This is a genomic window from Halorubrum vacuolatum (assembly GCF_900188065.1).
Taxonomy (GTDB): Archaea; Halobacteriota; Halobacteria; order Halobacteriales; family Haloferacaceae; genus Halorubrum; species Halorubrum vacuolatum.
Genome location: NZ_FZNQ01000012.1, coordinates 1 through 57,671, shown reverse-complemented (window position 1 = coordinate 57,671; position 57,671 = coordinate 1). Strand labels below are relative to the sequence as shown.

The 57,671-nt window shown below is 63.9% G+C and carries 49 protein-coding genes and 1 tRNA gene (1 of these 50 running past the window's edge); 33 read left to right on the top strand and 17 right to left on the bottom strand.

Annotation, left to right across the window (positions count from 1 at the left end):
* Window positions 1-1,928, bottom strand: partial view of a rhomboid family intramembrane serine protease gene (locus tag CHB65_RS17460; protein WP_179213650.1) — the 5' portion only. 130 nt of this gene lie to the left of the window's left edge; 1,928 of the gene's 2,058 nt are visible here — the first part of the coding sequence; its start codon is at window positions 1,926-1,928; its stop codon lies beyond the left edge, outside the window.
* A gap of 115 nt (window positions 1,929-2,043) precedes the next feature.
* On the bottom strand, window positions 2,044-2,373 hold the full coding sequence (locus CHB65_RS11425) for a rhodanese-like domain-containing protein (protein ID WP_089385202.1): 330 nt from the start codon (window positions 2,371-2,373) through the stop codon (window positions 2,044-2,046).
* 244 nt (window positions 2,374-2,617) lie between these two features.
* On the opposite strand from CHB65_RS11425, the gene CHB65_RS11420 reads away from it, so the two are divergent.
* A tRNA-Glu gene (locus CHB65_RS11420) sits at window positions 2,618-2,723 on the top strand.
* 67 nt (window positions 2,724-2,790) lie between these two features.
* Window positions 2,791-3,210 carry a disulfide bond formation protein B gene (locus CHB65_RS11415; protein ID WP_089385201.1) on the top strand — a complete coding sequence of 140 codons (420 nt, stop codon included), beginning with the start codon at window positions 2,791-2,793 and terminating at the stop codon, window positions 3,208-3,210.
* Window positions 3,211-3,231: 21 nt separating this feature from the next.
* On the opposite strand, the gene CHB65_RS11410 is transcribed toward CHB65_RS11415, so the two are convergent.
* Window positions 3,232-4,821 carry a DASH family cryptochrome gene (locus CHB65_RS11410; protein ID WP_089385200.1) on the bottom strand — a complete coding sequence of 530 codons (1,590 nt, stop codon included), beginning with the start codon at window positions 4,819-4,821 and terminating at the stop codon, window positions 3,232-3,234.
* 146 nt (window positions 4,822-4,967) lie between these two features.
* Here CHB65_RS11410 and CHB65_RS11405 point away from each other — a divergent pair, with 146 nt between their 5' ends.
* The 3 genes from CHB65_RS11405 to purF all read left to right on the top strand — a co-directional run bounded on the left by CHB65_RS11405 (window position 4,968) and on the right by purF (window position 8,118).
* Complete coding sequence (locus CHB65_RS11405; protein ID WP_089385199.1) at window positions 4,968-6,035, top strand: zinc-dependent alcohol dehydrogenase family protein; 1,068 nt, start codon at window positions 4,968-4,970, stop codon at window positions 6,033-6,035.
* A 92-nt stretch (window positions 6,036-6,127) separates the two neighbouring features.
* Window positions 6,128-6,505, top strand: coding sequence for a DUF5820 family protein (locus CHB65_RS11400; RefSeq protein WP_089385198.1), 378 nt, complete (start codon window positions 6,128-6,130; stop codon window positions 6,503-6,505).
* 110 nt (window positions 6,506-6,615) lie between these two features.
* On the top strand, window positions 6,616-8,118 hold the full coding sequence (gene purF / locus CHB65_RS11395; RefSeq protein ID WP_089385197.1) for an amidophosphoribosyltransferase: 1,503 nt from the start codon (window positions 6,616-6,618) through the stop codon (window positions 8,116-8,118).
* 33 nt (window positions 8,119-8,151) lie between these two features.
* Here purF and CHB65_RS11390 read toward each other — a convergent pair whose 3' ends face one another.
* Both CHB65_RS11390 and CHB65_RS11385 read right to left on the bottom strand, forming a co-directional pair.
* Window positions 8,152-8,961, bottom strand: coding sequence for a metallophosphoesterase (locus tag CHB65_RS11390; protein WP_089385196.1), 810 nt, complete (start codon window positions 8,959-8,961; stop codon window positions 8,152-8,154).
* Between the two features lie 39 nt (window positions 8,962-9,000).
* Window positions 9,001-9,237: a hypothetical protein gene (locus tag CHB65_RS11385; protein WP_089385195.1), complete on the bottom strand. Its 237-nt coding sequence runs from the start codon at window positions 9,235-9,237 to the stop codon at window positions 9,001-9,003.
* Between the two features lie 128 nt (window positions 9,238-9,365).
* Between CHB65_RS11385 and CHB65_RS11380 the strand changes: the two genes are divergently transcribed.
* Together CHB65_RS11380 and CHB65_RS11375 are read left to right on the top strand one after the other, a co-directional pair.
* A complete protein-coding gene (locus CHB65_RS11380) occupies window positions 9,366-11,201 on the top strand; it encodes a site-2 protease family protein (protein WP_089385194.1) in 1,836 nt (611 codons plus the stop codon).
* Window positions 11,202-11,254: 53 nt separating this feature from the next.
* On the top strand, window positions 11,255-12,961 hold the full coding sequence (locus tag CHB65_RS11375; protein WP_089385193.1) for an aldehyde ferredoxin oxidoreductase family protein: 1,707 nt from the start codon (window positions 11,255-11,257) through the stop codon (window positions 12,959-12,961).
* Between the two features lie 51 nt (window positions 12,962-13,012).
* On the opposite strand, the gene CHB65_RS11370 is transcribed toward CHB65_RS11375, so the two are convergent.
* On the bottom strand, window positions 13,013-14,590 hold the full coding sequence (locus tag CHB65_RS11370) for a PAS domain-containing sensor histidine kinase (RefSeq protein ID WP_089385192.1): 1,578 nt from the start codon (window positions 14,588-14,590) through the stop codon (window positions 13,013-13,015).
* A gap of 2 nt (window positions 14,591-14,592) precedes the next feature.
* Window positions 14,593-15,330, bottom strand: a complete 738-nt coding sequence (locus CHB65_RS11365; protein WP_089385191.1) for a DUF5806 family protein — start codon at window positions 15,328-15,330, stop codon at window positions 14,593-14,595.
* A gap of 95 nt (window positions 15,331-15,425) precedes the next feature.
* Between CHB65_RS11365 and CHB65_RS11360 the strand changes: the two genes are divergently transcribed.
* Both CHB65_RS11360 and CHB65_RS11355 read left to right on the top strand, forming a co-directional pair.
* Window positions 15,426-15,794, top strand: coding sequence for a universal stress protein (locus CHB65_RS11360; protein ID WP_089385190.1), 369 nt, complete (start codon window positions 15,426-15,428; stop codon window positions 15,792-15,794).
* A complete protein-coding gene (locus CHB65_RS11355) occupies window positions 15,791-16,345 on the top strand; it encodes a GNAT family N-acetyltransferase (RefSeq protein WP_089385189.1) in 555 nt (184 codons plus the stop codon). Before CHB65_RS11360 ends, CHB65_RS11355 begins: the two co-directional genes overlap by 4 nt.
* 23 nt (window positions 16,346-16,368) lie before the next feature.
* Here CHB65_RS11355 and CHB65_RS11350 read toward each other — a convergent pair whose 3' ends face one another.
* From CHB65_RS11350 to CHB65_RS11340, 3 genes are all read right to left on the bottom strand, one after another.
* Window positions 16,369-18,090 (bottom strand): tRNA uridine(34) 5-carboxymethylaminomethyl modification radical SAM/GNAT enzyme Elp3, encoded by a 1,722-nt coding sequence (locus CHB65_RS11350; RefSeq protein WP_089385188.1) that lies wholly within the window; start codon window positions 18,088-18,090, stop codon window positions 16,369-16,371.
* A 113-nt stretch (window positions 18,091-18,203) separates the two neighbouring features.
* A complete protein-coding gene (locus CHB65_RS11345) occupies window positions 18,204-18,380 on the bottom strand; it encodes a 50S ribosomal protein L37e (RefSeq protein ID WP_089385187.1) in 177 nt (58 codons plus the stop codon).
* Window positions 18,377-18,619, bottom strand: coding sequence for an LSM domain-containing protein (locus CHB65_RS11340; RefSeq protein ID WP_089385186.1), 243 nt, complete (start codon window positions 18,617-18,619; stop codon window positions 18,377-18,379). Before CHB65_RS11340 ends, CHB65_RS11345 begins: the two co-directional genes overlap by 4 nt.
* 196 nt (window positions 18,620-18,815) lie before the next feature.
* On the opposite strand from CHB65_RS11340, the gene CHB65_RS11335 reads away from it, so the two are divergent.
* The 3 genes from CHB65_RS11335 to CHB65_RS11325 all read left to right on the top strand — a co-directional run bounded on the left by CHB65_RS11335 (window position 18,816) and on the right by CHB65_RS11325 (window position 21,712).
* A complete protein-coding gene (locus CHB65_RS11335) occupies window positions 18,816-19,889 on the top strand; it encodes an aldo/keto reductase (protein ID WP_089385185.1) in 1,074 nt (357 codons plus the stop codon).
* A gap of 167 nt (window positions 19,890-20,056) precedes the next feature.
* Entirely contained in the window at window positions 20,057-20,263 is a 207-nt protein-coding gene (locus tag CHB65_RS11330) for a hypothetical protein (RefSeq protein WP_089385184.1), read from the top strand.
* A 99-nt stretch (window positions 20,264-20,362) separates the two neighbouring features.
* The gene (locus tag CHB65_RS11325; RefSeq protein ID WP_179213649.1) at window positions 20,363-21,712 is read left to right on the top strand and encodes a putative ATP-dependent zinc protease; all 1,350 of its coding nucleotides are present in this window, start codon (window positions 20,363-20,365) and stop codon (window positions 21,710-21,712) included.
* Between the two features lie 214 nt (window positions 21,713-21,926).
* Here CHB65_RS11325 and CHB65_RS11320 read toward each other — a convergent pair whose 3' ends face one another.
* The gene (locus CHB65_RS11320; RefSeq protein ID WP_089385183.1) at window positions 21,927-22,535 is read right to left on the bottom strand and encodes a DNA-3-methyladenine glycosylase family protein; all 609 of its coding nucleotides are present in this window, start codon (window positions 22,533-22,535) and stop codon (window positions 21,927-21,929) included.
* A gap of 145 nt (window positions 22,536-22,680) precedes the next feature.
* On the opposite strand from CHB65_RS11320, the gene CHB65_RS11315 reads away from it, so the two are divergent.
* Window positions 22,681-24,678, top strand: coding sequence for a 3-hydroxyacyl-CoA dehydrogenase/enoyl-CoA hydratase family protein (locus tag CHB65_RS11315; RefSeq protein WP_089385182.1), 1,998 nt, complete (start codon window positions 22,681-22,683; stop codon window positions 24,676-24,678).
* Between the two features lie 54 nt (window positions 24,679-24,732).
* Here the strand turns inward: CHB65_RS11315 and asd are convergent, their stop codons facing one another.
* Window positions 24,733-25,776, bottom strand: a complete 1,044-nt coding sequence (asd, locus tag CHB65_RS11310) for an aspartate-semialdehyde dehydrogenase (protein ID WP_089385181.1) — start codon at window positions 25,774-25,776, stop codon at window positions 24,733-24,735.
* A 203-nt stretch (window positions 25,777-25,979) separates the two neighbouring features.
* Here asd and CHB65_RS11305 point away from each other — a divergent pair, with 203 nt between their 5' ends.
* From CHB65_RS11305 to CHB65_RS11250, 12 genes are all read left to right on the top strand, one after another.
* Window positions 25,980-27,653 (top strand): Na+/H+ antiporter NhaC family protein, encoded by a 1,674-nt coding sequence (locus tag CHB65_RS11305; protein WP_089385180.1) that lies wholly within the window; start codon window positions 25,980-25,982, stop codon window positions 27,651-27,653.
* 517 nt (window positions 27,654-28,170) lie between these two features.
* Window positions 28,171-29,925: a cation:proton antiporter gene (locus CHB65_RS11300; RefSeq protein WP_089385179.1), complete on the top strand. Its 1,755-nt coding sequence runs from the start codon at window positions 28,171-28,173 to the stop codon at window positions 29,923-29,925.
* Between the two features lie 50 nt (window positions 29,926-29,975).
* A complete protein-coding gene (locus CHB65_RS11295) occupies window positions 29,976-31,655 on the top strand; it encodes a cation:proton antiporter domain-containing protein (RefSeq protein ID WP_089385178.1) in 1,680 nt (559 codons plus the stop codon).
* A gap of 98 nt (window positions 31,656-31,753) precedes the next feature.
* Entirely contained in the window at window positions 31,754-32,083 is a 330-nt protein-coding gene (locus tag CHB65_RS11290) for a 4Fe-4S dicluster domain-containing protein (protein WP_089385177.1), read from the top strand.
* Between the two features lie 138 nt (window positions 32,084-32,221).
* Complete coding sequence (locus tag CHB65_RS11285; protein WP_089385176.1) at window positions 32,222-33,097, top strand: electron transfer flavoprotein subunit beta/FixA family protein; 876 nt, start codon at window positions 32,222-32,224, stop codon at window positions 33,095-33,097.
* 2 nt (window positions 33,098-33,099) lie between these two features.
* Window positions 33,100-34,749 carry an electron transfer flavoprotein subunit alpha/FixB family protein gene (locus tag CHB65_RS11280; protein ID WP_089385175.1) on the top strand — a complete coding sequence of 550 codons (1,650 nt, stop codon included), beginning with the start codon at window positions 33,100-33,102 and terminating at the stop codon, window positions 34,747-34,749.
* Complete coding sequence (locus CHB65_RS11275) at window positions 34,742-36,406, top strand: FAD-dependent monooxygenase (RefSeq protein ID WP_089385174.1); 1,665 nt, start codon at window positions 34,742-34,744, stop codon at window positions 36,404-36,406. The genes CHB65_RS11280 and CHB65_RS11275 overlap by 8 nt, the downstream gene beginning before the upstream one ends.
* A gap of 6 nt (window positions 36,407-36,412) precedes the next feature.
* A complete protein-coding gene (locus CHB65_RS11270; protein ID WP_089385173.1) occupies window positions 36,413-36,859 on the top strand; it encodes a hypothetical protein in 447 nt (148 codons plus the stop codon).
* Between the two features lie 231 nt (window positions 36,860-37,090).
* The gene (locus CHB65_RS18005; RefSeq protein ID WP_089385172.1) at window positions 37,091-37,429 is read left to right on the top strand and encodes an SHOCT domain-containing protein; all 339 of its coding nucleotides are present in this window, start codon (window positions 37,091-37,093) and stop codon (window positions 37,427-37,429) included.
* A gap of 332 nt (window positions 37,430-37,761) precedes the next feature.
* A complete protein-coding gene (locus tag CHB65_RS11260; protein ID WP_089385171.1) occupies window positions 37,762-38,496 on the top strand; it encodes a bifunctional helix-turn-helix transcriptional regulator/GNAT family N-acetyltransferase in 735 nt (244 codons plus the stop codon).
* 171 nt (window positions 38,497-38,667) lie between these two features.
* Entirely contained in the window at window positions 38,668-39,321 is a 654-nt protein-coding gene (locus CHB65_RS11255) for a helix-turn-helix domain-containing protein (protein WP_089385170.1), read from the top strand.
* A 96-nt stretch (window positions 39,322-39,417) separates the two neighbouring features.
* On the top strand, window positions 39,418-40,794 hold the full coding sequence (locus CHB65_RS11250; protein ID WP_089385169.1) for an aminomethyltransferase family protein: 1,377 nt from the start codon (window positions 39,418-39,420) through the stop codon (window positions 40,792-40,794).
* A gap of 84 nt (window positions 40,795-40,878) precedes the next feature.
* On the opposite strand, the gene CHB65_RS11245 is transcribed toward CHB65_RS11250, so the two are convergent.
* Window positions 40,879-41,736, bottom strand: coding sequence for a methylenetetrahydrofolate reductase (locus tag CHB65_RS11245; RefSeq protein ID WP_089385168.1), 858 nt, complete (start codon window positions 41,734-41,736; stop codon window positions 40,879-40,881).
* A 76-nt stretch (window positions 41,737-41,812) separates the two neighbouring features.
* A complete protein-coding gene (locus CHB65_RS11240; RefSeq protein ID WP_089385167.1) occupies window positions 41,813-43,051 on the bottom strand; it encodes a prolipoprotein diacylglyceryl transferase in 1,239 nt (412 codons plus the stop codon).
* A gap of 284 nt (window positions 43,052-43,335) precedes the next feature.
* Between CHB65_RS11240 and CHB65_RS11235 the strand changes: the two genes are divergently transcribed.
* The 3 genes from CHB65_RS11235 (at window position 43,336) to CHB65_RS11225 (ending at window position 50,651) form a co-directional block, all read left to right on the top strand.
* Window positions 43,336-45,909, top strand: a complete 2,574-nt coding sequence (locus CHB65_RS11235) for a GcvT family protein (protein ID WP_089385166.1) — start codon at window positions 43,336-43,338, stop codon at window positions 45,907-45,909.
* A gap of 291 nt (window positions 45,910-46,200) precedes the next feature.
* Window positions 46,201-48,753 carry a GcvT family protein gene (locus CHB65_RS11230; RefSeq protein WP_089385165.1) on the top strand — a complete coding sequence of 851 codons (2,553 nt, stop codon included), beginning with the start codon at window positions 46,201-46,203 and terminating at the stop codon, window positions 48,751-48,753.
* A gap of 170 nt (window positions 48,754-48,923) precedes the next feature.
* Window positions 48,924-50,651 carry a formate--tetrahydrofolate ligase gene (locus CHB65_RS11225; RefSeq protein WP_089385164.1) on the top strand — a complete coding sequence of 576 codons (1,728 nt, stop codon included), beginning with the start codon at window positions 48,924-48,926 and terminating at the stop codon, window positions 50,649-50,651.
* A gap of 35 nt (window positions 50,652-50,686) precedes the next feature.
* Here CHB65_RS11225 and CHB65_RS11220 read toward each other — a convergent pair whose 3' ends face one another.
* Window positions 50,687-51,067, bottom strand: a complete 381-nt coding sequence (locus tag CHB65_RS11220; protein WP_089385163.1) for a Rid family detoxifying hydrolase — start codon at window positions 51,065-51,067, stop codon at window positions 50,687-50,689.
* Between the two features lie 130 nt (window positions 51,068-51,197).
* Here CHB65_RS11220 and CHB65_RS17900 point away from each other — a divergent pair, with 130 nt between their 5' ends.
* The 3 genes from CHB65_RS17900 (at window position 51,198) to ilvA (ending at window position 53,844) form a co-directional block, all read left to right on the top strand.
* Window positions 51,198-51,329, top strand: a complete 132-nt coding sequence (locus CHB65_RS17900) for a hypothetical protein (protein ID WP_281251563.1) — start codon at window positions 51,198-51,200, stop codon at window positions 51,327-51,329.
* Window positions 51,330-51,694: 365 nt separating this feature from the next.
* Complete coding sequence (locus CHB65_RS11215) at window positions 51,695-52,588, top strand: bifunctional methylenetetrahydrofolate dehydrogenase/methenyltetrahydrofolate cyclohydrolase (protein WP_089385162.1); 894 nt, start codon at window positions 51,695-51,697, stop codon at window positions 52,586-52,588.
* The gene (gene ilvA, locus CHB65_RS11210) at window positions 52,585-53,844 is read left to right on the top strand and encodes a threonine ammonia-lyase (RefSeq protein ID WP_089385161.1); all 1,260 of its coding nucleotides are present in this window, start codon (window positions 52,585-52,587) and stop codon (window positions 53,842-53,844) included. The genes CHB65_RS11215 and ilvA overlap by 4 nt, the downstream gene beginning before the upstream one ends.
* A 153-nt stretch (window positions 53,845-53,997) precedes the next feature.
* Here ilvA and CHB65_RS11205 read toward each other — a convergent pair whose 3' ends face one another.
* Window positions 53,998-54,345 carry a hypothetical protein gene (locus CHB65_RS11205; RefSeq protein ID WP_089385160.1) on the bottom strand — a complete coding sequence of 116 codons (348 nt, stop codon included), beginning with the start codon at window positions 54,343-54,345 and terminating at the stop codon, window positions 53,998-54,000.
* A gap of 185 nt (window positions 54,346-54,530) precedes the next feature.
* Between CHB65_RS11205 and CHB65_RS11200 the strand changes: the two genes are divergently transcribed.
* Both CHB65_RS11200 and CHB65_RS11195 read left to right on the top strand, forming a co-directional pair.
* Window positions 54,531-54,953: a universal stress protein gene (locus CHB65_RS11200; RefSeq protein WP_089385159.1), complete on the top strand. Its 423-nt coding sequence runs from the start codon at window positions 54,531-54,533 to the stop codon at window positions 54,951-54,953.
* Between the two features lie 56 nt (window positions 54,954-55,009).
* Complete coding sequence (locus tag CHB65_RS11195) at window positions 55,010-55,264, top strand: hypothetical protein (RefSeq protein ID WP_218818941.1); 255 nt, start codon at window positions 55,010-55,012, stop codon at window positions 55,262-55,264.
* 138 nt (window positions 55,265-55,402) lie between these two features.
* Here the strand turns inward: CHB65_RS11195 and CHB65_RS11190 are convergent, their stop codons facing one another.
* The gene (locus tag CHB65_RS11190; RefSeq protein WP_089385158.1) at window positions 55,403-57,265 is read right to left on the bottom strand and encodes a BCCT family transporter; all 1,863 of its coding nucleotides are present in this window, start codon (window positions 57,263-57,265) and stop codon (window positions 55,403-55,405) included.
* Between the last annotated feature and the right edge of the window lie 406 nt (window positions 57,266-57,671).

The following is a 57,671-nucleotide window of genomic DNA, read 5'->3' as shown; positions in this document are numbered from 1 at the left end:
CCGAGCGATTCCTCCTCACCCGGCTCCGGGACCGTCGCGGTGAGCGGGTCTTCAGCCGCATCACCCACGCCTTCGTCGCCCGTCGCGTCACCGTCGGTCGCTCCCTCGGTCGGCGTCGCACGCACTTCGAATCCATCATCCGTCGGGGCAACGGCGAGCGCGTGGCCGTCGACGCGCGAGTCGCTGTCGATGACGTCACCGACGTACGAACGGATCTCCTCCTCGTCGTGTTCGAGATCGACCGCGTAGGCGGTCTCGTTGCCGACGACATCCCAGGCGACCCGGTCGACGGCCACCTCCTCACGCCAGCCGATCCCGCCGACGACGACGGTCGTTTCGCCCTCGTGTGCGAGCACGGCCGGCCGTTCGTCGACCGTCCACATCTCACGCTCATCGCTCGTGACGATGACCCCGTCCGTCGTCCCGCCGGTGAATCCCTCACCGAGGTCGATGGCGCCCGACTGCGGCGCGGGCTCGTCGTCGACGTACGCGACCGAATAGTCACCGATCTCGATCGCCTCCGAGCCCTCGATAGACGGGTCGTCGACGACCAGCAGCCCGAAGACGACCATCGGTAACGAGGCCAACAGGGTGAGACCCACGATGACGAGGACGGCCCCGCCGCGACGGGTGAGTGGCCCGGAATGAAGCCGTCGCGGGAGTATCGCGGGGATCGCAGGCAAAGAGAGCAGGGTCGCGAGGATCGCCGCGCTCAGGAGGCTGATCGCGGCCGGCTCGTCGAGGGCGATCGATGCGGCAGCGACGAGGGCGCTCGCGAGGACGACCAGGACGACCCAGGCGGCCGCGATCCCACGGCGCACGCGGGGCTTTCGGGGCTTCCCGTGTGCGGTATCGGATGGATGCCGTTCCGTTGACTTCGAGCCATCGGCTGGGGTGTCACCCTCGGTACTGTCCTGGGTGACCCATTCGAACGCCCCGGTGTCATCCGCCTTCGATGGCTCCGAGGAAGTGGATCCGGCTCCCGAAACCGACGGTTCGAGAAGCGGCACCCGCACTATCAGGGGCCGGGCGCTTCCGGCGGCCGCGAGCGCGATGAGAACGGTCAGCCCGAACAGGAACGTCATCCCCACGCCCCGATAGAGGACGAACTCGTCCGCCCCGCCGCCCGTCAGCAGCCAGACGGACTGGACGACGCCGACGACGAGGGTGCCGCCGAGGACGCGATCCATCCGTGGCCGCGTCCCCCGGGCGGAGAGCAGGGCGATGGCGAGCAGCGCTCCGATGAGAAACCCGAGCAGGTGCGCCTGAAAGCCGACCCCCGCCCAACTCGGTGGCGCGGGCGGCCCGACGGAGAGCGTCTCTCGAACGAGCGGGGAGGTGAACGCGGTGAAGATCGTCCCGACCGCGGAGGTCGCCACGACGCCGACGACGGTCGCGAGCGGTCTGGCGACGACCGCGAAGCCGACGATGCCGTAGAGCGCGCCGGAGAACCCGAGACCCGGACCGAGCGAGAACGCCGCGGTGAGGAAAGCGACCGCGAACAGGGCCGCCGGGAAGACGACGACCGCGCGCAGCCAGGGCCGGCCGAGGAGGCCGTTATCCGCCTGCGAGTCGGCGGCGCGCTTCCGTGAGCCGCCCCGATAGTGGCCCCAAACGTACTCCGCGATGGGTGCCAACACGAGCGTGCCGGTCATGTTCGAGACGATGTGATCGGCACCCCCGTGGGCGATGCCGGCGGTGAGGATCCCCGTGGGATAGAGATACGACCACGAGATGAACGCGTAGATAACCGGAGCGTCCGGGTACTGAAAGCCGCTCTGTGCGAACAGATAGAAGCCGACGACGACCGCGACGGTGACGAGCGTTCCCCACGGAACGCCGAGAACGAATCGGTCGGTCAGGCGCTCCCGCCACGCGTCGCGGTCGAGGACGTGCCACGCGAAGGCGGCGAGGAAACACAGTGACACGCCGAGTGCGACCCGAGTCGTTGTTATCGGAATCATGCGGTGATCTGACTATTATCCTATCGGGACCGGAGCGTGATACGTCCTCGGTCGCCCTCGAGTCCGCTCTCGGGTTTGATCACTTCGCGTCGTCGGGTTCGAGCTCGAACGCCCACTCGCGATAGCCACCCGCCATGCTCGCGACGGTGACGTCGTCGTCGACGCCCTCGTAGCTGTCGATGAGTTTGGCGGCTTGGATCGACGACTGGCCGATGGGACAGGCACAGACGATGTCGGTTTCGTCCCACTCAATCTCGTCGACGCGACGTGGTAACTCCCCGAGGGGGAGGTTGATCGCGCCCGGAATGTGGCCCCGGTTGAACTGCGATTCGGGGCGGGTGTCGACGACGCGGATCGTTCCCTCCTCGACGCGCTCGTGGACCTCTTCGGGGGTAAGCTCCTCGACCATCGATTCTAACCGAGGCCATCGAGATTATAAAGGGCGTCGCTCCCGATTCCCTCGCAAACCCGGGTGGCCGTGTGCACGGACTGTCGGTGGTCACGAGCACGAACTGTCGGCGGTTGCGGGGATGAGCCGTCGAGGATTGCGGGGATGACCGGCCGACGCGAGCGCCTCGGCGACCGAGACAATCCATATCACGGCGACGGGAGTTGAGAAGAGTTAAATCGGATGCCGCGCAACGGTCGGATGCGCTCGGTTGGTGTAGTCCGGCCAATCATGTTGGCCTTTCGGCGGACGCGGCCTCGGGCCGGTCCGGAAGACAGCCGACGACCAGGGTTCAAATCCCTGACCGAGCACTTTTCAGTGATCGGCACACGGGAGCGACGGCGATTCGCTTTTGATTATCGCCCCTCCACTGTCCCCATGGAACGGGGTGAGCCGGTTCGACTGCTTCTCGGAGCGGTCACGCTCGTCGCCGCGGTCGCCACCGTCGGCAGCCTCTATTTCAGTGAGGCCATGGGATTGGTTCCGTGTGACCTCTGTTGGGTCCAGCGGATCTTGATGTACCCGCTCGTGATCGTCGTGGGCGTCGCAACCCTTGAGGGGCGAACGGCCGTCTGGCGAACCGGCCTGCCGCTGTCGCTTTTGGGCGCCGCCGTCGCCGCCTATCACAGCTATCTCCAGCTGTCGCCGGATGCGACCTGTACGCTCGACGGCGGCTGTACGACGATCCTCTGGCGGGGCTTCGGGGTGTTCACCATCCCACGGCTCACGCTGGTGGCGTTCCTCCTTATCAGCCTCGGGCTGGTTGGCGCGGCACTGCTCGATCGGCGGGGCCGCTAAGGGCTCGCTAGTGACTCCCGACTACTTCATCTCCAAGACCGGCCAGGGATAATCTTCGCCGAGATGCACCCCGTGGTGTCCCTGTGTCCCCGGATCCATCGTCCACGGCTCGTGGACGTACGCCGTCGGCAGATCGGCGACCTCGGGAACCCACCGTCGAACGTACTCGCCGTCCTCGTCGTAGCGGTTGGCCTGCCAGACGACGTCGAACGCACGATCGCGTGAGTCGTTGCCGACGCCGGCGATGTACGCCCAGTTGCCGTAGTTCGAACAGGGGTCGTAATCGACGAGGTGGGTCTCGAAGAAGGCGGCCCCCTTCCGCCAGTCCACCCGACAGTCGTTCGCGAGGAAGGAGGCGACGTTCTGACGGGCGCGGTTCGAGAGATAGCCCGTGGCACGTAGCTCGCGGATCCCGGCATCGACGAACGGGACACCCGTGCGTCCCTGACGCCAGCGCCGGAGGCGTCGCTCCTCCTCCTCGCCCGTCGCCCATTCGATGTCGTCGCGCTCGCGGATCCCCTCCCGTGAAAAGTAGCGATCGCCGTGTTTGGCGACCTGGAAGGCGAAGAAGTCCCGCCAGATCAGCTCGAAGATGAGCCAGTAGGTGGAGTCGTTTTCGACGCGGACGGCCTCGTACGTTCGGACCTCGTCGTGGACGGCCCGCGGCGAGAGACAGCCCTCGTTGAGCCACGGGGAGAGCTTCGAGGCGTAGTTCCGCCCGACGAGGCCGTTGCGGGTCTTTTTATATTGTCGGAGATGGTCACCCTCCCAGAGGTATTCCCGGAGGCGGGCGATCCCCGCCGCTTCGCCCCCACGATACTGGAGGGCGTCGTCGGGGCGACGATCAACGTCCCCGTCGCCCGTACCGTCGCCCTCGCCGGTTTCGTCGCCGGCGGATCCCCCATCGAGGAGGTCCGCTGGCTCGGGGATCCGTCCGGGCGCAAGCGGGTCCTCGTCGTCACCTAACGGTGACGGAACCGGCGGAAGCGACGGCACGCCGAGCGGCGCTCGAACCTCGACATCGGCCGCGTTCTCGACGGACTTGCGGAACGGCGTGTACGTATCCTCGACCCCCGCCGGGCCGTCCGGGAGGTCGGCCGGATGATAGAGCGTGTGTCCGGGATCGGTTTTGAGGGGTGTCGGCTCGTCGCGGTCGGCGAGCGCCCCGCGGACACGGGCTTCCGTCGTCCGCTCCTCAGGGACGTTCCACGACCCCGCGTGGACGACCTCCGCTCCGGTCCGCTCCGCGAACGAGGGGATCACCTCCGCCGGGTCGCCGACGCGGACGTACAGTTCCGAGCCGAGCGCCCGGAGGGACGCGCGAAGGTCCGCGACCGCCTCCGTCCGGAAGCGAGTGCGGTGAAACCCGGTCTTGTCGTATCTAAATGACCGTCGACCGCCGTATTCGCTCGGTCCGTAGTCGTCCGGGTCGAAGACGTAGATTGGGATCAGTCGGTCGGCCGCCGCGGCCGCGACGAGCGACGGGTTGTCGTGAAGCCGCAGATCCCGCCTGAACCAGTGGATCGCGATCGACTGTCGGTCAGGCGTTTCGCCGTCGGAACGCGGTTCGTGGTCTTTTTTCCCGTTGGCAGAGGGGCGATCGTTCTGCATGACTCCGGTACGGGCTGGAGGGGTGAAAACGACCCGGAGAGGCGGCCACCTACGTGGGAATAATAAAAAGTTGACATTTCAATTTTAATATGAACGATAATAATATACAATCATTACATAGATGCCGCGTGAAACGGCGTCCGGCCATGCAAGCCGTCGTACTCGAGGAGTTCAAGGAGCCGTTGGAGGTACAGGAGGTCGAACGTCCGGAACCCGAGCCGGATGGAGCCGTCGCCCGCGTCGACGGCTGTGGTGTCTGTCGCAGCGACTGGCACTGCTGGCAGGGCGAGTGGGACTGGTTCAACTACCGGCCCGACCCGCCACACGTACTGGGTCACGAACCGACGGGGACCATCGTCGAGGTCGGCGAGAACGTGACAAGCGTGCAGGAAGGCGACACGGTGGCGATCCCGTTCAACTTCGCCTGCGGGGAGTGCTCGCTCTGTCGAAACGGGCGTGAGAACATCTGTGAGAACCACATCGGCCTCGGCTTTATGAACGAGGCACCGGGCGCGTTCGCCGAGGAGGTACACATCCCGGCCGCCGACGTCAACGCGGTTCCGCTCCCCGACGAGATCGAATCGGATACCGCCGCGGGAATCGGCTGCCGCTTTATGACCTCCTATCACGCGATGGCCCATCAGGGCGACGTCGGCAACGGCGAGGACGTCGTCGTGCACGGGCTGGGCGGGATCGGGCTCGCTGCGGTGCACATCGCAAACGCGCTCGGCGCGAACGTCATCGGCGTCGATCTGATGGACGAAAAACTCGAAAAGGCCGAGGAACTCGGCGCGGTCGACACCGTCAACGCACGCGATGTGGACGACCCGGCGAAGGAGGTCCGGGACATGACCGACGGCGGCGCGGCGGTCTCCGTCGACGCGCTCGGGATCACCGCGACCTGTCAGAACGCGGTTCGATCGCTCGGTAAGGGCGGCCGCCACGTCCAGATCGGCTTGACAACCGCCGCCGAGGAGGGCATGATCCCGCTGCCGACCGACGAGTTCGTCGCGAAGGAGATCGAGTTCATCGGCTCGCTGGGGCTGCAGCCGTCCCGATATCCCGAGATGCTCGATATGATCCGAACCGGAAAACTCGACCCGACCGCGCTCGTCTCGGAGACGATCGACATCCATCAGGTGCCGGACCGGTTAGCGGCGATGACGGACTTCGACACGATGGGGATCCCCGTCTGTAACGAGTTCAGCGGCTGACCGAACCCGCACGGACCGATCCGGTCGGGGGAAGGGCCGTCCCCCCGCCCGCGGAGCGCGACCCTTTCATCGCTCGAGAACCGAACGGAGGTATGAGCTTCGAGGCGCTTCCCGACGGGTGGCAGGTGTGGAACCAGGAGCCCGGCGGACGGGCGATCCTGGTCTTTCGGCCGGACGTGTTCAACGAGGACGGCTTCCCCGCCGAGTGTCTCCCGACGATCTACCTGACGAACGGCTCGCGCAGACGACGTCCCGGCGCGGGCCAGTACGCGACCGACGAGTGGCACGTCGTCTGCTTTTTGGAACCCGAGATCGAGGCGGTCGCCGAAACGTACGACGACCGGGAGGTCGCCGCAGAGGCCGCCGTCGACCTCGCCGACCGGTTTGCCGACGGCGACGTCGACTATCGGGAACCGTACCAGATCCCGCGGGAGGACTACTTCGAGGCCCTCGACGAGCTGACCGGATGAGCCGTGACCACCCGAGAGGAATACACACATATGGATCGATCGGCGGGTAAAAACCGATCGACACGCCACGGACACGAGGGTTTTTATTCGATCCCCGCACACGAGCAGACATGGAACCCGGTGGGGATCACATCGATGGCGACGAGCCGCGGGAGAAGTGCGGCATCGTCGGCGTCTCGTTAACGGACCGGGCGGCGGTCCGACCGCTTTATTATGCGCTGTATGCGCTCCAGCATCGTGGCCAGGAGTCGGCGGGGATCGTCACACACGACGGCTTTCAACAGCACAGCCACGTCGAGCGCGGGCTGGTTGGTGACGCCTTCGACGAACGCGCCCTGGAGTCGCTCGCGGGCAGTACCGGGATCGGCCACGTCAGGTATCCGACCGCCGGCAGCCTCGATAAGAGCTGTGCACAACCCTTCTCCGTCTCGTTTAAATCCGGCTCGCTCGGCCTCTCGCATAACGGGAACCTCGTCAACGCCGACGAGGTCCGTGCCGAACTGGAGAGCGCGGGTCACGCGTTCACCTCCGACGGCGACACGGAGGTGATCGCCCACGACCTCGCACGCAACCTATTAGAGGAGGATCTCGTCCGCGCCGTGAAACACACGATGGGCCGGATCCACGGCTCCTATTCGCTCACGATCACCCACGACGACACCGTCCTCGGCGTCCGCGACCCGCTCGGAAACCGGCCGCTCTGTCTCGGAAAGCTGGAGGACGGCTACGTCCTCGCGAGCGAGTCGGCGGCCATCGACACCCTCGATGGCGAGCTGATCCGGGACGTGAAACCGGGCGAGTTGGTCGTCTTGGAGCCCGACGGGGCGGGCTATGATACCTATCAGCTCGTGGATGCGGGTTCGACGGCCCACTGCTTTTTCGAACACGTCTACTTCGCCCGCCCGGACTCGATCATCGACGGCAGCCTCGTCTACGAGGTGCGCCGCGAGCTCGGCCGAAAGCTGTGGGAGGAGTCCGGCGTCGAGAGCGACGTGGTCATGCCGGTGCCCGACTCGGGTCGCGCGTTCGCCTCGGGATACGTCGACGCCGCACACGAGACGACCGCCGACGGCGACCCGCGAGCGGAGGACGACGGCGGCGTCGAGTTCGCGGAGGGGTTGATGAAGAACCGCTACGTCGGGCGGACGTTCATCATGCCGACACAGGACGAGCGCGAACGCGCGGTCCGGCTGAAGCTCAACCCGATCCGCTCGACGGTCGAGGGGAAGACCGTCACCATCATCGACGACTCCATCGTTCGAGGGACGACCTCGACGCAGCTCGTCGAACTCGTCCGGGAAGCGGGCGCGGAGGCGGTACACATGCGGATCGGCGCGCCGCCCATCGTCGCGCCCTGTTATTTCGGCATCGACATGGCGACTCGCGAGGAGCTGATCGCCGCCGACCGGTCGGTCGAAGAGATCCGCGAACGGATCGCCGCCGACTCGCTCGCGTACCTCTCGATCGACGCCGTCGCGGCCGCCTTGGAGGCGTCCCGGGCGGACCTCTGTCTCGGCTGTGTCACCGGCGAGTATCCGTTCGACGTCGAGGGCGAAACGACCGACCGGCGCGTCGAGCGCCCCGAGTTCAGCGGGGTTCCTGCGGACGACTGATTCGATCCGTTCGTCGGCTTCGACCGGCGCGCGTCACACTTCCTGCGGATCGCCTTCGTTCCATTCGAGCAGCCGTGGTTCGTCGGTCAACTGCAGATACGTATGGCGACCCTCCATCCAGGCTCCTGAGTTGGCGACCCGTGCGGCCGAGGCGATCCCCCCGTCGTGGGTGTGGCCGAGACAGAGCCAGTCGACCTCCGGGCGGCTCTCGACGTACCGGCCGGAACCGGGCGGTTGCACGCCGAGGTCGATGTCCGTTTCACAGCGGTCCATCTCACGCACCCGGTCGTCCCACGTTCCGTGTCTGAATCGGTCATAGAGCAGTCGCCCGGCAGTCATCACGGCGTCCAACCGGCTGTCGCCGTCGGCGACGGTCGCCCACTTCTTGCTGAAGGTCGCACCGACGGCGTCGTCGCTGACGAGCGCCAGTTTATCGAAGTACCACTCCCGCTGGACGGGGTCGAACTGGTGGCCATGGAGGAAGGCGTAGGCGACGCCGTCGCTTTCGAGGGTCAGGTCGGTCTCGTAGGCCGTTTCGTAGTACGGTTCAGAGCGCGTTCCGGCGTCATGGCGGGCGTACCAGTCGTGGTTGCCGAGGACGTAATGGACCTCGGTACCTTCGTCCCGAAGCGCCGACAGCGAGGCGAACACGTCGTAGTTCTCGCGGGTGAGCGTCCGCATGTCCCGACGCCAGAGATCCTCGATGTCGCCGTTCAATACGAGGTGATCGGGTCGGAGGTCCTCACGGAGGTAGTCGAGAAAGCGGCCGAACTCGGTCTTGACGGGAGCGGACGATGCGTCATCGGCGACGCCGAGGTGAACGTCCGAGACGGCGACAATCATGCGGGTCGCCGGCTATTTGTCGGAACCGTACTTAGTTGTTCACTCGCCGCGGCCGCGCCCGAGTGTGGGGAGCTGGACGCCGAGTTCGCTGAAAAGCGCGCCGACCACGCCGTACGCGAGCACGAGCACCGCGAATCCGATCAGCACCTGTCCGATCGCGAGCGAGACGATACTGAGCGGGTCGCCGGCGCCCAAGATCACTTCGTTTACAAAGATCTCGACGAACCGGCCGACGTCGCCGACGAGTCGGACGAGGAAGTCCACTAACGCCATCATACTCGGCGGTTCGGGAGGCGGGTACTTGGATGTTGAGGATCGTCGGTTGGCCGGGTTCGGAGTTCGACATTACGTGTCGGTCCGTGGAACCGAACACCTTACCCATCGCCGTCGCTAAACCGGGTTCAATGAGTACCCTGCTGTGGGTCCTGTCCGGGATCCTCGCGTACACGGCGGTCGCGATGTGGCTCCGAAACCGCGGGATCCTCCCGGACTCGGTTCGCGTCTCCGGTCCCCTGACCACGGTTCACACCCGCCGTGGCCGGGAGTTCCTCGATCGCCTCTCACGCCCGACACGCCTCTGGCGGGCGCTCGCCAACCTCGGCCTCGGCGGCGCGCTCGTCGCGATGGTCGGCTCGTTCCTCCTCATCGTCACCTCCGGGATCTCCGCGATCGCCGCCCCACAACCGGCGGCGATCCAGCAGCCACAGAACTTCCTCATCATCCCGGGCGTCAACGAGTTCCTCCCGCTCGAGGCCGCCCTGGAGATCGTGATCGGCCTCGTGATCGCGATGGTGGTCCATGAGGGCGCACATGGGCTCCTCTGTCGCGTCGAGGGGATCGACATCGAGTCCATGGGCCTCGTGTTCTTCGCGTTCCTCCCCGTCGGCGCGTTCGTCGAGCCCCACGAGGAGACGACCCGGGAGGCCTCCCGTGGCGCCCGCGCACGGATGTTCGCCGCCGGCGTCACCGCCAACACGCTGTTGACGATCGTGGTCTTCGCGCTGCTTTTCGGCCCGGTCGTCGGCGCGATGTCCGTCGCGCCGGGATATGCCGTCGGCGAGGTAAATCCCGGATCGCCGGCCGAGGACGCCGGGATCGTCGACGGCGACCGTCTCGTCGCAGTCGAGGGCGACCCGGTCGAGACCGCCGACGAGTTCGAGGCCGCGATCGCCGACGCCGACAGGGAGGTGACGGTCACGGTCGACGACGGCGAGGGCGAACGTGTGGTGGATGTCGACCGCCAGCTCCAGATCGTCGGATCCGCCGGCGGCAACCCGCTCGGCGTCACGATAACGGACCGACCGGTGACCGTCGAGGCGGTGAACGGCGAGGCCGTGGGCACCGAACGGGAGTTCTTCGAGGTAATCGGCGACGACGAGCGGGCGACCGTCGAAACGGACGCGGGCGCAGTCGATGACGACGCCGAGGACGCCACGGAGATGGCGATCGGGGCGTATATCATCGAGGTTCAACAGGACGGGCCGCTGCATGACGCCGGCGCGGAACTCGGCGAGCCGCTGACGATCGTCGAGATCGACGGCGACCGGATCCGCGACGACGACGACCTCGCCGCGACCCTCGGGGAGCGTGAACCCGGAACCGTCGTCGATGTCATCGCCTACACGGGCGAGGACGAGCGCGTGACCTACGAGGTCGACCTCGCGCCGCACCCGGACCGGGAGGGTGGCTTCCTCGGCGTGAACATCTTCCCCGGCACGAGCGGGCTGGCGCTTGACGACTTCGGCGTCTCCGAATATCCCGCCGGGGCGTATCTCGAACTCCTCGGCGGCGATGCCGGCGGCGCCGCGGACGATGTGCCGATCGGCGGGCTCGTCGACTCGCCGCTCGGGCTCGTCTTCGTGACGCTCATCCTCCCGCTCGGGAGCCTCTTCGGGCTGCCGTTCAACTTCGCCGGCTTCAACGGGGGGGTCACGAACTTCTTCGTGATCGAAGGGAGCCTCGCGATCCTCGGCGGCGGCGTGTTCGTGCTTGCGAACCTCCTGTTTTGGACCGGCTGGATCAACATCCAGCTCGCGCTGTTCAACTGCCTGCCGGCGTTCCCGCTCGACGGCGGACGGATCCTCCGGATGGTCGCCGAGGCGGTCGCGAGCCGGCTTCCGCTCGGGGACAGACACGCGGCGGTCCGGACGGTGACCGTCTCCTCCGGGTTGCTCATGCTCGTCGGGCTCATCGTGATGATCTTCGGTAACCAGATCATGGCCGCCCTCGGGGTCGTCTAGCGGACGAATACCGACACCCCGAGTTTTATCGATGCAGATGCAAATCTAGGTGTATGAGACACGCCCATGGGCTCCTCCTCAGCATCGATGTCGGCGAACGGACCGCAACGACCGAACCGATAGACGACGTCCTCACCGAGTTTATCGGTGGCCGGGGACTCAACACCCGACTCGCATACGACCGGATTCCGTTCGACGTCGACCCGCTTGGACCGGAGAACCGGCTCTATCTTTCGACCGGACCGATGCAGTACTCGCGGACCTCCTACACCGGCCGGATGGCGGCGACGGCCGTCTCGCCGCTCACGAACGGGATCTGCTCGTCGAACGCGGGTGGGTTCCTCTCGCGAAACTTCACCGGTGCGGGCTATGCGGCCGTCGAGATCGTCGGTCAAAGCGACGGCCTTCTGGCGATCCACGTCCGCGAGGCCGACGAGGACGGCACGCCGAACGTCACATTTGAGCCGGTCCCGGACCTCGCGGAGGCGGAGACATCGGCGGTCTCCGAGTATCTGGGCGAAGAACACGACCTCGAACCCGAGAACGTCGCCTGTATCGGCCCGGCCGGCGAGCACGAGGTTCGCTTCGCGTCGATCATGACCTCCGACACCCGGGCGTTCGGGCGAGGTGGGCTCGGGGCCGTCCTCGGATCGAAAGGCGTCAAGGCGCTCACCTTCGCGGGCGATGCCGACCCGGGGATCGACATCGAGTGGCCGGGGGATGCGGGCGAGGTTCATCGGGAGGCGGCGACCTCGGACCACATCATGAAACGACAGGGGACCACGAGCGTGACGGAGCTGGCGAACGCGGTCGAGGCGCTGCCGTCCTACTACTTCTCCGAACGGTCCTTTGAGGGGGCCGAGGGGATCTCAGGTGATCGCGTCGAGGAGAAGAAGTATAAAAAGGGGACCTGCTCACAGTGTGCGTTCGCCTGCAAGCTCCCGACGCGTGATGAGGCGACCGGGATCGAGACGGAGGGTCCGGAGTTCGAGACGGTGATGGCGTTCGGGTCCAACGCCGGCATCGACGACATCGTCGACGTGATGGGCGCGAACGAGCTGTGTGATGAGCTCGGGATGGACACCATCTCCTGTGGCGACGTCGTCTCGATGTATCTCGCGGCCGAAGACGAGTTCGGCAACGCGACGCTCGTCCACTCGCTCGTCGAGCAGATCGCCTACCGCGAGGGGGTCGGCGACAAGCTCGCCGAGGGCGTTCACCGGGCACACGAGGAGTTCGGCGTCGACGACTGGACGGTGAAGGGGCTCGCGTTTTCGGGCCATGACGGACGACAGCTCAACGGTCAGGGGCTCGCCTTTGCGACCTCGAATCGGGGTGCCGATCACATGTACGGGGAGTTCTACCCGTACGAGTACCCGCTCGTCGGTAAGGAGGACGCGCTCGATCCCCACGGACTGGAGGGCAAGCCACCGAAACTCGTCGCAAAGGAGAACCGGAACGCCGTCCTTGACTCGGCGGTCGTCTGTAAGTTCTCGCGGGGGACCGTCACCGACGACCGGCTCGCGCGACTGCTTGACACCGACTACGACACCCTCCTCGAGATGGGCGCACGTGTCGTCGAACTCGAGCGGGCGTTCAACAACGCGCGTGGCTTCGACCGCGGGGACGACTCGCTCCCGTACGAGATCGACGGGTTCGAGGATGCCCTTTCGGAATACTACTCGATCCGTGGCTGGAACGACGACGGGACCGTTCCGGGGTATGAAAAGGCGGATGTCCCGGCGGTCTCGGGCGATTGAGACGCGCTCCGTGACCGACCGTGAGGATCGGTCTCTTCGGTCTCGTGGCTCCTACCGGTCGGTTTCGGTCCCCTCGACGCGTCCGCTCGCATCGACAAACTCGACGCCCCGGAACTCGAACCGAGCCCCACCCGCCTCGGCGTCGGCGATCGATACCGACCAGCCGTGTGCGCGGGCGATCTCGGCGACGATCCGAAGTCCAAAGCCGGTCCCATCCGGGTTCGTCGTCATCCCGGGTTCGAACACCTCCTCACGGATCCTGGGATCGATCCCGTCACCGTCGTCCGCGACGTAGAATCCGTCCCCATCTGGAAGCGGACCGACCTCGATGGCGATCGTTTCATCCCCTTCTCCATCGGTGGCTCCGTCATCCATCCCGTGTTCGATCGCGTTGCGAAACAGGTTCTCGAGGACCTGCGCGAGCCGGCTTCTGTCCGCCGAGATGGTGACATCTCCGGCCACGGAGAGCGTCGCCCGTTCGGTGTCCACGTTTGTCCAACACTCCTCGGCGAGCCCGGCGAGTTGGACCGGTTCGACCTCGTCGATCCCGTCGCCCTGTCTGGCGAGCGTCAGCACGTCCTCGATGATCGCCTCCATCCGCGTGAGCGATCGATCGATCGCTTGGAGGTCCTCGCTGTCGTGCTCCTCACGCACCAGTTGGAGCCGGCCGGCGGCGACGGTGAGCGGGTTCCGGAGGTCGTGTGAGACGACGCTCGCGAACTCCTCCAAGCGGTCGCGCTCGTGGGCGATGTCCGTTTCCTTCGATCGCAGCTGTTGTTCGCGTTCGATACGGACGAACACCATCGTTATCGTCGCCCCCCACAGCCGGGCGACGGCCTGGTCCGCTTCCACGAGGGCGTCCGGTTCCGGGGAGCTAACGCTCAACACGCCGTACCGGCCGAGCGGAACGATGAACTCACAGCGGACGGGGGTCTCGGGGTTGTACCGTGTCGGCTCGTCGTGTGTATCCGGAACGTAGTGCGGCTCGCCGGCCCTGAACGCGCGGGCGATGAGCGTCTCGCCGTCGAGGTCGAAGGTGGGATGATCCCCCACGAGTTCCGCCGCAGCGTCCGTCCACGCCGCCGGCCGGAGCGTCCCGTTCGCGTCATCATGGAGCCAGATCGCCGCGAGCGGCAGGTCGAGCACGTTCTCGATATCGGTCACCGCCGCCTCAGCGGCGAGGTCGCGGTCGGTCGTTTTTAAGAGATCCTGTGTCGCCCGGTGGAGGGACGTGAGCATGTGGGTTCGTCGCTGAAGCTCCACCTCGCGGGCGCGCTCGGTGCTCACGTCCACGACCGTCGTGAGGATGTATGTCTCGCCGTCGTGTTCGAAGGGGCCGAGGCTGACGCTTACCGGGACCTCCGTGCCGTCCGCGCGGAGCGCATAGAGATCGAGTCCCGATCCGAGCGATCGGGGCTGCGGGTCCCTCATATATGTCTCTCGGAGGCTCGCATGCGACTCCGCGTCCTCGGGATGTAACAACGACTCGACGACGTCGCCTTCGAGCTTTTCGGGGGCGTATCCGAGCGTCTGCTCGACCTGCGCGTTTGCGAACCGGACGATCCCGTCGCCGTCGACGACGAGGACCGGGTCGGGAAGGCCGTCGAGAAGCCCCCAGTCGTCGCGCATCGTCACTCCTCTGTGGCGCCGTGAACGTGTCCACACTCGGGACAGCGAACCTCCTCGCCCCGGAGGTCAGCCGAGGACGCCCGCACTTCACGCATCACCTCACTGATCCGATCCTCGGCTTCGAGCTCCTCTGCGACCGCGAGGTCGACCCCCTCGACTTCGAGGAGGAACTTGGCGACCTCGGTCACCTCGTACATCATCTCGTCCAAGTCCTCGGCGGTGAAGAAGCCGGACATCGCCCCGTACAAGAACGTCGCCCCGGCTTTGGTCACCTTCTCCTCGAAGGCGTATCGGGCCTGATTGACCGCCTGTGGCGTGTAGGTGTCGGTCATAAAGGGGACGAGTTCGGGGAGGTTCTCGCCGATCTTCGTCATCTCCACGCCGGTTTCGGTCCGGAAATCAGCACACAGCCGTGCGATCGCCCACTCACGTGCCGTAATGTAGGTTCGATCCCGGAGGAACCCGTTGACCCGTTCATACCGGGCCCCGTCCATCTTTTTAAACCGCTCGTACTTGCGGACGTCCGGCGGGGGCAACGATGACCCGTCCGGTTGGTGCGCCGTCGACTCCTCGTCGGGCCCATCCTCGTCGGGTCCATCCTCGTCGGGTCCATCCTCGTCAGGTCCATCCCCGCCGTCGGATCCTCGCCCGCCAGCGTCCTCCGTGGCCGCTCCGGGGTCAGCGTCCTCCGTGGCCGCTCCGGGGTCGTCGTCGGTCGCGGGACCGGGCGGATCGCTCATGACAGTACGGATCGACGGCCCGTACAAAAGGGTTGTCGCTACACCGTCCGGCGGAACGCCGAACCCTTTTTACCTCGCCCGTGGACCGAAGCCATATGAAGGTACTCTGTGGGATCGGCGGGAGCGACGATTCGATCCGCGCGCTCGAACGAACCGTCGACCGGGCGGTCACGGCCGATGACGACGTGACGATCCTCATCGTCGAGAATCCTGATTCCCCACGTTCGACCCCTGAAATCGTCGATAGAGCACAACAGACGATCGATGCGGCGGGACTCGATGCGGACATTCGAACCGTCGAGGGCGACCCGGGCAGCCAACTCGTCTCTATCGCCGAGCGGGAGGAGTTCGATGAGATCGTTCTGGGCGGCGGACAGACGAGCCCAATGGGGAAGATCACGATCGGTCCCATCGCCGAGTTCGTCCTGTTGAACGCCACGACGTCGGTGACGCTGGTTCGATGAGCCCGAGACGGTTCCCCGAGGACGTTGCCGACGACTTCCCGTCCCCACCGATGACCTTCGATGACCGATCGGGACGGGCGGTCGAGGTCCGCGCCTACGACGGGAGCGAACCGGAACACGAGGCGCTCGTCGCTATGTACACCTCCTTCGACCCCGCCGACCGTGCACAGGGGATCCCACCGGGCGGGGAATCACGGGTTCGCGATTGGCTTGAAGCGATCCTCGATGAGGACTGTTTCAACGTCCTCGCGTGGTGTGACGGGGAGGTCGCCGGACACGCCACGCTCGTGCCGGATGGCGACGGCGAGAGCTACGAACTCGCCATCTTCGTCCACCAGGACTATCAGGAGGCCGGGATCGGCACCCGACTCATCCGTGGACTGCTCGGATACGGACAGCGACACGACATCGAGAAGGTGTGGTTGACCGTCGAGCGGTGGAACCATCCCGCGGTTTCTTTGTACAAAAAGATCGGCTTCGAGACCTCCAACGCCGAGAGCTTCGAAATGGAGATGTCGCTTCGGCTGTGTGCATCCGAGGACGACGAGTAAGCGCCGCGTTTTCTCAGCGCCTCTCAGAGTCGCTTCGAGACGTATGGGCCGTCCTGTGTGTATCCCAGCTTCTCCCGGTAGTACTCGCGGGCACCGATTCCGGAGATGACGGCGATCTTTCGGTAGCCGGCCTCGCTGGCCATCCCTTCCGCGTGTTCGAGCAACTGGCGGCCATAGCCCTGATGCTGCCAGTCGCCGTCGCCGCCGAGGCCGACCTCGCTCCCGTAGACGTGGAGTTCGCGAACGAGCGCGGCATCCCGGAGTTCCCGGCGAACGTCGTCGGTCGCCGTTCCGGGTGCACCGGGCTGATCCGGGGCGAACGAGGGGAATCGGAGCCGGCAGAAGCCGATGAGGAGGTCCTGAACCGGATCCTCGACGGAGATGAAGTGTTCCGTGCCGCCGGCGGCCTCGTAGGTGAGCACGTCGAGTTCGACGTCCTCGGGGTTCGGATCCGCCTCGTTGTGGCCGACCTCGCGGGCCCTGATGTCGCGTGGGACGATCCCCTTCTCCTCGGCACGCTTCTCGGCGAGCTGTCTGAGGTTCGACTTCCAGACGCCCCCCTCGATGAAGTCCGCGGGGATGTCGCGCTGGACACGCTGGAGGCGGGTGTACTTCGGGATCATTCCCATCACCTCCGCGATCAGGTCCGCCGCCTCCTCGTTCGAGAGCGGCTCGAAGTCGCCGCGGTGCCAGTCGTCGTAGATACGGGTTCCCTCGACGACGAGCGTCGGATAGATCTTGAGGTAATCGGGCCGCCAGCGTGGGTTCTCGAAGAGCTGACGGAAGTCCTCCAGACACATCTCCTTCGTCATCCCCGGCTGTCCCGGCATCATGTGGAAGCCGACCTTGAACGCGGCGTCTCTGAGCCGACGGTTGGCGTCCCGGGAGGCCTCGTTGCCGTGGCCGCGATGCATCTCACGGTTGATCCGCTCGTAGGTCGTCTGGACGCCGACCTCGACTTTCGTCCCGCCGAGATCAAGCATCCGGTCGATCTGTTCGGGATCACACCAATCGGGCTTCGTCTCGAAGGTCGTCCCGATGTTTCGGATCTCGTTCGTCTCGTTTTCCGCGATCACGTCCTCCAGGTAGCGGAATTCGATATCCTCAGGCGCTTGGGCGAACGACTCACCTTCCGCCGGCTCCGGATCCGCATCGAGGTCGTAGTCGTTCATCGCCTGCAGGGCGCGTTTGACGAACCACTCCTGATAGTCGTGTGAGCGGGCCGTCATCGTTCCACCCATCAGGATGAGTTCGACCTTGTCGACGGGATGGCCGATCTTCCGGAGCTGTTCGAGCCGGAGGGTCACCTGTCCGTACGGGTCGTAGTCGTTCTGTTTGCCGCGGGCTGCGGCGGGTTCGTGACCCGTGTACGCCTGTGCGGAGGAGAACTTCGAGGCGGGTCCGCCGGGACAGTAGAGACATTTCCCGTGCGGGCAGGTCTCCGGGGAGGTCATGATCGCGACCGGCGAAACCCCGGACGCCGTCCGAACCGGCTTCCGTCGGACGACTTCCAGCACGTCCTCGCGGGCTTCATCGGGGGTGTGATCGAGGATCGCGGTGTTTTTCGGCACCTTCGGCGAGGAGAACTCGGAGCAGGCCTCGAGCTTCGCGGATTCGAGGTCCTCGCGGTCGACCTCGCCGGCCAGAATGCGATCGACGAGCGAGCGACAGGCGTTCGCGAACGCCTCCGACTCGGTGTCGTCCGACCCGTCCGAGTCGGTCTCGCTCGATACGTCCGTACTCATTACCCGTACGTCGCGACCTTCCGGTGTTAAGGGTGTCGACGGAGGCGTGGAGGAGCGATGCGACTGGGAGGCTTGCGACAATCGGTCGGTAACAGTGCGGTCGGATCGGCCGATCAGTGGTCGCCGGCTTTCGACTGCCAGGAGTAATCACGACGCTTCGCGGACTTCCCGAAGCCACACGAGGAGCAGCGCTCCTTCGTGCGGTGGTAGGACGTCTCGCCACACCGTCGACACTTCACGTGAACCGTCTTGTTCTTTTTCCCTTGAGAGGGCGTACCGGAGCCGGTCATGCTTTGATCGTGACGACGTTATCGCCGCGTATAATCGTTGTGTCTTCGATGGCGACCGCGAACTCGCCGTCGAGCTCGTCGCCGATCCGGTCGACGACACCCTCTTCGGGCTCCAGTACGACGTTCATGTGCTGGTCGTAGCCGGCGAGGATCCCGTAATACGTCGTCCCGTCCTTGAGATGGACGGTCACAGGTTCCGAGAGCGACGCTTCGAGCACGTCGAGGGGTCGTCCGCTCATTGTTCAAGGTGGTGCCCGTCGGGCTAATAAAAATACCGGGTACGAGTCACCGCGAGAACGACTGACGTGGGCGGAATCGTCCGATCCGTGGATTCCTCCGTCGATAACGAAATGCGCGAGCGGCGACCGCAACGCTCGATCGAACCCTTGGGGACGGACCGCACCCCCTAAGTGTCCCGGTAGCCAACGAAAGAGCATGCACTACCGCGAACTCGGACGCTCCGGCGTTGAGGTGTCTGAAGTCGGCTTCGGCGCGTGGGTCGTCGGCACGAACTGGTGGGGGGACCGCACCGAGGAGGAGGCCATCGGGATGGTCGAGACCGCCCTCGACCACGGGATTACCTACCTCGACACGGGCGACGTCTACGGCCACGGCGACAGCGAACGGATCATCGGAAAGGCGATAGATGGCCGCCGAGACGAGGTGACGCTCGCGACGAAGATCGGCTACGACTTCTATGAGAACCCGCAGGCCGGCCACGGCGAACTGCCAAAGGAGCTCGACCGCGAGTACCTCGAAACCGCCTTCGAGCGCTCGCTCGACCGTCTCGGCACCGACTACGTCGACCTCCTCCAGCTACACAACGCCAACGTGAGCGAGGTCAATGGGGAGGTCCGCGACCTGCTTCGTGAGTGGAAAGCCGACGGTCGGGTTCGGGCGCTCGGCTGGGCGCTCGGCCCCTCGATCGGCTGGCTGGCCGAGGGCGACGCGGCCGTCGAGTACGAGGAGTTCGACGCGGTCCAGACCGTCTTCAACCTCTTCGAGCAGGAGCCCGGGCGGCACTTCATCGACACGATTCGCGAGACGGGCTCCGACACGTCGGTTATCGCTCGCGTTCCGCACTCCTCGGGGCTGCTCAACGAGCAGGTGACCCCGGACACCGTCTTGGAGGAGGGCGACCACCGGGCACACCGCCCACAGGAGTGGTACGAGACCGGCTGGGAGAAGGTCGAAGCGATCCGATTCTTGGAGCAACCCGACCACGCCGAGGGAACACGGACGCTCTCGCAGGCCTCCATCGCGTGGCTGCTCTCCCACGACGAGGTCGCCTCGGTTACCCCGACGTTCCGAACCGCCGCGGACATCGCCGAATGGAGCGCCGCGAGCGACGTTCCCCGCCTGTCCGCCGACGAGTACGACCGACTGGAGGAGCTGTACGCGACCAACTTCGGGATCGACCGCGACGACGGGATGGACGTGCTCCGAACCTCCGTCGACGGCGAGGACATCGAGGCGGCGGGCCTCGACAAGCGCGCCGCGTCCTACTGACGGGACCGCTTCCCACCCAGTCACTTCCGCTCGAAACCGCCCGAGCGTAGCGACTTCGTCGCCGACGCGTTCAGTTTCACTCCGGGGTCCTCGCCTGACGCGTCACACCGGATTCGGAACCCGACCACGCGGGATCCGTATTAGTATACACCGGGCATAGCACACGCATGAACCGTCCAGTCGGGCTCGGGTTGAGACACGTCATCTGTCCCGCGTGTGCGACCGCGTTCGCACTCACGACGATGCCGGAGGCGTGTCCGGCGTGTAGCGAACCTGCGCTTCGGTCGCTTTCGGACGATCAGGGGGAGGCGGACTACTTCGCGGGGACGATGCGCACGGAGCGCGTGGAACACCGAGCGTCCAGGGATCCATGACCGTTCGATTGGGTGAGCGACCGCGTGGCAGAACGACCAGTCGCGTAAACGCAAAAAGCGATCGGCGTTATTTTTACCTCCCCGGGTGCAGACTCGTGCATGACTTCTGATCCGGTACGGGTGGGGGTGCTGTCGCTGCACAACAGCAAGGAGACGAAGGCGATCTTAAACGCGGTCGAGGACCTCGGCCACGAACCGGTGTGGTTACGCGAGGAGAACGCCGCGATAAGCGTCGAGGACGGAGAGGTCGATGTCGAGCCGGCCGTCGACGTGATCGCAAACCGACTCCTGCTGTCGAACACCGGACAGCCAGCTGAGCTGCTCGGGCTTGCGGCGACCTTCGAGCGCATCCGGCCGATGCTGAACGAGCCGGACGCCGTCCTCGCGTCCATCCATAAGTTCGCGACCGCCGCCAATCTCGCCGATTGGAACATCCGGGTCCCCGACGCGCTGCTCGCGCTCTCGAACGACCGGCTCAACGAGGACCGCGAACGGTTCGGCGAGGTCGGCGTTTATAAAACGGCGATCGGCACCCACGGCGGGGGTACGTGGAAGGTTGACCTCACCGAGCGCGTCAACCCGAAGGTCGGGAATCGACAGGCGTTCCTCCAACAGCTCATCGACCGGGACGACAAGAAGCACCGGGACCTCCGGGTCTACGTCGTCGGCGAGGAGATCGTCGGATCGATGTACCGCTATGCGCCCGAAGGCGACTGGCGGACGAACGTCGCGCTGGGCGGTGCCGTCGAGGACGCGACCGAGGATATGCCGAAAGAGGCGGCTGAAACGGCGCTGTATGCGGCCGAGGTGATGGGACTCGATTACGCGGGCGTCGACCTCGTCGAGGGATACGACGGCTGGTACGTGCTCGAAGTCAACCCGACCGCCGGGTTCAAGGGGTTACATAAAGCGACCGGCCGATCGCCGGCACCGTACATCGCCAAACTCGCTATCGAGACGGTCGACGGCACGGTGGATGAGACGACCGTCGAACAGCTCGCACGGACCCTTGATGACTCCCGCCCGTCGTGTGCACCGAAGCCGCGACCACAGCCCGACGAACTCCCCGTCATCGGCTACATCGAGGAGGTCGTCGTGACCGGCACATCCGGGTCGACGCAGGCGCTCGCGAAGTCCGACACGGGGGCGACCCGAACGAGCATCGATACGAAACTCGCCGCGGAGATCGGCGCCGGGCCGATAAAGAGCATGACGCGGGTGAAATCGGGAAGCGTTCGGAGCGGCAAGGCCCGCCCCGTGGTCGACCTCGTCATCGGCGTCGGCGGCAACCAGCATACCGTCACCGCGAGCGTCGAGGACCGCGGGCACATGGAGTACCCGCTGCTTCTCGGCCGGGACATCCTCGAGCAGTACCGCGTCGACGTCCGGAAGCGGGTCGACGCCGAACCTGCTGAGCGGGAGGACGGGCCGGTTCTCGAAGAGGAGTAGGCCCCCCGGCGAACGCTTTTTATACCAGTTGGACGACGAAGCGAACAGGATTTATATACAAGCACGCGGCCAACCGCCCTATGTCCTGACGATGGCCACGTGGCGGTCCGCGGGTGTCCGACGTCGCCGTCGCGTGGTATGTACTCCGTAGTAACACACACGGCCCGCCTGATGTCGGCTGTTCGCCAAGGATACTATCGGTGTATGCCACGTCTCACGATTCGTAGTCCGCCCACACGTAACGGGTCGCATAGCTCCGATACGGTCGCCACCCGTCGGCGATCGCCCGCATCTCCGATCGCGTGAGTTCCTCGCCGTCGGCGTAAAGCGCCTCGATCCCGCGACGAACCGCCAAGTCGCCGAGCGGCAGCACGTCCTCGCGTCCCAGCGCAAAGATGAGGTACATCCGGGCAGTCCACTCGCCGACGCCCGTGATCGTCGTGAGCTCCTCGATGACCGCGTCGTCGTCCAATTCGCTAAGGCCTTCACGGGACAGATCACGCTCGGAGAACGCGGTCGCCGCCGAGCGGAGGTACCGAAGCTTCGTCGCGCTGAGCCCTGCCTCCCGCAGCCGATCCTCATCGGCGGCGAGGACGCGCGCCGGCGTGACCTCGTCCGCCAGCACCGAAAGCACCCGCTCGCGGATCGCCGCCGCCGAAGCCGTCGAGAGCTGCTGATTGATGATCGACCGACAAAGCCGCCCGAACTCGTTCTCGGCGGGGACGATGGGGAGCCAACCGTGCTCGTCGAGCAACCGGTCCATCACTGGATCCTCACGCAACACCGCCTCAACGGCCGCCCTGGAGCCGGATCGTGTGTCCATACTGGGTCGCTGTTCTCCTCCGTGAAGGATACCGGTTTCGTCGACCCCGAAGCACTCGATGGGTCGACGCAGAAAATAAACAGTAAGAGTGTTTCTCGTTCTGAAAAGAGAAACGTTCAATCGGGACGGTTCCGACCGGTGGAGCATGGAGCTTGAAGACGTCCAGCGAGTGGCCGTACTCGGCGCCGGAAACATGGGTCACGGCATCGCGGAGGTCGCCGCGCTCGCCGGCTATGACGTGACGCTGCGCGATATCAACGAGGAGTTCGTCCAGAACGGGTACGATCAGATCGAGTGGTCGCTCGGAAAGCTCGCCGAGAAGGACCGCATCAACGACGAGGAGGCCGATGCCGCACTCGAACGGATCGAGCCGCTCGTCGACCTCGAAGCGGCCGTCGCGGACGTGGATGTCGTGATAGAGGCCGTCCCGGAGAAGATGGAGATCAAACAGGAGGTGTACGCCGACCTGGAGTCGTACGCGCCGGATCGGACCGTTTTCGCCACGAACACGTCGAGCCTGTCGATCACCGACCTCTCGGAGGTGACCGAGCGATCCGAACGATTCTGTGGGATGCACTTTTTCAACCCGCCGATCCGGATGCCGCTCGTCGAGGTCATCGCCGGAGCGCACACCGACGAGGCCACCCTTTCGTTGATCGAGGCACTCGCCGAGGAGATGGACAAAACGCCCGTCCGCGTCCATAAGGACAGTCCCGGCTTCATCGTGAACCGGATCCTCGTCCCGCTGATGAACGAGGCGGCATGGATCGTCGAATCCGGCGATGCGAACATCGAGACCGTCGATGCGACGACGAAGTACGGGCTCGGCCTCCCGATGGGGGCGTTCGAACTCGCCGATCAGGTCGGCATCGACGTCGGCTATCACGTCCTCGAGTATATGCACGGCGAGTTGGGTGACGCCTATCGGCCGTGTCCGCTCCTCGCTGAAAAGGTCGAGGCCGGTGACCTCGGCAAGAAGACGGGTGTCGGTTTTTACGAGTATGAAAACGGCGGTGTGAACATCCCGACGGACGCGATCGATGAAGGGGTCGAACGCCGCTTGCTCGCGGTGATGGCCAACGAGGTCGCCGGCTTGATCGGCAACGACGTCGCAGACGCGGATGCGATCGACCGGGCCGTCATGCTGGGTGGTGGGTTCCCGGACGGGCCGGCGAAACTCGCGGATTCAGCGGGGCTCGAAACCTTGACCGAGACCCTTGATGGGCTGGCGGACGCGACCGGAGAGGCACGCTATGATGTGGTTCCGGCGCTTCGTGAGGCCGCCGAGGACGGGGGCTTTCATGGGTCCGGTGGTTCCGGCGGTTCCGACGATTCCGGAACCGTCGAAGGAGACGGCTTCGACTACGACACGCTTGCCGTGACGATCTCGGAGCGGGTGGGTCACATCCAGATCGACCGGCCACACCGCATGAACACGATCAGTGACGAGTTGCTCGACGAACTGGGCGACGCGATCGACCGGCTCGGTGCCGATGACGACGTCCGGGCGGTCCTCTTGACGGGGGTCGGCGATCGGGCGTTTTCGGCCGGCGCGGACGTCCAGAGCATGGCGGCCGGCGGGGCGGACCCGATCCTGGCCGTGGAGATCTCACGGCGGGGTCAACGGACGTTCGGAAAGCTCGAAGCGATGGACAAGCCGGTCGTCGCCGGGATAGACGGCTACTGTCTGGGTGGCGGGATGGAGCTTGCGACGTGTGCGGACCTTCGAGTCGCCTCCGAGCGCTCCGAACTGGGCCAACCGGAACACAACCTCGGGCTGCTTCCCGGCTGGGGTGGCACCCAGCGGCTCGCACGGATCGTCGGTGAGGGGCGCGCGAAGGAGATCATCTTCACCGCCGACCGCTACGATGCAGAGACGATGGCCGACTACGGCTTTATAAACGAGGTCGTCGACAACGACGCCCTTGCGGATCGGGCGTGGGAGTTGGCGGCCGACCTTGCCGCCGGGCCCCCGATCGCCCAGCGATACACCAAGCGTGCGATGCACGCCGGGCGCACGGACGGGGAGGCCGGCCTCGCGATCGAAGCACAGGCGTTCGGCCACATCATGAACACCGAGGACGTCATGGAGGGGATCACGGCGTTCATGGGCGACGGCGATCCGGACTTCAAGGGGAAATAACCCTACCCCCCGGCCGTATTCGATGGAGACGAAGCCGGTGTAGACGGAGCCGGCTCAGACGTAGCCTTCCTTGACGAGCAGTTCGCCGTTCAACACCGATGCTCCGGCTGCACCGCGGATGGTGTTGTGTGCGAGACAGTTGTACGCGACTCCTTCGTAGGTCGTCTGTACACCGCCGGCGACGACGCCCATCCCACCGGCATACGTGCGGTCGAGACGCGGCTGCGGTCGGTCGGGGTTCTCGTCGTCGAAGACCTTGATAAGTTGATCGGGGGAACTGTGGAGGTCTGCGCTCGGGAGGTCACGCATCGCCGCACGAACCTCCGCCGGCGAGGGATCCTCCGAGAGCGCCGCGAAGACGTTTTCGAGGTGGCCGTCGAGCGTCGGGATCCGGTTACAGGAGGCGACGACGTCCGCGTCATGTAATTCGATCCCCGCGCCGTCGAACGCGCCGAGGAGCTTTCTGGACTCCGTCTCCATCTTTTCCTCCTCCCCGCCGATATGCGGGATCGCGTTGTCGATGATCTCCATCGACGTGACACCGGAGTAGCCGGCACCGGAGACCGCCTGCAGCGTCGAGACGTGGACGCTTTCCAACCCGAACGAATCGAGCGCCGCGAGCGTCGGTACCATCGTGATCGTCGAGCAGTTCGGGTTCTTCACGAGCGCGCCGTCCCAGCCGCGCTCGTCGCGCTGGACGTCGATGAGGCCGAGATGTTCGGGATTGATCTCCGGGATCGTGAGCGGGACGTCGGGAGCCATGCGGTCGTTCGAGGAGTTCGAGGAGACGACGTATCCCTCCTGCAGGAATGCCGGCTCGACTTCGGTGGCAACCCCCGATGGCAACGAGGAGAACAGGAGGTCGACGTTCGCATCCGCGATCGCCTCCGGGTCGGTCGCGCGGACTTCCATATCGGCAACGTCATCCGGAATTGCCGTGTCGACCCGCCACTTGGCCGCCTCACGATACGGTTTCCCGACGCTCGACGCGCTCGCGGTGACGGCGGCGAGTTCGAAGGTCGGGTGGTCATCGAGCAGTTGGATGAATCGCTGGCCCACGGCACCGGTGGCGCCGAGGATGCCGACTCGTACGGACATTGCACGACACTGTGTCACAGCCACGTAAGTGCGTTCGGATAGGCACCGGCGAGGGACGAACCGACGGATCGTCGGATTTCCCGGAAGAATGGTGGCGTGTCTCAGGGGAAACGGCGTAATCGACAGCGATCGGTCGGTTATCTGGCCGTCTCAGAGGAGATCCGTAGGATCATTTATCAACCCCCGGGTCACAGTAGGTCGGTATGTCCGACTTTGGAGCGCTCTCGGTCGTGCCGCCGTTGCTCGCGATCGTGTTGGCGATACTCACACGAAAGGCGGTGCTGTCGCTGTTCCTCGGCATCTGGGCCGGGGCAGTGATCTACACCGGGGGACTCGGGATCGTCCAGACGTTCGAGTGGATCGTCGACGCGATAGCCGACGACTTCCACGCGACCATCATCGTGTTCACGCTCCTCCTCGGCTCCGGGGTCGCCATGGTATGGAACCTCGGGGGGACCTACGCGGTCAGGAACTGGGCGTTAACACGGCTCGATACCCCACGAAAGGCCGGACTCGCCGCATGGATACTCGGCTTAGCCATGTTCTTCGACGATTACGCGAACACGGCGATCGTCGGGTCCGCGATGAAGGACGTCTCCGATTCGTTGCGGATCTCCCGTGAGAAGCTCTCCTACATCGTCGACTCCACGGCCGCCCCCGTCGCGACCATCGGCATCTCCTCGTGGGTCGCGTTTCAGCTCTCGCTCATCGTCGACGGGTACGAGGCCGCCGGCGTCGACGCCGCCGATCGGCCGAGCACCTTCGAGGTCTTCCTCTCGGCCATCCCGTTCAACATGTACGCCATCCTCGCCATCGTGATGGTCGCCATCATCGTCGTCTGGGGTCGCGATTACGGCGAGATGTTGACCGCGGAACACCGCTCGTGGACGACGGGCAAGGTCACCCGCGACGACGCCGTCCCGATGCAGGATGTCGCCGCCGAACTCGGCGAGCCGCCGGCGTCGACCCCTCGGCTCATCAACTTCTTCGCACCTGTCGCGGTGCTGATCGTGATGACGCTCGCGACCGCGCTGTGGACCGGCGGGTTCTCCGTCGGCGCGTTCGTGGCGGACCTCATCGCGGGCGACGTTGAGGGTGCGGGTGGTCTGCTCTGGGATGCCACGCTCGATGCCGCCTACGAGACCGCGCTGATGATCGGCTCGTTCGCGATGGTCGCGACCGGGTTCCTGCTCGGCAAGGTCTACGACATCTTCGGCGTCGGCGAGGCCACGGCGTACACCATCGACGGGTTCGGGATCATGATCACCGCGGTCTCCATCCTCGTGCTCGCGTGGGGGATCGGCGAAACCATCGGCGCGCTCGGTACGGGCGATTACGTCGCGGCGATAGCCGTCGGGGCTGTCTCCGTCGAGTTACTCCCCGCGCTCGTCTTCCTCGTCGCCGGCTTCATCGCCTTCTCGACGGGGACCTCGTGGGGAACGATGGGGATCATGACCCCGATCGCGATCCCGGTCGCCTGGCAGATCAGCGGCGGCGGCGCGGAGGGGCACACCCTCGTCGCCGTGATGGTCGGCGTGATCTTCTCGGGGGCGATCCTCGGCGACCACAGTTCGCCGATCTCCGATACCTCCGTGCTGTCGGCGACCTTTACCGGCGCGGACCTCATCGACCACGTCCGGACCCAGCTCTATTACGCCGTCACGGTGGGCGTCGTGGTCGTGCTCCTGCTTCTGGCTTGGGGGTTCACCGGTGTGACGCCGTTCGTGCTCCTGCCCATCGGGGCGTTGGCGCTCGTCGGGCTGGTCTATCTCCTCTCGGAGGTCGACGGCCGTCGCAAGCGCATCGACCCCGTCTCGGTCAACGAACCGCGCGAGGGCGCTGAGACGATCGTCGCCGGGAGCGAGAAGGGTGAGTAGCGACGAACGAGGTTTTTAACCCCGGCGGCGACGAATATGGAGTTGCGTGCCACCAAGTCCCCGCGCGAGTGATCCCGAACGGGAGCGATGAACACGCGGAGAACCCAGGCACGTGACAGACCCGTCGCGTTCGCGACGCGCCCGCCGCCACGTAAGGCGGTCGCCCGGCACGAGGGTTTCCCGGTCGACACGGCACGCCGCCGGAGATGAGACCGGTCGTTAGTGTTCCGGGCGGACATTCTCGGAAACGTCTCATACAGGATGTGTTGAGAATACCGGTCGCTCGCCGTATCGCGGTGGTGGCTCGGTCGAAACTGATCGTCACACGGGGCTCAGTGGGGGTAACTGAATCGTCATCGCCACCACGGACGGAGTATCCCGCTTTGGGATATAAAAGGCCCGTATCCGAATCCGTTTGCCGACACTGACCGACGACCCCTTCGCGTCGCCGTCGGGCCACGTCGTGGTTGGGGCACCGAAATACCTATCATATTCCACAGAAAACGGCCTGTATTCGATGGTTTCTGAAGTAGCACTGTCGCTCGATCTCGCGATCATCCTTCTGGCTGCGACGCTCGCGGGGTTCCTCGCGAGACAGACCGGCCAACCCACCATCATCGCCTACATTCTCGCAGGGGTGATCGTCGGTCCGGTCGTTCTCGGACTGGTCGAGGTGACCGAACTCACGGAGACACTTTCGGAACTGGGGCTCGCGTTTCTGCTCTTTCTTTTGGGGATCAAGATGCGGATCGACGAGATCAAACACGTCCTCGCGCCGATCGTCAAGATCTCGCTCCCGCAGATGGCCGCCGTGGCGGCGGTCGGAACCGGCGTTTCGCTGGCGTTGGGCTTCGGCACGATGGAGTCGATCGTCATCGGCCTCGCCGTCATGTACAGCTCGACGGCGGTCGTGATCAAGATGCTCACGGATCTGGACGAGGCGACGACGCTCCACGGCAAGATCGACGTCGGCGTCCTCCTCGTTCAGGACGTGGTCGTCGTGATCCTGCTGGCGGTGTTGGCGGCGGGTCGCCCCGAGAGCGCGACCGAGGTCGCGACGACGCTGGCGGTCGTGCTTGCCCTCGTGGCGCTCATCACCGTGGCTGCCCTGGCTGCCTCCAAGTACGCGCTCCCGCCGTTGTTCCGTCGCATCGCCGACAACCGACAGGTGTTCTTCCTCGTCGCCATCTCGTGGGCGTTTCTCTTCGTCTTCGTCTCGGATAACATCAACCTCTTTCTCGCGCCGCTCGGGATGGAGGCGTACCTCTCGATCGAGATGGGTGCCTTCCTCGCGGGGGTCGCCATCGCGCAGCTTCCATACAGCAAGGAGTTGCAGGACCGGGTGAACCCGCTTACGGACCTGTTCGTGATGATCTTCTTCGCGTCGGTCGCGTTGTCCCTCGATGCCGGGGAGCTTCTGTTCTACTGGGAAGAGGCCGTGATCGCGGCGGTCGTACTGATGGTCGGCAAGTTCGTGGTGTTTTTCACGCTTCTCAATTGGCAGCGGTTCGACCGCGAGACGACCTTCTTCGGAAGCCTCTACATGATTCAGGTCAGCGAGTTCGGCGTGGTCGTCGGCGTCGCCGCCGTCGCCGGCGGGTTCATCGGCGTGGAGATCCTCGGCTTTTTGACCCTGTTGGCGCTCATCACGATGAGCGTCTCCGTGTACTTCTTCGCGTTCGGCGATGTCCTCTTCGACCGGCTGGAGCCGTCGCTCGAACGGTTCGAGGCCGAGGAGACGTTCACCGAGCAGCAACGGGAGTACGAGGACCACGCCGTCGTCGTCGGCTACGACGGGTTGACTCGGAACGCGCTCACGCTTCTGGCGGACCATTACGATGATCTCGTCGTGGTCGACCGACAGGCCGGCCACATCGAGGAGCTCACTGAAAACGGCTACGACGCGGTGTTCGGCGACATCGCGAGCGGCTCCATCCGGAAGGACGTCGCGCTCAAGCGGGCCGACTTCGTCCTCTCGTCGTCCGATCAGCTGGAGATCGGTAAGGCGCTCCTCCGGGGGACCGCGCCCGACGCGACGGTCATCCTCGAGGCGAAAACCGAGGATGACGCCCGCCGACTGTATACGAAAGGCGCGGACTACGTCATCCTTGGACCGATCCTCTCGGCCGAGCGGCTCGCCGACTACGTGCGAGCGCTTCTCGAGGAGCCGGAGACCTTCGAGGAGGCGATCGATCGGGATACGGCGCTGCTTCGGGACGAGACGCCGTTTCCCGACGTCCACGATCGGATGGTTGGTGATCTCGATGATTGAGCGGCGACCCGACGTTCCCCGGAACGCATCCGTCGAGGGAGGTGAGACCGATGTCTGAGATGCTCACCGCGGTGGCGATCATCTTCCTCCTTGCCGGTCCGTTCCTCGTCTTCGCCAACCAGTACGACCTTCCGGTCCCGCCGCTTCTCATCCTCGCCGGCGTGTTGGCGGGGTTCTTTATCGAGGAGGCGATCGCCCTCGAACTCGCACAGTTCGGGATCGCGCTTTTGCTGTTCACCTTCGGCGTCGGCATCCAGACCACCTCGATCGAGTCGGTGATCGCCGACAGCGAGGCCGCCGCGTTCGCACAGATCCTCGTTATCGGAGGGCTCGGTGCCGGGTTCGGGCTCATCGTGGGGCTTCCACCGGGCGAGACGATCTTCCTTGGCGTCGCCGTAGCCCTCTCTTCGACCATCGTCGCGACATCGCATATGCAGTCGGAGATCCGACGAAACCTCATCTACGGACGGCTCGGTGAGTCGATCCAGTTCGTCCAGGACCTCTTCGCCGTCGTGTTCATCCTCGTCGTTACGGCCGGGGTGGTAGAACTCGACCCGATCGTCTTACAGATCGGCTATGGGGTTTGTTTCTTCATCGCGGCGGTGCTCGTCAACCGATATCTCTTCGATGCGGTCGGTCGGTTCGCCGGGGGGTCCGACGAGCTGCTTATCATCGGGGTGGTCTCGCTGCTCGTCCTCTTCATCGGTGCCGCCGCAGCCGTCGGCGTGCCGGTCGTCGTCGGAGCGTTCGCGGCCGGGCTCGCGGTTCGTCACGACCGGACGGAGTACCTCGGGCTCTTCAACGGGTTGGAGGCGATCAAGGACTTCTTCGTCGCCATCTTCTTCGTCGTCGTCGGCGCGCTCGTCGTGCTTCCGTTCGTCGAGATCGGTACCGCTGACTCGATCGAGAAGCTGGTGTTGGTCGCCGGGCTCGTGGTGTTGACGGTGCTCGTCAAGCCCGCGGTGACGACTGCCATCCTGATCTACCGCGGCTACGAGTCGCGGGCGGCGACCTTGACGGGGCTGAACACGGATCAGATCAGCGAGTTCTCGCTGGTTATCGCTATCGAGGCGCTGTTGATCGGAATGCTTACGCAGGCGGTCTTCGACGCCATCGTCCTCGCGGCCGCGGTGACGATGATCACCTCGACGGTGACCCAGCGGTACAACGAGCGGATCTATCGGGGGCTTGCGACCCGTGGGATCGTCTCCGGCCGCCACGACAAGATCGACGAACAAAGCGAGGTGCCCGCGGACATCACCGACCACGTGATCGTTCTCGGCTACAGTGAAACTGGCAGACGGATCGTCGAGACGCTTGAAGACCTCGAGCAATCGTACGTCGTCATCGAGACCGATCCCGATCTGCACGAGGCGGTCCGGATCGATTGTGAGTCGTACGTCCTGGCCGACGCGATGGAGCCGTATACCTGGGAGAAGGCGCGTGCGGAGGAGGCGCGGGCCGTGGTCTCGGTGACCGTCTCGCCGGTCGTCTCCCGTCGCGTTCTCGATCTCGGCCTCGACGCGACGATCGTTCTCCGTGCGGAGACCGAACGCGAGGCGCTGGATCTCTTGGATCTGGGTTCGACCTACGTCGCGGTGCCGGACCTCCTCGCCGGCGAGGAGTTGATCGTCCGGCTGGAGGCGGTCCTTTCGGGCGAGACGACGGCGGACGGGTTGCGGTCGGCGGGACAAGCGGAGCTGGAGAACGGGTTCGATCGGGCCGATTGACGCCGCCTGAACGGTCATTCGCATGGCGCCGCCGGGACGATCGATTGACTGCGGAGCCGCTGGGTTTATAATCCGTGCAGCGAATACGTGTGCTAACAATGGCCATCGATCCAAGCTTCGAGCAGAACCGGGAGAAGGTCGACGAGGAGCACGGCGTCGCGGTGTGGGGCCCGGTCGACCCGCCGGAGAACCTCGGCATTCGCGGAACACACGTCGCGGTCGATTTCGACATCTGTCTCGCCGACGGGGCCTGTTTGGAGGACTGTCCCGTGGACGTCTTCGAGTGGGTCGACACCCCGGGACATCCCGAATCGGAGATCAAAGCGAACCCGACCAACGAGGACCAGTGTATCGACTGCATGCTGTGTGTCGACGTCTGTCCAGTCGACGCGATCGACGTCGACCCCGGCCGCGCCGGTCGGATCTGAGCGGATCGAGCCTATCGATCCTCGCGTTCCCGTTTTCTTCGACCCACCATCCGACCGTCACGGCAGTGTTCGGCTAACCGTACCCTGCATAAACATCTATTAGGAACCGTGATCATCCATGAATGTGAGGAGATAGCTATGAACACGCTCGTACTGACCAAAGGCGTTCCCGACTTCCGGGAGGGCAAGGTCTCATTCGATGAGGACGGCCACCTGGAACGGGGGAAGACACCGACGGTGATGAATCCGAACGACAAGGTCGCACTGCAGGCAGCCCTTCAGGAAAAGGTCCGTCACGGCGGGACCGTCTCGCTCATGAGCATGGGTCCGCCGGGCTATAAGGAGGTGTTACAGGAGGGGATGCGTGACGTGTACGCCGATGACCTCTACTTATTGTCCGACCGTGAAATGGCCGCCGCCGACACGTGGGCGACCGCGATGACGGTGACGACGGGGATCGCCAACATGGAGGAAACGCCGGACCTCATCGTTGCGGGATTTAAAACCGCCGACGGGGAGACCGGCCACACCGGGCCACAGACCACGTGGTGTCACCACATGAACGACGACCTGCCGGATCGCTCGCTGCTCACGCACGTCGTCGCGCTCGATGTCGACCCCGAAGAAGGGCGACTCCGCGCAAAGCGACTCGTCTCCGGCGACGTCGACGAGATCGAGACCGTCGAGACGGATCTCCCGGCGTTCGTCGTGATGGATCCGGAGTTCGAGCCGAGCTATCGGAAGGCCGACCACCGGCTCCGGTATAAGGACCTCCGCGAGGAGACGAAAGCACGCGCCGAAACGTTCGAGGATCACCTCACCGTGTGGAACCACGAGGACCTCAACCTCGATCCGGACTTCATCGGGCTCGACGGGTCGCCGACGATCGTCGCCGGCGTCGACCCGATCCCGAAGGGACCGGCCGAGCGGGAGGCGACGCCGGTCTCCCCTGATGATGAGGAGGCGATGAACGAGGTACTCGGGGAGTTCACGCCGTTTGCAGGGGGTGACTGATCATGGTGGAGATCGACCCCACCGAACACGAGATCGCCGAACTCGGCCCGAAGGTAAACGGGATCGACGACGTCGAGGAGCTCCGTGAGATGCTGGAGCTGGAGACGGGCGGCGAGGACCGCGCCCCGGTGAAGACGCTTATCAACAGCCGGATCGAGAAGTTGGAGGCCGACGGCGAGGAGATCGATCCCGAGACGGTCGACCTCGCGGAGCTCTCCATCGCGGACGTCGCCAACATGGTTCGCGACGTCGACGACGGCGACGTCCTCCGCGATCTGCTGGAGCGTGAAAAGGCGGGTGAGGACCGTTCGGGGGCGATCACCCAGATCGAAAACCGTATCGAGTCGGTGGAGGGAACCGATGAGGGCGACGGGGAAGCCGTCGAGTACGTCCCGCCCGAGGAGAAGCACCCGGACCTCGACCATCCGACCGCGGACAAACAGTACGTCGAGGGCGTCTCGGGTGAGACCTATCGCGACATGTGGGTGTACTGTGAAACCCAACAGGGGGAGCTGATCGAGGTCTCAAAGGAGATGCTCGGCCGCGCCCGCGAGATGATGGACGAGTACAACAGCGAGGATGGCTACGGGGGCGACGAGGAGGGGAACCCCGAGGACGTCGTCGCCGTGCTCATCGGGGATGGCGTGGGCGAACTGGCCGAGGAGGCGATCGCCTACGGGGCCGACCGGGTGGTCTACCACGACGATCCACGACTGGAGCGCTTCCGGCATAAACCGTACACGGAGCTGTACGTCCACATGTGCCGGGATTTCGAGGCGGCGTGGCGCGACTACCATGAGCCGCGATACAACGTCTTCCCGGCGACCAACAACGGCCGGGACCTCTCCGCGCTCGTGCAGGGCGAACTCGACTCGGGGCTCGCGTCCGACTGTTCGGACCTCTACATCGATGACGCGATGATCTCCAACCCGGCGAAGACCGGCAAGCCGGGCGACAGCGTGGAGTTCGAACGGGTCCTCCACATGCCCCGGCCGGACTTCTCCGGGTTCGAATACTCAACCATCCTCTGTATCGACAAGCCCCATCGCGACTTCCACCCACAGGGTGCGAGCGTGATCCCCGGCGCGTTCGAGGCGCCCGAGCCGGATCCCGAACGCGAGGGCGAGATCGTCGAACACGACATCGACCTTCCCGACGAGTGGTTCCAGGTGGAGATCGTCGACCACGACACGCTGGATTCGGGTGTCGACCTCACGGGCCGGGAGGTGATCGTCGCGCTCGGCCGCGGCATCGGAACGGATCCGACGCGGGGGATCGAACTCGGCGTCGAACTCGTCGACGCGTTCGACGACGCCGACCTCGGCCTGTCGCGCGGAGTTATCACCGCGTCGTACGCCTTCGACGGCCACGTGGCGGACTACATCACCGAGGAACGGCAGATCGGCGAATCCGGACAGGCCGTCGAACCCGATGTATACATCGCCGCCGGCATCTCCGGCGCGGTCCAACACAAGGTCGGCATGGACGAGTCCGAGGTGATCATCGCGATCAACGACGACCCGGACGCCGACATTCGGGACTTCTCCGATTACTACATCGAGGGTGACCTCTTCGAGGTGCTTCCGAAGCTGACGGCGGCCGTCGAACAGGGTGGGTCGATCGAGGCGGTGACGGGGGCGAGCGATGACTGACGAACACGAACACTACGAGGCGGTCGTCGTCGGGGCGGGTCCCGGCGGCGCGGCGGCGGCTGCAGCATTGGCACGGCAGGGCGTCGAGACGCTCGTGTTGGAGCGTGGGGTCGACGCCGGCTCGAAAAACGTCTCCGGCGGGCTCATCTACGCGGAGGAGTCGGCCCCCTACACGATCGACGACCTCTTTCCGGCGATCCGCGAGGAGGCGACCGAGCGGCCGATCGACGAGTACCTGATCCACAACATCGCCGGCGACAAGGTGAAGACGTTCGATCTGGACCGGATCCACCACCACGACACCGACTGGTGTGATGCGGTGCTCCGGCGGCGGATGGATTCGTGGCTCGCCGAGCGCGTTCATGAACTCACCCGTGAGACGGGCGGCGGGCTCTTGACGGAGGTACGGGTCAACGGCCTGTTGCGCGAGGACGGCGAGATCGTCGGCGTCACCTGCGACGAGCTCGATCCGATCAAAGCGGACCTGATCGTCGCCGCAGATGGGGTCAACTCCGAACTGGCGCGGGATGCGGGATTGATGAACTGGGATGAACCCGAGGACTGGTTCCAGGGCGTAAAGGCGGTCGTGGAGATGGAACCGGAGGTCATCGACGAGCGGTTCGGACTCGACGGCGAGCCGGGAGCCGCCCACCTGTTCTCGGGCGACCTCTTCGAGGGCGTCCGCGGCGGCGGATTCCTCTACACCAACACCGACTCGCTGTCGATCGGCACGGTGTTCCATCTCGATTCGCTGGCGGCCGAGCGGGCGGAGCCCCACGAGCTGTTGAACGCGCTTCTCACCCATCCGTTGCTCGATCAGTGGCTTCAGGGGGAGTACGAGGAGCGTGAATACTCCGCGAAGCTGGTCCCGGACTCGAAGAAGGTCGCGCATCCCTCACCGCATCGCGGACGGCTGCTGCTCGTCGGCGACGCGGCCGGACAGATGCAGGCACAAGGACCGATCATCAAAGGAATGAATCACGCCGTCACGGCCGGCGGCCTTGCCGCCGAGGCGTATGCGGACGCGAAGACGCGAGGCGACCCGACGAAAGCCGGGGAGCTGTATGAACGGAAACTTAACTCGGAGGGGGTGATGGACCAGCTCCGTCCGACCCGCTATCGCGCAACCCGATCCATCGCCGAGAGCGACGTGGTGACCGGCGTCGGCAGTACGCTCATCAACTCACCTGTCGGAGCGCTGGGGATGAAAGCGCTCGGCGGTGCCGCCGAACGGGCGTTCAACTCGCCGTTCCTGTTGGGGATGGTCCCGGACAGCAGCATCTCCTATGTGGAGATCCCGATCCGGATCGCCGAGGTGCTCGGCGAGCCCATCGAGGGCGAGGGAGACACCATCGAGCCGCCGAAACTCGCCGACCGGATCGGTGATCTCACCTACGACGTCGGCGACCCGCATATCGAACTGCTTGACGACAGCTACGCCGCGAGCGGGACCGCGGTCACCGCCTGTCCAGTCAGCGCGGAGGGGTTCGGTGGCGGCTGTTACCGCGATGAACGGGTGCAGACGAACGGCGAGGAGAAACACCTGGTCAGCCTCGACACCCAGCCCTGTATCGAGTGTGGCACCTGCGCCGTCGTCGCAGACACCGACTGGGATCACCCAAGTGGCGGCAAAGGTGTCGAGTACAAACAGGGGTGAGCTTCCGTGACCGGACGTGATGTCGCGGCTGATCGACACGGGTCGGCGTCGGCGTTTGCCGACCGCATCGCGTCCCTCGCGGCACAGGCGGCTGCCACCCGCGACCGGTTCGATCCGAGCGAACTGGACGGGAAAGACGGCGAGGAGACCGAACTCGCCGGTTCGTCCGTCACCGATCATGAGGAGGCGGCGCTCGTCGCCGCCCGTGACGGTCTTGGCCCCGTCGTGGGGCTGTACGTCGAGGCGCGGACCGCGGCCGACCCCGTCCGGTTTTCCGCGACGGAGATGCAGCGTCTCCATGCCGCCACGAACGACTGGCTCGCCGTGTATGCCCGGTGTCATGGCGTCGAGGCGGACCCCGATGTGACGGTTCGGGAGGCGGCGGAGGCGCTCGTCGCCACCCACGATATCACCGACGTCGCCGCGTTGTTGACGGGACTTCACCGTCGATAGCTCGGATCCGTGAGTGACAGAACTCGCGGAACACGTTCCGTCCGAGCCGATCGCTAGCGTGCACGTCGACGTGCGGAGATCGCTGTGAAGTCGGACCGGTCGGCACCAAACGGCTCCCTGAACGGATCTACTCGACAATAAACGCCGAGAGGCGAGTATGAACGGTCTCCGCGATCCTCCGATGGACGTTCACACCCATGGGCTCAAATCGCCCGTGAATCTATGAAACCTATGGCGACCGACAACGCGCTAACACAGACGCTATTGATAGTGATCGCCGCGATCGTCTTCTTGCCAGTGCTCATGATGGCAGTCGCGATGCCGATAATGGGACTGTGGGGAGGTGGTCACATGTGGAACGGAACCGGTGTCTCCTGGATGTGGGCCCTGCTGTCCATCGTGCCGCTGCTTTTGATCCTCGGCGTTGGCTATCTGTTATATCGTGGCGTTCGTGGATCGGAAACCAACCGACCGGATCCGGCGCTCGAAGCGTTGCGAGCGGCATATGCCCGTGGAGACCTCACCGACGAGGAGTTCGAGACGCGTCGAGAGCGATTGACCCGTGAGTGACCGATACAGCCCTGTTGTGTCCGCAGGGACTATCGATCACCGACGAACTGAGATGTGAGTCAACTGATGGGGAAAACAACGGGGTTTTCTATTCAACGACGGGGGAAGTGACCAACTCCGACAGCGTCTCGATCTCGATTCGTCGCTTTCGTGTCCCATTTCGTGGTAGTTCATCGGTCCCGATCTCACCGCTGTCGAGTGCGGCCGGCATCTTCGGATTCGCCCGTGTACGCTGCTATCCGCAGCAACGTCCCCCATGCGGTTCGGTCCGGTCTTTCGAAACCGATCTATCCTGAACAATACTTAAGTATGGATGCGAGGTACGGAGTAGCATGGAACTCACCCAGCGCGTCTCGATCGAGAACCGGGATCGCAAGGACATTTACGCGTACATCGAGCGGCGGGGCTCCGTATCCGCCGACCAGGTGTGTCGGGAACTCGGTTTCGACGAGCACGCGTTCGGCCACCATCTCGCGGTGTTGCGGCGCGATGGCTACGTCCGTCGGGTCGGCGACGACCTGGAGATCGCCTTCGATACCGACAACGGCGTCACCCACGAAGGCGCCGATACGCGCTATACGATCCGGACCGCCCGACAGGCCGACCTCGGCGGCCTCATCGGCGTGCTCCGGCAGGTCGCCGAGGATGGCTCATACATCGAAGCCGAGACGGTCGCCGACCTGCTCGATTTCGAGGAGGCGCTCAACCGTCACAACGAGGTGAGTTCGCGAATGTTCTTCGTCGCGACCGTCGAGGATCAGGTGGTCGGATGGGTCCATCTCGACCTTCCGGAGGCGGATAAACTGAAACACACCGCCCGCCTCACGGTCGGGGTAATGGAGGAATATCGCGGGCAGGGTATCGGCGAAAAGCTCCTCGAGAAGGGTTCCTCCTGGGCACGAGAGATCGGATTCGAGAAACTCTATAACAGCATTCCTGCCACCAACGAGGGGGCGATGGCGTTTCTCGAATCACACGGGTGGTACGAGGAAGCCGTCCGCCGGGACCACTACCGGATCGACGGGGAGTACGTCGATGAGGTGATGATGGCCGTCGATCTGCGCTAGCGTTGACCCGACGAGCGGCGATGTGACCGACGTGTCCGGAAGCTTTGTGCGGTGATCGATCCGATTGGGATTCCGTGTCCCAGCGCGTATCGTCCGATTCGACCGATAGAGTGACGACGATTGATCGCGTTTTCGCTCACACCCACCGATCCGTCGCACGCGCAGCTACCCATGTCAATTACAGCCACGATCCACATCGAACACGAACGGCTCGCCCTCGTCCCGACGCTTCGAAGCCTCGGTGATGTCACAATCCGTGTCATTCCACAGGGGACCACCGACCCCGGATCCGCCGTTTTCCCGTTCCTTGTCGAGTACGACGACCGGGAGACGATCGAGGATACGTTCGAGGCTGATCCGACAGTTGCGACCTACGAACTCGTCGACTGGACCGACCGGACCGGCATCTACTACATCGAACACACTCCCGAGACCGAACTCATCAGCACCATCGTCACCGACGAGAACGGGTTTTTAGCGCACACGGAGACGAAAGACCGCGGCTGGCTCGTCCGGTTGGTGCTGCCCGACCGCGTCGCGTTGAACTCGATCTGGGAATATGCGACCGAACGGGACATCTCGCTCGACATCATCAACGTGTACGGAAACGCCGACTCCGGCGGGGAGGAGTCGTACGGCTTGACCGACGAACAGCGGTTGGCGCTTCAGGTGGCGTATGATAACGGCTACTTCAGCGAGCCCAGGGAGATGTCGCTGAACGACGTCGCAGAGCAGATGGATCTCTCCTCGACGGCGGTGAGCGGCCGGCTCCGGCGTGGCATCCGCAACCTGATCGCCGCGACGATCGACGACGCCAACGACTGATGATGCGGTTCCCCCGTAGCCCTTCGGGGGGTGTTATAAACACCGCCAGTAAGCAACGGTCCGTTTTATGTGTATTTGTACTCGTTGATCATAGGCATGACCGGGAACCAAGAGCATCCCAATTATCCCAGTGTTGATCAATCGGATCGGACGGTACCGCGGAACCTTCGCCAGACGGGCGACCCCGGCATCGAGATGTTGGTCTCGACGCGGGTTCGAAAGTCGCCGTTTTTCCACAAGTCCTTCGTCGAGAACGGCGCGTGGCGGTGTACCGTGTATAACCGACTGTATCACCCACGAGGGCTCGTCGAGCCCGAGGACGGCGGAGCGATGGCCGAGTACGAGGCGCTGACCGAGAGCGTCACGCTCTGGGATGTCGCCGTCGAGCGCCAGATCCGTGTCAAGGGCCCCGACGCGGAGGCGTTGACCAACTACGTCGTCACCCGAGACGTGACCGGTATGGACCCGATGGACGGGAAGTACGTCATCCTCTGTAACGAGGAGGGCGGCGTGCTGAACGACCCCGTCCTGCTCCGTCCCGAGGAGGACGAGTTCTGGTTCTCGATCTCGGACTCGACGCTGATGCAGTGGCTGCAGGGCGTCAACGTCGGTGAGAACTTCGACGTGGAGATCGACGAGATCGACGTCGCGCCGATGCAGATCCAGGGACCGCTCTCGGAGGACGTCATGGTCGACGTCGTTGGCGAGGAGGTCAGTGAGATCCCCTACTATGGGCTCATGGACGCCGAAATCGACGGCTGCTCGGTGCTGATCAGCCAGACCGGCTTCTCAGGCGAGAAAGGCTTCGAGATCTACGTCCGGGACGCCTCGAAGAACGCCGAGCGCGTCTGGGACCCCGTCATGGAGTCAGTCAGAGAGCACGGCGGCCGCCAGATCGCTCCCGGTCACCACCGACGGATCGCCGCCGGTATCATGTCCTGGGGACAGGACCTCGATCACGAGACGTCGCCCTTCCAGGTCAACCTGGGCTATCACGTTCCCGACGACAAGGAGGCCGACTACATCGGCAAGGAGGCGCTCGAAGCACAGAAAGCGCAGATCGAAAACGGGGAGTATCCGTTCAATCTCAAGCTCATCGGCTTAAAAATGGCCGGCGAGCCGATCCGCGATTACGCACCCGACTTCTGGCTCATCTCCGACCCCGAAACCGGCGAGGAGTGCGGCTACCTCACCTCGCCGTGGTGGAACCCGGATCTCGAGACCAACATCGGGATGGGCTTCGTGCCGGCCGAGAAGATCCAGGAAGTCACCGACACGCCGCTCAACGACGACATCTACGCCGAGGAGCTCGACCTCGAGTTCGAAGTGCACCTGCCGGACGAGTACGCCGACGAGCCCGGTGAACCCGTGTTCGCGACGGCCGCGAAGGTTCCGTTCAAGGAGTCCGTCAACCCGAGCGCACGGGAGCTAGCCAAGCTCAACGCGCGGAAGGAAGCACAGCAGAACGACTGATACCGGTCGGTTCGGGGCGTCTCGATTTTTTCGTGGACGATTTGACGAGGTTCGACCGTCGTTATGAGTCGATGGGGTGGCGGCTCACGCGAGCCGTCCACGACGCCACGATTCGGTGTCCGGCGTCTGGTTGAACGTGTAGATGTGGACCCCACGGATATTATATGTCTCGTCTCCGACATGCGGCGAGAGGCCGTCGATCAGGTCGTCGGGTTTATATCTTCCACGCGATCCGACGAGTTGCTTGACGAATCCGAGGATGCCGGTCGTCTTGCGGAGGAATTTGACCGAATCGCCGACGCCGACTTTCTGTGAGATCTGGAGCAGTCGCTGGTAGTTCATCACGCCGGGAATGCCGATCTCAACGGGGAGGTCGATCCCCCGATCCCGGATCGTCTCTATCCATTCAAGCACCGTATTCGGGTCATAACAGAGCTGGGTGACGATGTAGGTGGCGTACGGTGCCTTTCGCTCCATCGACGCGGCGAGTTCCTCGTCGTCGATAAAGGCGTGCCCCTCGGGATAGCCGGTGATACCGACCTCCGGGAACGAGTACGGCAGGTCCTCAAGCGCCACGAGCATGTCGTACGCCGATTCGAACTCGCCGGCGGGTTCCTCGCGGTCGCCGCCGGGCACGAAGATATCGGTCACGCCGGCGGCCTCCAAGCGCTCGGCGATCTCCTCGAGCTGATCGGTATCCTCCACGTAGCGGGCGGCGATGTGTGGAACGACATCGTATCCCAACTCTTTGGCCAACTCGGTCTTTTCGACCGTCCGCTCGATCCCGAGCTGTGGCGAGGTCGTGATCGCGATGGTGGCGTTCTCCGGGAGGTGTTCGATCTCCTCGTCGAAGCTTTTGAACGGCATCAGTTCGAACCGCGCGCTCGTCAGCAGGGTTTGAACCCCGTGAACGTCCGTCGCCGCACTCGTTCCCGTTGCCATAACTTACAGAGTAAACGGTTTCCGGATACTTTTATACACGGGTGAAATGGAAAACCCGTTTAAATAGGTGGGCGGCTCACGCCTCGTTCGCCCGACAGCGGTTGATCCGCCCGGCGACCGTTTCGTAGTTGATCGGCTCCTCGGGTGCCTTCGAGAGCGGTCGTGAAACCAGGTCCAACAGGTCGAGATCGGCGAGGAGGTCACGTGTTTGTTTACGGTCGAGGTCGAGGCGACGAGTCGCCTCGTGGACGGTCATCGATTCGATCACGGCGTCGACGACGTCCTCCATTTCGAGCCCATCGGGAAGGTCGACGTGATCGGCGAGGGATCGGTCATCGAGCGTCTCGTCGGCCGTGAACGGGGCGTCCCGCTGGGTGGCGGAGGATCGATCCGTCGGTTTCTCGGACGGTTCCTCGGCTGTCCCCGCGGAGGGTTGTTCAGGCGTCTCTTCGGAGGACTGGTCGGGTGTCTCCGCGGATGGCTGCTCCGGGCCCTCGTTCTCGGACGATGTGGATCCGGATGACGTATCGTAGGTATTTGGCTCATGGATGTCCGCTTGGATCATGTATCGGCGCACCGTTTCGGAGGAGACGTCCATGTCGATCCGCCGGCTCATCTGTGTGAAGCTATCACAGAGCTCATAGAGCCGCTGGAGGTAGTCGGTGTCCTCATACGGCGGAACCGACTCGTCACGGGTAGCCGCGAGCGTATCATCGATCACATCGCGTGTTTCAGTCGAGGGATCGGCGTCTCCCCCGTCGGTCTCGACCGTGGAGTCCACCTCGTTGGCGGCCGGTTCACCCGCGGACCGGTTCCGTCCCTCGTCTTCGAGGGTTCCGATCCGCCCGTCGTCTTCGCCCGCTTCTGCCCATCCGTCGCCCTCTGCTGACGGCTCGCCACCGGTGGACGTCGTCTCATCCCGTTCATTCGAGGGGCTCGCCGCCGAGGCCGCGACGGGCTGATCCCCCGGTTCGACGAGACACTCGACGCGCAGACGCACCTCGTCGTCCTCGACATCGACAGTCGTGTCTACGGACGAAAACGTCGCCCCCTCGAGCGTCGGCGGCTCGTCGAGCGAGGTGAGCTCGTATTCGATGTGTACGTTACCGTCGTCGGTTATCGACGCCCCCATCGGGGTGAGTCCCTGCCGACCCTCACTTCCGAGAAACGTCGATATCGGGACGTCGATCGCGACGGACAGTTTGTCCCCGTTCGGATCGGCGGGCATCGCGGTGACCTGCGTGATCGATCCCCCGTGTGATTCGTAGTGATCGACGATCTGTGAGAGGGCGTCGAAGGCGGTGCCAAGTCCCATATCAATGATCGTTACTGACACCTTGTGCCACATAGTAGTTCATCGGGAATAACAAACCCATTCAAATACTCACGTCTGATTCGGGAGCGACGGGGATTCCCGGCTGACGTGCGGAATCGGGGCTCCGACTCGACGAACTGAGGGACTGACCTGACGGACAAACGAACGATGGAGGATCCGTCACGAGCGTCTGACTCGACCTATCACTTGTTCAAAAGGACGAACTGATGATCGATGGAGACGATAGCTATTTTCCGAGCCATCGCTACTGTCTATCCAGTACCATGGACACGACTGACAGCGTGCCGAAAGAGGCCGACACCGTCATCGTCGGCGCCGGTATCGTCGGCTGTAACATCGCGTATCAGTTGACGAAATTGGGCCGATCCGACGTGGTCGTCGTCGACCAGGGGCCGATGCCGACGACGGGCGGATCCTCGACGCATGCGCCGGGTATCATGTTTCAGACCGCGGAACCGAAGGTCCTCGGCCAGTTTGCCGACTACAGCCGGCGGCTCTACTCAGAGCTCGAGGGCGCCGACGGCACGCAGGCGTACAACGAGGTGGGTGGGATCGAAGTCGCCAGAAGCGAAGAACGGATGGACTTCCTCCAACGTCGGGTCGAACACGCGAAGGCGTGGGGGATCGAGGACCCACAGCTGCTCACCCCCGAGGAGGTCACCGAACACCTGCCGCTTGTCGACCCGGATCGGATCCTCGGCGGCTACTACTCGCCGACCGACGGACAGGTCTCCGGCGTCGTGGCCTGTGACGCGCTCGCACGGGAGGCGATGGACCGTGGCGCACGGTTCGTCCCGCACACCCGAACCGAGGACGTCGAGATCGATGACGGGGCGGTCACCGCTGTCGTGACCGAGAACGGAACGATCGAGTGTAACGAGGTCGTCATCGCGACGAACATCTGGGCGCGACAGCTCGGCGACCGGCTCGGGGTCCACCTCCCGGTCGCGCCGGTCGAACACCAGTATACGATGACCGAGTCGCTGGAGGAGTTAGCCGAGGGCGCCGTCGACATCACCGACCATCCGCTCTTTGAGAACTACGAGAACGTCTCCGGGGAGAAGGCCAAGCGACTGCTCGTCGGCCCGGATCGGCCGATCCTCCGCGATCAGGACAACGCGATGTACTACCGGACCCACGGGGACGCCTACGGCATCGGATCGTACAACCACGAACCGATCGTCCCGAACCCGAAGGACCTCGGTCGGAACGATCCGGACGGCGAGCAGGGGTCGGTCCACGAGTTCACCGAGTACCACATGGAGAACGCGACCCATCCCGACCGTCCCGACAAGGCGCCTCGGCAGGCGAGCGACGAGCTGATCCCGGCGACCGCCGGCAAGGAGCTCGAACACAAATACAACGGGATGTTCGCGGAGTCTCCGAACGGACTTCCCGTAATGGGCCCAGTGCAGGAATACGACGGCCTGTGGACGGCGGCGGCCATCTGGGTCACCCACGCAGGTGGCGCGGGGAAAGCCCTCGCGGAGTGGATGGAGAACGGCGTCCCCCGACTCGACACCGGCCCGATCGACCTCGCCCACTGCGACGTCAATCGGTTCGACGAGCACGAGGGAAGCTGGGATTTCACCCACGACATCGGCGGCGAGGAGTATCGTATCGTCTACAACATCATGCACCCGAAGTGGGTCTGGACGGACCACCAGCGTGACATCCGGCGGACGCCGATGTATCACACCCACAAAGAGTACGACGCGGAGCTGTGGGCCGAGGCCGGCTGGGAGGAGCCACACTGGTTCGAGTCGAACGCGGACTTAGTCGCCGAATACGCCGACCGGATCCCGACGCGTGAGGGATGGGAGGCGAAATACTGGTCGCCGATCGAGGGCGCGGAGGCGCTTCACGTCCGCGAGAAGGTCGGCCTCCACGACATGACTTCGTTCAACAAGATGGAGGTCGTCGGGGGCGACGCCGACGAGTTCATCCAGTATCTCTGTACGAACGACATGGACCTCGCCGTCGGCGACGTGAAATACACGCTCATGTGTAACGAGGGTGGCGGCGTCAGAGCGGACATCACGGTCACGCGGACGGGCCCGGATCGATATCTGCTGTTGACCACCGGGCGTGAGGTCGGCAACAACCACGTCGCGTGGGTGCGTGAGCAGGCACCCGAGGGCGTCGTGGTGAACGACGTCACCTCGAGTCTCGCGGCGATGGTCTGTACCGGTCCGGACGCCCGGAAGGTCCTGAGCGAGGTGACCGACGCCGACCTCTCCGATGAGGCGTTCCCCTTCTTCACGAGCCAACGGCTCTTCGTGAAGAACATCCCCGTCACGGCGCTTCGGGTGTCGTATGCCGGCGAGCTCGGCTGGGAGCTGTACACCCCGTCGGAGTATGGCGAGCGGCTCTGGGAGCACCTCCTCGATGCCGGTGAGGCGTACGATCTCCGACCGTACGGGAACGGCGCGCTCGACTCGCTGCGCATTGAAAAGGGATTCCGACTGTGGGGTGAAGACCTCCACACCGAGCACAACCCCTACGAGGCGGGGCTCGGCTGGGCGGTCGACCTCGATACCGACTTCATCGGCAAGGAGGCCGTCGCCGCGGCCGCCGCTGGCGACGATATCAAACACAAGGTAGCCTGCCTCACGCTGGACGACCCCGAAGCGGTCATCCTCAACCATCGGCCCGTCCTCGACGGCGACGAGACGATCGGCTACGTCCACAGCGCCGAATACGGCTATACGGCGGGTGCCTGTATCGCGTACACGTATCTCCCACCGGAGTACGCCGAGCCGGGCACGGAGGTTGAGGTCCTCTACGAGGGTGAGCGCTACGCCGCGACCGTCAGGGAGGAACCGCTCGTTCCCTGATCGGCTATTCGTCTCGTTCGTCCCTGATCGGCTACGCGTCGCCGCTGGCTCCGGCGCCGACGTCCGGATCGGGATCTGTCTGGCTCGCAACGGGCTGTGTTGCCGTCGCCATTCATATACGATTTCAGTTATGTTGTGGTTCGGTGGGGGATCACCCGCGATAGGCGACGAACCGGCGGCATTCTACTATCCGGTATACGCGGTCGATTTGGGCGCTCTCAATGGTATGTGTCTGCGGGGAGAACTGCGGCCGACCGTGTATTTAATATCATGACAGTATGGAGTGAGTCCATGGGCTCAGAGAGTCTACCGTCACGGGCTGATACGGTTATCATCGGGGCCGGCGCGGTCGGCTGTAGCGTCGCGTACCATCTAAGCGAACTCGGTGCGGAGGACATCGTCGTTATCGATCAGGGACCGCTACCGGTCACCGGCGGATCGTCGGTCCACGCGCCGGGAATCATGTTCCAGACGTCGCCGTCGAAGATCCAGACGAAGACGGCCTACTACACGAGCCGGCTCCTCTCGGAGGCCGGCGTCTATCATGAGGTGGGTGGGATCGAGGTCGCCCGCAGCGAGGAGCGGATGGACTTCCTCAGGCGGCGGGTCGAATGGGCGACCGCGTACGGCCTTCCGGAGCCGCAACTGCTTTCGCCCGAAGAGGTCGTCGAACACCTGCCGCTCGTGGATGAATCGCAGATCCTCGGCGGCTACTACTCGCCGACGGACGGCCGGGTCGACGGCATCGCGGCGCTCCAGTGGTACATGGAACACGCCGACGCGGCGTTCCATGGAAACACCGAGGTGACGGATCTCGATGTCGAAGGCGGGGAAATCAACGGGGTGGTCACCGACCGTGGCCGGATCGACTGTGAGCGGTGTGTCATGGCGACGAACAACTGGGGCTATCAGACCGGTCAGCTGGCGGGGATCGATCTCCCGATCGCGCCGGTCGAACACCAGTACGTCGTCACCGAACCGCTGGCAGAGCTCGCCGATGCGGGAAGCTCCGTCGGGGAGAACACGACCGGCCTGGAGGTACCGGGCGATCGGGCCATCCAGGAGTACATGAGCGAAGCCCCGCATCAGCCCGTCGGTCGCGACCAGGACAACTCGCTGTACTTCCGGACCCACGGCGACGCGATCGGGTTGGGCTCGTACAACCACGAGACGCTCTCGGTGGACCCCGACGCGATGGGGAAAAACAGCGAGGACCGACAGGCGTCCGTCCGCGGGTTCACACCGGAACACTGGCACAAACCGACCCACCGAGGCCGAGAGAAGTCGCCGAAACAGGCCTTCGACGAACTCCTTCCGGCGACCGCGGACGCGGAATACGAGGCCACCGAGAACGGCATCTTCGTCTTCACGCCGGACGGAATGCCCGCGATCGGCGAAACACGGGCGGTGGACGGTCTGTGGTCCGCGCTCGCCATCTGGTGGACCCACTCCGGTGGCTACGGTCGGATCCTCGCGGAGTGGATGGAAAACGGCGTCCCGAGGCTCCCGTCCGGCCCGGTCGACACCGGCGGCATCCACGTTCGTCGATTCGAGCCGCACGCCGGCGAGAAGGGGTACTTCGTCGACCGCGGGGCGAAACGATACGAGCAGGTCTACAGCATCGTTGAGCCGCGCTGGCAGCCGTCCTCCCATCGGGGACTTCGGACCAGCCCGTTCTATGAAAAACAGCGGGAGCTCGGCGCGGAGTTTTACCAGAGCGGCGGCTGGGAGTCGCCGCAGTGGTACGAGTCGAACGCGGACCTCGTATCCCGATACGAGGGGATGATCCCCGAACAGGACGGCTGGCAGGGGATCAACCGCTCGCCGATCGAGGGCGCCGAACACCTTCACACCCGCGAGCACGTCTCGATGTTCGATATGACCTCGTTCTCCTCGATCAGCGTGACCGGCGCGGGAAGCACCGACTTTTTACAGCGGGTCTGTAGCAACGACATCGACGTCGACGTCGGGCGGGTCCGCTACTCGCTGTTGTTGGACGAAGGGGGCGGCATCCTCGCCGACGTGACGGTCGTCCGTCTCGCCGAGGAGGAGTATATGGTCACCACCGGCGGCGGCAACTCGCCGGGGATCCACGGCGGCTGGCTGGAGGAGCACGCACCGGAGACGGTCTCGGTGCACGTGGAGGAGGGAGCGAAATCGACCATCGGCCTCTGGGGGCCGAAGTCCCGGCTGCTCTTACAGCGGTGTACCGACGCGGACGTGAGCAACGAGGGGTTCCCCTACTTCCGGGCGAAACGGATGTACGTCGGCGAGGTGCCGGTGATCGCGCTCCGTGTCTCATACGTCGGCGAACTCGGCTGGGAGCTATGGGCACCGGCGGAGTACGGCCGTCGTCTCTGGGAGACGCTCTGGGAGGCCGGAGATGACCTCGACGTCCGCCCGATGGGCGGCGGTGCGCTGAGTTCGATGCGGTTGGAGAAGGGGTATCGACTCTGGGGGGCGGACATCGACACCGACGCGAATCCCTTCGAGGCGGGGCTCCCCTTCGCGGTGGATATGGATACCGACTTCATCGGCAAGGAGGCACTGGAGGCCGCACGGGCGGACGGGATCGAAAACCGGATCACGCCGATCACCGTGGACGACTCGACGGACATCCTGCTCACCGGCCGTCCCGTTTGCGATGGCGAGGAGACGCTGGGATACGTCCAAGCCGCAAACTACGGCTACAGCATCGGGGAGTCCATCGCCTACACCTACGTGCCGAGTGAGTACGCCGAAGCCGGAACCAGCCTTCAGGTGCATTGTGAAGGCGAGGTATACGACGCGACGGTTCGTGACGAGCCGCTTTTCGACCCGGGACGAAACAAACTCATTCGATAAGGCGGCGGCGCTCGGGGGTGAATCGCCGCGATGGGCGCTCCACATTCTATCATATTTCGTCCAGATTGGGGGAACGAGCGGACACGAGCGCCCGGTCGGCGAACACATCCTTTATATATGCTATCAGATGGGAGAACATTATTAGTGGGTCCTGCGGAATATCCGCTCAGATGGTTTCAGAAGACAGCAATCAGGAGCCCTTTCCGACGGACTACGATATCGCACAGTCAGCGGAGATGGAGCCGATCTGGGAGCTCGTCGAGCCGTGGGGGCTCGGCTTGGAGGACCTCCAGTACTTCGGCGAGTACACCGCGAAAGTAAAACATCACGCCATCGAGCGTCTCCGGGAGGAGTCCACGGAGAAATCGCAGAACTTGGTGTTGGTGACCGGGATGACCCCGACGCCGAAAGGCGAGGGGAAGACCGTCACCACGGTCGGGCTCGGTCAGACGCTCAACCACATCGGGAAAGAGACGATGATCGCCATCCGGGAGCCGTCGCTCGGGCCCGTCTTCGGCGTGAAAGGCGGCGCGGCCGGTGGCGGCAAGTCACAGGTGCTCCCGATGGAGGACATCAACCTCCATTTCACCGGGGACATCCACGCCTTGACGGCCGCACACAACCTGATCGCGGCGATGCTCGATGCGAAGATCTCGCAGGGTAACGAGCTCGATATCGACGTGACGAACGTCGCGTGGCCGCGGGCGATCGACATGAACGACCGGGCGCTCCGTCAGACCGTCGTCGGTCTCGGCGGCAAGACCGGCGGGACCCCCCGTGAGGACAGCTTCCTACTCACCGCCGCCTCGGAGCTGATGGCGGTGCTCTGTCTCGCGAGCGACCTGGCGGATCTAAAGGAACGCATCGGCCGGATCATCGTCGCCTACGACGAGGACGGGAACGCGGTGACCGTGGACGACATCGAGGCCACCGGCCCCGCGACGATGCTCCTCCGCGATGCGATCAAACCGAACGTCGTGCAGACGATAGAGGGGACGCCTGCGTTCGTTCACGGCGGCCCGTTCGCGAACATCGCGCACGGGACGAACTCGCTCATCGCCGATAAGACCGCCTTCGGCATGGGCGAGTATCTCGTCACCGAGGCCGGCTTCGGTTCCGACCTCGGCGCGGAGAAGTTCATGAACGTCGTCTGCCGGATGGGTGAAATGACGCCGAACGCCGTCGTGCTCGTCGCCTCGATTCGCGCGCTTAAATACCACGGGTTGGATCAGTGGCCGGTCGACTACGACGCCATCGACGACGCCGGAGTCGACGCCGTCGAGGCCGGCTTTTCGAACCTCGATAAGCACGTCCGAAACTTACAGAAGTTCGGCGTCCCGGTCGTCGTCTCGATCAACCGGTTCCCCGAGGACACCGACGAGGAGGTGCAGGCAGTACTCGACCACTGTACAAACGAGTTGGGCATCCGCGCGGCCGAGTCGAACGTCTTCTTGGAGGGAAGCGAAGGCGGCGTCGACCTCGCGGAGAACGTCGTGGACGCGGTCGAAGAGAGCGACGAGGAGGCCTTCGAGCCGCTGTACGATCTCGAAGCGCCCATCGACGAGAAGATCCGGACGATCGCCACGGAGATCTACGGCGCCGACGACGTGAAATTCACCGGGAAGGCGCTCAGTGATATCGAACAGATGAACGACCTCGGCTTCGACGACTACCCGGTCATCATGTCGAAGACGTTCCACTCGCTGAGCGACGATGCGAGCCTCAAGGGCGCTCCCGAGGGGTGGGAGCTCGAGATCAGCGAGATCTATCCCTCGGCCGGGGCCGGCTTCCTCGTCGCGCTGACCGCGGACGCGTTGACGATGCCGGGGCTGCCGGCGAGACCCGCCGCCGCCGACATGGACATCGACGCGGACGGAAACATCACCGGGCTCTTTTAAATACGGCTCTATCCGGAGCCGTTAGGAATCGGTCGCTATTCGACGACGGCGATCGCTTCGATCTCGACGGCGGCTCCCTTCGGAACGGCAGCCACCTCGATGGCGCTTCGAGCGGGCGGCTCCGACTCGAAGAACTCGCTGTAGGCCTCGTTGAACGCCTCGAAGTCGTCGATATCGTCCAGGTAGACCGTCGTTTTGAGGACGTCCGTAAGCGAGAGCCCCTCGGCGGCAAGGATCGCCTCGACGTTGGAGAGACACTGTCGTGTCTGTTCGGCGACAGGGCGGTCATCGAGGAGCTCACCATCGACCGTGAGCGGCAGCTGCCCGGCGGTGATGAGCAGTTCCCCGTTCGTCGTCGCTTGGCTGTACGCGCCGACCGCAGCCGGTGCATCATCGGTGCTAATAGTGCGTTTCACACCGGAGGTCGTGAGGGGACCATGATAAAGGTTGGTAGGTGTCATGACAGCGGCTGTCGATAGAGATCGTTCATTAAATTCATAGAGTAATAAGCGAAATTTTAAACCGTTCCGGCACCGAGGTACATATATGAGCCAAGCAAAACACACGACCCGATCAGCCGTTGAAGACCGCCAAGACACCGAGTTCTACCTCCCCGGGGCGTCGACGGGTATCGTCGCTCGCATCGAGAAGCTGTTCAACCGCCGTTCCGAGGAATAAGCGGCCGTCACGACAGGTAGCGCGTTTTCGGCCGACTGTTTTCAAACCGGCTTGATCCCCCGAGACCCGCCGATGGTTCACGAGTGACGCGGTCTCCCTTCGAACGCACCCTGCCCAGCACTCCGCGAGCGACGCGGAACCGTTTCGATCGACAATATCTGACAGCCTATCGAGTTGTTATGTAATGCGGCTCCCTCGCGGCTCGAAAAACGCCATATGCAGTGCATTATTACTGGATGCACACGAATCCATCCGCAGTACCCGGCCCCGAGCCGACTGGCGTACGGACCCACCGGGTTGCCCGACTGATCGAAAATGAGCATGAATACACAAGCCGATTTAGGAACCGGAGCAGGTGGACCAGTATGACACGGATCATCGACGGAAACGAGGTTGCCGACGGGATCACTGCGGCGCTTGAGGACTCCATCGAGGAACTCAAATCCGCGGGCGTGACGCCCTCGCTGGCGACCGTGTTGATGAGCGATGACGGGGCGAGCGAGACGTACGTCTCGATGAAACAACGGACCTGTGAGGAGCTCGGGATCGACGGGATCCATCACCAACTGGATGCGTCCGCGCCGGCCGAGGAACTCTTCGACGTCGTGGACGAACTGAACGCGGATCCGGACGTCAACGGGATCCTCGTGCAGATGCCCGTTCCGGATCACGTCGACAACGCCGCAGTCCTCCGTCGTATCGAGCCCATGAAGGACGTCGATGGCTTCCACCCCGAGAACGTCGGCCGGCTCGTCGCCGGCGATCCCCGATTTAAACCCTGTACACCCCACGGCGTGCAGAAACTCCTGGAGGCGGCCGACGTCGAGACCGAAGGGGCAGAGGCCGTCGTCGTCGGTCGATCGGACATCGTCGGCAAACCGATGGCGAACCTCCTGATCCAGAAGGCCCCCGGTGGAAACGCGACGACGACGGTCTGTCACTCGCGGACCAAGGACCTCGCCGAGAAGACCCGCGAGGCCGATATCGTCATCGCCGCGGCCGGCTATCCCGAACTCATCGACGGATCGATGATCGGCGAGGGGGCGGTGGTGATCGACGTCGGCGTCAACCGCGTCGAGGCCGATACGGAGAAGGGGTACAAGCTGGTCGGGGACGTCGACTTCGAGAGCGCGAAACCGGTCGCCGGCGCGATCACCCCCGTTCCCGGCGGCGTCGGACCGATGACGATCGCGATGTTGATGTACAACACGGTGAAGGCCGCGAGCATACAGTCGGGGGTCGACGTCGAACTCCCATGAGCGGTGACGCCCTCCCCGTCACGTACGCCGACATCGAGCGGGCACAGCGACGGCTCGACGATCCGTCGGTCGTCAAGCGAACGCCGATCGAACGCAGCACCTCCCTCGAAGCGATGACCGGGGCCGAGGAGGTCGTTCTCAAGTTGGAACACCTCCAGTGGACGGGATCGTTCAAAACCCGTGGCGCGTACAACAAGATCACTCGCTGTGTCGAGGACGGCATCGACCGTGTCGTCGCCGCCAGCGCCGGAAACCACGCACAGGGGGTCGCGCTCGCGGCGACGAAACGCGGGGTGGAGTCGACCATCGTGATGCCGACGAACGCCCCGCAAACGAAGATCGATGCGACCCGAGGCTACGGCGCGTCGGTCGAACTCGTCGGCAAGGACTTCCAGGCGGCCACGGCGTACGCGAAGGGACTGGCCGGAGAGACGGACGCGGAGTTCGTCCATGCCTTCGACGATCCGGATATCATCGCCGGCCAAGGGACGCTGGGTGTCGAGATGGCCGAGCAGTTTCCCGAGGTGGAGACCGTCGTCGTGCCCATCGGCGGCGGTGGATTGATAAGCGGCATCGCCACGGCGTTCGCCGAGCACAACCCGGATGCGCGGATCGTCGGCGTGCAGGCGTCAGGTGCTGAGACCGTCCCGGACAGCCTCGACAAGGGGATCCCACAGACGCTCGATTCGGTGGATACGATCGCCGACGGGATCGCGACCGGCGGGATCTCCGATCGCACGCTCACGATCATCGATCGGCATGTCGACGAGGTCGTCACGGTCACCAACAGCGAGATCGCCTCGGCGATCCTGGTGCTGCTTGAGCGGTCAAAACAGCTGGCAGAGGGGGCGGGCGCGGCCGCCGTTGCGGCGATCCGCAGCGACGCACTCGACGTCGAAGGAGAACGCGTGATGCCGCTACTGTGTGGCGGAAATTTGGACATGACGATGCTTCGAGCGGTGCTCATTCACGCGCTCACGCAACGACAACAGATCCTCCGGCTCCGGGTGCATATCGACGATCAACCGGGGAAGATGTCCGAGCTGTCGGGTATCATCGCCGAACACGAGGCGAACATTCAGACCGTGCGTCACGATCGGGCCTTGGAGGACCTCGACGTCGGCGAGGCGTATCTCATCTTCCAGATCGAAACGAGCGGGATCGAACACACCCGCAACATCGTCGAGTCGATCCACGAACACGGCTATGAGGCGGAGGTGGTGAACCGCGCGAGCGCCTCGACACGGTCCGCGTGAGCGTCGTCATCGGGGAGCGACCCACATTCCGAGGCTATTCCGTCCGACAAGGGGATTGATCGTCGACGGGCCAGTCACGGAATATCGAAGGAAGTGTGGGCTCGTTCTCGATTACGACTCGGCGTAACAGAAAAATTGCCTTACAAGCGGCCATCACTCCGCCCGATCACCGGCCATCCGTTCGATGATGGCATCCCGTGCTTGCTCGGCACACGACCGTTTCGCTCGCTGGAAATAGAGCGTGTTCTCGTCGACGGGATGCGTAAAGAACCCACCCGCATCCGGTTCGACGCCATGCTGGTGGATCTGGATGTGACCGGTAATAATACCGGACGTGTGCGTGACATCGTATATCTCATTCATTTCGATCCGCTTGTTTTCGTAGTTCGAACCCTTCGCGCGTTCGATCGTGAGATAGGTATCGTACACCGAGATCGATCCGTTCTGGAACTGACACTCGACGATCGACTCTCCAGACGGTGTATCAGTGGAGTTGCTCATCTCTCGTGCTACCGACAGCTACGGAACGACAACGTATAACATCCGATGGAAGCCACGACCGATACGGCACGAGCGCATCGTCACGCCGGCAGCAGTGACTGCGTCGTGTTCGTTGCTCCCTTGACAGCCAGTACAGAGCGGACCGACTTTTAAATAGGATGAGCGATAATCTGGTGAAGACAACAATGTACAATAAAATCCTCGTTGCGGTCGATGGCAGTTCGATCTCGGATGCGGCCGTCGAACACACCCTCGACCTCGCGGAGCTGACCGGCGCTGAAGTACACGCACTGTACGTCGTCGAAACGAAGGCGTCGTACATCATCACCGTCGATTTAACCGACGAAGAACTGGACGAATACAATCAGTACGGAGAAGAACTGGTGACGGAGGTCGTAAAAAAGGCCACGGAACGAGGGATTTCCAAGGCAAAAGGGGCAGTGAAGCGTGGCAAAGCCGGGCCTGAAATCGTCGAGTATGCCGACGAAAAGGGCATCGACGCAATCGTCATCGGAAAGCAAGGACACGGTGCGATCAACAAACTCGTCGGTAGCACCGCTGACAAGGTGCTCCAACTGAGCGATATCCCAGTCACCATCGTGCGGTAAGAGTGATTAATCCATTCAGCGGCGGGTTACCACACTGTAAACGGTGTGGCTACGAGTTGGAAGGCGATGAAGAGGCCTGTCCCAAATGTCAGTTCAACCCAAAATCGACGGGTTTACGCGTTGCGATGGGGCTGTTCATGATCGTCGTGCTAGCGATGTCTGTGACGATAGTAGCTGGACAGTTATGGCCGACACTCGGGCGGGCAATGATCGCGGTTTCCGGAGTGGCGTTCGTCCTTTCAGTAGTCGTCTTTTTTATTTCGTTCCTCGTGACGCCCTACCGGTTCGGATCGGTGTTCCGGCGCCTCTGAGACGGATCGCTGTATCCGTTTGTTAACCGGTCCAATCGCCACCGGTTCTCGATCGGGCCGGTACGGACATAACGCACGCCGTCCGAATCGAAGTGAAAAAGACCGAATAGGTCGTTCGTGAGCGAGCGGCCGACCGGATTAGTCGTCGGTCTCGCTCACGGTCGATCCGTCGTCGGTCCGACTGACTTCGGTGATGACCTGTCCACGGTCGGATTCGACCACGATATCACCGCTATCGACCATTTCGTCGATCCGCTCTTGGAACCGATCGGAGTTGAGAATCCGATACTCCTTCCGCAGTCCTTGGTAGACCGAGAACATCATGAAGATCAGGATGAACGCGAACGGCAAGCCAGTCACGATTGCCGCCGCCTGCAGTCCTGCAAGCGCGTCCGCACCGGCCGCAAGCAGAATCGCAATCGCGACGGCCCCCTCGGCCACTGCCCAGAAGACACGACCGGTGGCGCCGGTCGTGTGTTTCCCGCCCGTACTCAGGTGTTCGAGGACGAGCGATCCCGAGTCAGTGGACGTGACGAAGAACGTCGTCACGAGGATGATCGCGAGGATCGAAAGGATCTCCGTCCCCGGTAATTCGTTGAACATGGCGAACATCGCGGTGTCCTCTGCGAACGCGAGCGCCCAGATCTCTTCGCTGATCGGGCCGGCCCAGAGCTCTTCCCACGCACCGGTCAGTTCACCATCTGCGTCGTAGAACTCGCCGACACCGCCAAGGGTGCCGACCGTCTCACCGCCCCGTTCCATCGAAAGGGCCGAACCGCCCATCGCTCCGAACCATGCGAACGAGAACATCACCGGGATCAGCATCACGCCGCCGATGAACTCGCGGATCGTTCGGCCTTTCGAAATGCGGGCGATAAACATCCCGACGAACGGCGACCAGGATATCCACCACGCCCAGTAGAACACCGTCCAATCGACGAGGAACGCATCGCCTGCACCTGCATAGGATGGAGAGCCGCTGAACGCGTCGCCCTGCCCGGCGAAGAACGACAGCTCGAAGAAGTTCCCCAGATACGCACCGATTCCCTGGGGAATCATTCCGAGGATAGTCAACGTGGGACCGAGGACGAACACGGCCCCAAGAAGCAACAGCATCAACGACAGGTTCAGGTTACTCAGGCGCCGGATACCCTTTTCGAGACCGAGGTAGACCGAACCCGTTGCAAGGAGCGTTATGAACAGGACGATACCGACCTGAACACCTCCACTAAACGGTACTGCGGGGAAGAACCCGATGGATCCACCCAGGAATTCGAGCCCACGGTTGATCTGTAAGGCCCCGAGTCCGAGTGACGTCACCAGCCCGAACAGGGTCGCAAAGATGGTCAGGATGTCAATGATGTGTCCCGGCCATCCGTAGATCCGTTCACCAAGGACCGGCCAGAACACGGACCGGAACGTCAGGGGTAACCCACGGTTATACGAGAAGAAGCCCAACCCGAGTGCAACGAGGGCGTAGATGGCCCACGGATGGAAGCCCCAGTGGAACAGCGAGACTGCAAGCGCAACGTCGACCGCGCCCTCCGAACCACCGGTTGCACCGAGGTGTGGATCGTAGAAGTGGAACACCGGCTCGGCGACGCCGAAGAACATCAGCCCGATGCCCATACCGGCGCTGAACAGCATTGCGATCCAGGAGATGTCGCTGAACTCCTGTTCGCCGTCGACACCGCCGAGACGGATCGATCCGTACTTGCTTATCGCGAGCCCGACCATGAACACGATGAAGGCGTTGGCTGCCAGGATGAACAGCCAATCGAACATCTCAGACACCCACTCCCTGGCGTCGCCGTAAGCGGTTCCGGCCTGATCCGGAAATGCCAGTGACAGGACGATAAAGAGCAGTATCAACCCACTGGCGATGAAAAACACCGGCGGGTTGATGTCGAAGCCGAACTTCTGTATGTTGTTACCTCCCGCTTCGTGATCGGTGTCCGCGTGGAAGAGTTCTGCCTGTATTCCACCGTCTTTATCTGTCATTGTGCTCCACCCGTTTTGCTCCAATTCCGTGTGACGTGTACATGTTTGAGTCTCGTTTTTGGTTGGATTGCCCTGTGCTCTTCGAGTATGTGCTATTGGTTAGCGTTCCTCCCGATAGATCATGACACGTTGTATTGACTTTATCGGTATTTCGGGTAACAGCTTCGCCGACGCCGCCGCTTTAGTATATATTCCTGGATTCCCTCATAATTTAAGATAATTGGCAGAATGTGTTTGGTTTCGTTTCGATCACAAACAACGAGGATCCCACAAAGCGGACAACGGGGATCCCTAATACGGTCACCCACACAGGCGGTGTTCAGATAAGGATGAAGAGTGAGGCGGTGCGTTTTCAAAGTGATCTATGCCCGAAAACGACCGCCTCAACGGCTGTTTGAACGAGATT

What these genes read in the sequence shown, in the direction of transcription:
- CHB65_RS11425 (WP_089385202.1), bottom strand. Translation starts at nt 2,373, where the DNA reads ATGGTCGAGGAGCTTACCCCCGAAGAGGTCCACGAGCGCGTCGAGGAG.
- CHB65_RS11415 (WP_089385201.1), top strand. Translation starts at nt 2,791, where the DNA reads ATGGAACGGGGTGAGCCGGTTCGACTGCTTCTCGGAGCGGTCACGCTC.
- CHB65_RS11410 (WP_089385200.1), bottom strand. Translation starts at nt 4,821, where the DNA reads ATGCAGAACGATCGCCCCTCTGCCAACGGGAAAAAAGACCACGAACCG.
- CHB65_RS11405 (WP_089385199.1), top strand. Translation starts at nt 4,968, where the DNA reads ATGCAAGCCGTCGTACTCGAGGAGTTCAAGGAGCCGTTGGAGGTACAG.
- CHB65_RS11400 (WP_089385198.1), top strand. Translation starts at nt 6,128, where the DNA reads ATGAGCTTCGAGGCGCTTCCCGACGGGTGGCAGGTGTGGAACCAGGAG.
- purF (WP_089385197.1), top strand. Translation starts at nt 6,616, where the DNA reads ATGGAACCCGGTGGGGATCACATCGATGGCGACGAGCCGCGGGAGAAG.
- CHB65_RS11390 (WP_089385196.1), bottom strand. Translation starts at nt 8,961, where the DNA reads ATGATTGTCGCCGTCTCGGACGTTCACCTCGGCGTCGCCGATGACGCA.
- CHB65_RS11385 (WP_089385195.1), bottom strand. Translation starts at nt 9,237, where the DNA reads ATGATGGCGTTAGTGGACTTCCTCGTCCGACTCGTCGGCGACGTCGGC.
- CHB65_RS11380 (WP_089385194.1), top strand. Translation starts at nt 9,366, where the DNA reads ATGAGTACCCTGCTGTGGGTCCTGTCCGGGATCCTCGCGTACACGGCG.
- CHB65_RS11375 (WP_089385193.1), top strand. Translation starts at nt 11,255, where the DNA reads ATGAGACACGCCCATGGGCTCCTCCTCAGCATCGATGTCGGCGAACGG.
- CHB65_RS11370 (WP_089385192.1), bottom strand. Translation starts at nt 14,590, where the DNA reads ATGCGCGACGACTGGGGGCTTCTCGACGGCCTTCCCGACCCGGTCCTC.
- CHB65_RS11365 (WP_089385191.1), bottom strand. Translation starts at nt 15,330, where the DNA reads ATGAGCGATCCGCCCGGTCCCGCGACCGACGACGACCCCGGAGCGGCC.
- CHB65_RS11360 (WP_089385190.1), top strand. Translation starts at nt 15,426, where the DNA reads ATGAAGGTACTCTGTGGGATCGGCGGGAGCGACGATTCGATCCGCGCG.
- CHB65_RS11355 (WP_089385189.1), top strand. Translation starts at nt 15,791, where the DNA reads ATGAGCCCGAGACGGTTCCCCGAGGACGTTGCCGACGACTTCCCGTCC.
- CHB65_RS11350 (WP_089385188.1), bottom strand. Translation starts at nt 18,090, where the DNA reads ATGAGTACGGACGTATCGAGCGAGACCGACTCGGACGGGTCGGACGAC.
- CHB65_RS11345 (WP_089385187.1), bottom strand. Translation starts at nt 18,380, where the DNA reads ATGACCGGCTCCGGTACGCCCTCTCAAGGGAAAAAGAACAAGACGGTT.
- CHB65_RS11340 (WP_089385186.1), bottom strand. Translation starts at nt 18,619, where the DNA reads ATGAGCGGACGACCCCTCGACGTGCTCGAAGCGTCGCTCTCGGAACCT.
- CHB65_RS11335 (WP_089385185.1), top strand. Translation starts at nt 18,816, where the DNA reads ATGCACTACCGCGAACTCGGACGCTCCGGCGTTGAGGTGTCTGAAGTC.
- CHB65_RS11330 (WP_089385184.1), top strand. Translation starts at nt 20,057, where the DNA reads ATGAACCGTCCAGTCGGGCTCGGGTTGAGACACGTCATCTGTCCCGCG.
- CHB65_RS11325 (WP_179213649.1), top strand. Translation starts at nt 20,363, where the DNA reads ATGACTTCTGATCCGGTACGGGTGGGGGTGCTGTCGCTGCACAACAGC.
- CHB65_RS11320 (WP_089385183.1), bottom strand. Translation starts at nt 22,535, where the DNA reads ATGGACACACGATCCGGCTCCAGGGCGGCCGTTGAGGCGGTGTTGCGT.
- CHB65_RS11315 (WP_089385182.1), top strand. Translation starts at nt 22,681, where the DNA reads ATGGAGCTTGAAGACGTCCAGCGAGTGGCCGTACTCGGCGCCGGAAAC.
- asd (WP_089385181.1), bottom strand. Translation starts at nt 25,776, where the DNA reads ATGTCCGTACGAGTCGGCATCCTCGGCGCCACCGGTGCCGTGGGCCAG.
- CHB65_RS11305 (WP_089385180.1), top strand. Translation starts at nt 25,980, where the DNA reads ATGTCCGACTTTGGAGCGCTCTCGGTCGTGCCGCCGTTGCTCGCGATC.
- CHB65_RS11300 (WP_089385179.1), top strand. Translation starts at nt 28,171, where the DNA reads ATGGTTTCTGAAGTAGCACTGTCGCTCGATCTCGCGATCATCCTTCTG.
- CHB65_RS11295 (WP_089385178.1), top strand. Translation starts at nt 29,976, where the DNA reads ATGTCTGAGATGCTCACCGCGGTGGCGATCATCTTCCTCCTTGCCGGT.
- CHB65_RS11290 (WP_089385177.1), top strand. Translation starts at nt 31,754, where the DNA reads ATGGCCATCGATCCAAGCTTCGAGCAGAACCGGGAGAAGGTCGACGAG.
- CHB65_RS11285 (WP_089385176.1), top strand. Translation starts at nt 32,222, where the DNA reads ATGAACACGCTCGTACTGACCAAAGGCGTTCCCGACTTCCGGGAGGGC.
- CHB65_RS11280 (WP_089385175.1), top strand. Translation starts at nt 33,100, where the DNA reads ATGGTGGAGATCGACCCCACCGAACACGAGATCGCCGAACTCGGCCCG.
- CHB65_RS11275 (WP_089385174.1), top strand. Translation starts at nt 34,742, where the DNA reads ATGACTGACGAACACGAACACTACGAGGCGGTCGTCGTCGGGGCGGGT.
- CHB65_RS18005 (WP_089385172.1), top strand. Translation starts at nt 37,091, where the DNA reads ATGGCGACCGACAACGCGCTAACACAGACGCTATTGATAGTGATCGCC.
- CHB65_RS11260 (WP_089385171.1), top strand. Translation starts at nt 37,762, where the DNA reads ATGGAACTCACCCAGCGCGTCTCGATCGAGAACCGGGATCGCAAGGAC.
- CHB65_RS11255 (WP_089385170.1), top strand. Translation starts at nt 38,668, where the DNA reads ATGTCAATTACAGCCACGATCCACATCGAACACGAACGGCTCGCCCTC.
- CHB65_RS11250 (WP_089385169.1), top strand. Translation starts at nt 39,418, where the DNA reads ATGACCGGGAACCAAGAGCATCCCAATTATCCCAGTGTTGATCAATCG.
- CHB65_RS11245 (WP_089385168.1), bottom strand. Translation starts at nt 41,736, where the DNA reads ATGGCAACGGGAACGAGTGCGGCGACGGACGTTCACGGGGTTCAAACC.
- CHB65_RS11240 (WP_089385167.1), bottom strand. Translation starts at nt 43,051, where the DNA reads ATGGGACTTGGCACCGCCTTCGACGCCCTCTCACAGATCGTCGATCAC.
- CHB65_RS11235 (WP_089385166.1), top strand. Translation starts at nt 43,336, where the DNA reads ATGGACACGACTGACAGCGTGCCGAAAGAGGCCGACACCGTCATCGTC.
- CHB65_RS11230 (WP_089385165.1), top strand. Translation starts at nt 46,201, where the DNA reads ATGGGCTCAGAGAGTCTACCGTCACGGGCTGATACGGTTATCATCGGG.
- CHB65_RS11225 (WP_089385164.1), top strand. Translation starts at nt 48,924, where the DNA reads ATGGTTTCAGAAGACAGCAATCAGGAGCCCTTTCCGACGGACTACGAT.
- CHB65_RS17900 (WP_281251563.1), top strand. Translation starts at nt 51,198, where the DNA reads ATGAGCCAAGCAAAACACACGACCCGATCAGCCGTTGAAGACCGCCAA.
- CHB65_RS11215 (WP_089385162.1), top strand. Translation starts at nt 51,695, where the DNA reads ATGACACGGATCATCGACGGAAACGAGGTTGCCGACGGGATCACTGCG.
- ilvA (WP_089385161.1), top strand. Translation starts at nt 52,585, where the DNA reads ATGAGCGGTGACGCCCTCCCCGTCACGTACGCCGACATCGAGCGGGCA.
- CHB65_RS11205 (WP_089385160.1), bottom strand. Translation starts at nt 54,345, where the DNA reads ATGAGCAACTCCACTGATACACCGTCTGGAGAGTCGATCGTCGAGTGT.
- CHB65_RS11200 (WP_089385159.1), top strand. Translation starts at nt 54,531, where the DNA reads ATGTACAATAAAATCCTCGTTGCGGTCGATGGCAGTTCGATCTCGGAT.
- CHB65_RS11190 (WP_089385158.1), bottom strand. Translation starts at nt 57,265, where the DNA reads ATGACAGATAAAGACGGTGGAATACAGGCAGAACTCTTCCACGCGGAC.